This is a genomic window from Streptomyces incarnatus (assembly GCF_001027185.1).
GTDB classification, from domain to species: Bacteria; Actinomycetota; Actinomycetes; order Streptomycetales; family Streptomycetaceae; genus Streptomyces; species Streptomyces puniciscabiei.
This window is the reverse complement of the sequence record NZ_CP011497.1, coordinates 3982243-4038886: the sequence shown is the minus strand read 5'-3', so window position 1 is coordinate 4038886 and position 56644 is coordinate 3982243. Positions and strand designations below refer to the sequence as shown.

The following is a 56644-nucleotide window of genomic DNA, read 5'->3' as shown; positions in this document are numbered from 1 at the left end:
CTCGGCGCCAACGCCCTCGACGCCAAGACCCTGCGCCCGGCCTTCCAGCCGTACACCGTCAAGCGCATCCGTGTGCCGGGCGCCCCGGACATCAAGGTCGGCATCCTCGGCCTGACCAACCCCGGTATCGCGCTGTGGGACAAGGACAACGTCAGCGGGAAGATGGTGTTCCCGGGCCTGGTGGAGCAGGCGAAGAAGTACGTGCCGCGCCTGCGCGCCCTGGGCTGTGACGTCGTCTTCCTGACGGACCACTCGGGCCTGGACGGCTCGTCGTCGTACGGCGACGCACTCCCGTACGTGGAGAACGCGTCGAACCTGGTCGCCGAGCAGGTCCCGGGGATCGACGCGATCCTGGTGGGCCACACGCACGTCGAGGTCCCGTCCTACACGGTGAAGAACGCGGAGACCGGCGAGGAGGTCCTGCTCTCCGAGCCGTACTGCTGGGGCTACCGCCTGAGCGTCTTCGACTTCGAGCTCGAACTCCACCACGGCCAGTGGAAGGTGACGAGCAAGACGGCGCAGACGCTCAACCCCAAGGACGTGGACGAGGACCCGGAGATCAAGAGGCTCCTGGAGGCCGACCACGAGCTGGTGGTCAAGTACGTCAACACGGCGGTCGGCACGTGTACCGCGGACCTCTCGGCGGCGGACTCCTGCTGGAAGGACGTCCCGATCATGGACTTCATCCACAAGGTCCAGATGGAGAGCGTGAAGGCGGGCCTGTCCACGGCCGACGCCGCCCTCCCCCTGATCTCGGTCGCCGCCCCCTTCTCCCGCACGGCCGACATCCCCCAGGGCAACGTCACCATCAAGGACATCGCCGGCCTCTACATCTACGACAACACCCTGTACGGCAAGAAGCTGACGGGCGCCCAGCTCAAGGACTACCTGGAGTACGCGGCGAAGTACTACCACCAGGTCCCGGCGGGCACGAAGGTCGACACGGCGACGCTGACCAACGCCAACAACTTCTGGGACTACATGTACGACACGGCGGCGGGCGTCGACTACGAGATCGACATCGCGCAGCCGGAGGGGTCGAGGATCAAGAACCTCAGCCACAACGGCGCCGCGATCGCCGACGACCAGGTCTTCGTGGTCGCGGTCAACAACTACCGGGCGAACGGCGGTTCGGGCTACCCGCACATCGCCTCGGCCCCGATCGCGTACAGCTCGACAAACGAGATCCGGCAGCTGATGATCGACTACGTGACCGCGAAGAAGACCCTCGACCCGGCCGACTTCGCCGTCACCAACTGGAAGCTGACGCAGGCGGGCACGCCCGTCTTCTGAGCGGGCCGTTCGCCGGGCGGGCGAGAACGGGAACAGGGGGAGTCGTGAGCACAGCGGTGGACGACGGCAAGAAGGTGGTCCAGGGCTTCTTCGAGGCGGTCAGCGAGGGCCGGCTCGAGGATCTGCCGCAGTACATGGCGGCGGACGTCGTGGACCACAACAAGATCATCCACGGTGAGGCGGACGAGCCGGGGGCGGCGTTCGAGGGGCTGCGCCAGCAGTCGGAGGCCCTCGCACCGCTCACCGTCCGGGTGGACGAGCTGATCGGCGAGGGCGACCGGGTGGTGGCCCGCGTGACCCAGCGGGGCGTCCACAGCGGGGCGCATCCGCGCATGCCGGAGCCGACCGTCCGGTCCTTCGAGATCGAGGCGGTCTGGATCTTCACGCTGCGGGCGGGAAAGATCGCGGAGATCCGCGCGGTGAGCGACCGCCTCGGCCTGTTCGCACAGCTGGGCTGGCCGCTGCCGCAGGGCTGAACCGGTCGCGTCAGGGGGTGGAGCGGGTGGCGCCGAAGTAGGTCTCGTGCGCCCACACGTGGTGGCACGCGGGGCACTGCAGGTGCAGCAGGCTGCCGGTGTGGGAGAGCAGGTAGCGCCACCCGCTCCGGTCGTCGCAGCGCGGGCAGTCCACCCCCCAGGCGCGCCGCGCCCGGTCCGCCTGCGGATCAAGCGGCAGCATCGCCGGGCCCCGGCGGGAGCACACCGGCCGCCACCAGCTCGTCGTAGATGCGCTGCTGCTCCGCGTCGAGGCCGGAGTACAGCAGCGCACGGGCCTCCTCCTCGCCACGGAGCGCGGCCTCGGGATCCCAGCCGTCTCCGAGGGCGGCCATGACGTGGGTGCGCCGGAGCATCTCGTGCGAGCTCAGGTCGACGCTGAAGTCGAAGGTGGGGCCGTGGGGGGACATGCCACCGAACGTAGGCAGGGCATTTCCCCCACGGCAAGAACAGGTGGGTGAAATCACACCGAGCCGAGGCGGCGCTCAGCTGAACACGATCATCGAGCCCTGGGCCAGTGAGCGCGTCGCCGCCGCGTGCAGGCCGAGCCACACGTGCCGTTCCCGGGCGAAGGGGCTGGGGTCGTACGGGGCCGGGACGGCCGGTTCCTCCAGTTCCGTGGGGGCCGTGGGCGGGGCCGGGGCGGCCGGGGGGTTGGCCGGGTCGATGCCGATCGAACCGGCGACGTACTCCAGCTCGCGCAGCAGCGCCTGGGAGGAGCCCAAGGGGCCGCCGCCCGCCAGGAGTTCGTCGTTCGACAGGGGGTTCGGGAAGTCCACCGGGACGTACGCGCCCGCGTGGTCGTAGTGCCAGACCAGGTGGGACTGCTGGGCCGTGGACTCGAACATCTCCAGCAACTGCTCGTAGTCGCCGCCGAGTTCGTCGACCGGGGTCACCGGCAGGCCGCAGACCTGGAGCAGGTACGCGCGGCGCAGGAAGTGCAGGGCGTCGTAGTCGAAGCCGGCCACCGGGGCGACCTCGCCGGACAGGCCCGGCATGTACTGGTACACGGGCACCGGGGGGAGGCCGGCCGCCGCCAGTGCGTTGTTGTACTGCGCGAGTTCCTCGGCGAACGGGTTGTCCGGGGTGTGGCACAACACGTCCACGAGCGGTACCAGCCACAGATCACAGGCCAAAGAGAGCTCCTCATCAGGTGGTCCGGGAAGAGTACTGGTCATCTACCCGTTGGTCAGGTGTTCCAGCAGCCGGAGCGAGTGGGCGTTGGAGGCGGCGACGATGCCGCGCGCGGTGTCGGCCTCGCGGCGGGACAGCGCGTCGACCAGGTCCGTGTGCCCGGCCCACAGACGGCCGCGCAGGTCGGGCAGGCGGAGCAGGTGCTGCACCGCGCAGACCCAGGACTGCACGCGCAGGCGGTTGAGGAAGTCGCCGAGGTAGGGGTTGCCGAAGAGCGCGCTGAGCTCGCGCCAGAAGCGCAGGTCGTAGCCGATGAGGATGGTCAGGTCGCCGGCCGCGGCGGCCCGCGCGGCCTCCTCGCCGCGGCGCCGCACCGTGGTCAGCGCGGCCGTCGTACGCGGGTCCTCGGGCGGGGTGCGGAAGGCGGGGTGGCCGGTGCTGAGGGCCTGGAACATGCCGTCGGTGACCAGGCTGCGCGCCTCGATCATGTTCCGGTAGTCGGTGAGCGAGTACTCCGGCACCCGGAAGCCGCGGTGCTGGTCGGCCTCCAGGATGCCCTGCGCGGACAGGTCGACCAGCGCCTCGCGGACGGGGGTGGCGGAGACGCCGTACTGGTCGGCGATCTCCTTGACCGTGAACGCCCGGCCCGGCCGCAGCCGCCCCGCGAGCACCTCGTCACGGAGCGCGTCCGCGATCTGCTGGCGCAGGGTGCTGCGTGTCACGGCGCCGTTGCCGGGCATGGTCGGGGCCTCTCGTCGCGTGTCCGGTGACGTACTCGTACGGACTGGCTACTCGCTGTCGCCGTCGGCGTCTACGCGGGTATCCACCTGTACGAGCACGCCACCTTACGCGTTCGGATCGCCCCGGCGGCAGCCGTCGTACCGCTACACCGTGTGCTCGTCGGCCACGCTCAGCGCGGCGTCGAGGGCGGCGAGGCCCTCCTTGAGCTCGGCCTCCGTGACATTGCACGGCGGGACCACATGGGTGCGGTTCATGTTCACGAACGGCCAGACGCCGTGCTGCTTGGCGGCGGCCGCGAACGCGGCCATCGGGGCGTTCGCCTCACCGGCCGCGTTGTACGGCACCAGCGGCTCGCGGGTCTCGCGGTTCTTCACCAGGTCCAGCGCCCAGAACATGCCGACGCCGCGCACCTCGCCGACGCTCGGGTGGCGCTCGGCCAGGTCGGCGAGGGCGGGGGCGAGGACGGTCTCGCCGAGCCGCCGCGCGTTCTCCACCACGCCCTCCTCCGCCATCACGTTGATCGTGGCGACGGCGGCGGCGCAGGCCAGCGGGTGCCCGGAGTACGTCAGACCGCCGGGGTAGGGGCGCTTGCCGAAGGTCGCGGCGATCTCCGGTGAGATCGCGACACCGCCGAGCGGCACGTAACCCGAGTTCACCCCCTTGGCGAAGGTCATCAGGTCGGGTACGACACCGAAGAGGTCGGCGGCGAACCACTCACCCGTGCGCCCGAAGCCGGCCATGACCTCGTCCAGGATGAAGACGATGCCGTGGCGGTCGCATATCTCGCGGACCCCGGCCAGGTAGCCGGGCGGCGGCACCATGATCCCGGCCGTGCCGGGGATGGTCTCCAGGATGATCGCGGCGACGTTCCCCGGTCCCTCGAAGGCGATCGTCGTCTCCAGGTGCTCCAGGGCGCGCGCGGTCTCCTGCTCCTCGTTCTCGGCGTAGAAGCGGGAGCGGTAGAGGAAGGGCGCCCAGAAGTGGACGACTCCCTGCGTGCCGCTGTCGCTCGCCCAGCGGCGCGGATCACCGGTGATGTTGACCGCCTGCTGGGTGCCGCCGTGGTACGAGCGGTAGGCCGAGAGCACCTTGGGGCGGCCCGTGTGCAGCCGGGCCATGCGCACCGCGTGCTCGACGGCGTCGGCGCCGCCGTTGGTGAAGAAGATCTTGTCCAGGTTGCCGGGGGTGCGCTCGGCGATCAGCCGGGCCGCCTCCGAGCGCGCCTCGATCGCGAAGGCGGGCGCGAAGGTCGTCATCCGCGCCGCCTGCTCCTGGATGGCCGCGACGACCTTGGGGTGCTGGTAGCCGATGTTCGTGTACACCAGCCCGCTGGTGAAGTCCAGGTACCGCTTGCCGTCGTAGTCCCAGAAGTACGACCCCTCGGCGCCGGCGACGGCGAGCGGGTCGATGAGGTCCTGCGCGGACCAGGAGTGGAAGACGTGCGCGCGGTCCGCGGCCTTGACTGCGGCGCCGGCGTCGGGGTTGGGCTGAGGGGTCATGCGGGTGAGGGTAAATGTCCGCGATGCGGAAGCGACATCGGCGTCCTGTTCCGTGGACGAGGGGTTTCTGCGACAGGTTGTCGACACCCCCAGCAGTCGTGGACGAGCTGGGTATGCCTGTTACGGAACCGTAGGCGGCGGGCCGAGCGACTCCTTCCGGGGCCGGACTATTCTCGGTCTGTTGCACAGGTATGCGATGTGTGTCCGGGGGCGTGTGTCCAGGGGGAGGGGCGGGGCGGCCATGGAGAAGCTGGCGGCGGGGGATCCGCAGCGCATCGGGGGCTACCGGCTGCTGGCGCGGCTGGGTGCGGGCGGCATGGGGCACGTGTATCTGGCCCGGTCTGACCGGGGCCGTACCGTCGCCGTGAAACTGGTCCGCGAGGAGCTCGCCGAGCAGGAGGAGTTCCGGGCGCGGTTCCGGCAGGAGGTGCAGGCCGCGCGGCGGGTCGGCGGGTACTGGACCGCGCCCGTGCTGGACGCGGACACCGAGGCGCCGGTGCCCTGGGTCGCCACCGGGTACGTGGCCGGGCCCAGCCTGCAGCAGGTGGTCGGCCATGACCACGGGGCGCTGCCCGAGCGGTCGGTACGGATCCTGGCGGCGGGGCTCGCGCACGCGCTGAAGGACATCCACGCGGCGGGGATCGTGCACCGGGATCTGAAGCCGTCGAACGTGCTCGTCACCATCGACGGTCCCCGAGTCATCGACTTCGGGATCGCGCGGGCGCTGGAGACGACCTCGCTGGGCGGGGAGGGGCTGACCCGGACCGGGTCGCTGGTCGGGTCGCCGGGGTTCATGGCGCCCGAGCAGGTGCGGGGGGACCGGATCACGCCGGCGTGCGACGTCTTCTGCCTCGGGTCGGTGCTGGCGTACGCGGCGACGGGGGCGCTGCCGTTCGGGACCGCCAACAGCGGGGTGCACGCGCTGATGTTCCGGATCGCTCAGGAGGAGCCGGATCTGTCGGGGGTGCCGGAGGGGATCGCCGACCTGGTGCGGGAGTGCTTGCGCAAGGAGCCGGGGAGCCGGCCCTCGCTGGACGCGATTCTGGAGCGGACGGGGGCGGAGGACACGGTGGCCGGGGGGCGGTCCCGGGATCCCTGGCTGCCGGGGGCGCTGGTGGCACAACTCGGGCGGCATGCCGTGCAGTTGCTGGAGGTGGAGGATCCGGAGGGGGACGGGTCTGTTTCGGGCTCGGGTGCGGGTGCGTCGTCGGGTGCGGGTGCGTCGGGGGGCACCCGGCCTTCGGCCGGGTCCGGGTTCCCACCCGCACCACCCGTGCAGGAATCGTCGTCGGGTGCGGGTGGCCCTGGTGGGGCGGATTCGCCGTCGGCGGGTGCGGGTGGTGGCGGGGGCGCCGCGCCAGTCGTGGGTGCCGGTGGTGCCCTTGGCGGTGCCGCGCCAGTCGTGGGTGCCGGTGGTGTCCTTGGCGGTGGCGTGCCCGGTGCTGGTGCCGGCGGTGGTGGCGGTGTTGTGGCGGGTGAGCATGGGGCCGTTGCCGATGAGGGGAGCGGGCCGGGGGCCGGGGGTGGGGTGAATCATCTGCCGACCGTTGTCGCGGGGCAGACTCCGCCGCCGGGGCCGCCGCCGGCGCCGCCGGGGTTCGCAGGCGGGCCGGGGGCGTACGGGTATGCGCAGCAGCATCCGCAGCCTCAGCCGTACGCGCAGTCGGGCGGGGCCTACGGCTATCCGCAGCAGGGCGGTGCCGGGGCGTGGGGCGGGGCCCAGCAGCCGTACCTCCCCTATGGCGGCGGGATCGGGTCCACGCCGCCGTACGGGCCGCCGCCCGTCGGTGGGACGCGGGAGCCGGAGGGGCGCAACGGGCGGTCGACCGCGCTGCTCGTCGTGATCGCGCTGGTGGTGGCGCTGGGCGCGGGCGGCTCGGTGTACGCGTTGATGAGGAACGGCGGCGGGGGTGACGACAAGGGCGGCGGGACCGTCAGCCCGGCGTCCACCGTCAGCGGCTCCGGCACCTCGGGCGCGCCCAGCACGGCGGGGCCGACGCCGTCCGGCTCCGACTCCGCGTCCGCATCGTCGGACGGGACGATTCCGGCCGGCTACCTGGGGACCTGGGAGACGACCATCGACAACGCCAACGGGACCAACACCCGCCAACTGACCATCCGGCAGGGCGAGGTGGGGCAGAGTGTGCTGACGCTGGTCGCGGACGGGCCGACGGACGGCGGTGGCACGTACCACTGTGTCTTCGACGCCAAGCTCGCCGAACAGCCCGGCACCGGCGGGCCGTTGGAGATCGGGCCGTCCACCGTCACCAGCGGCGATCCCGCCTCCTCCTGCACCCCGGGCGAGGCCACCGAGGTCACCCTCCTGCCGGACGGCCGGCTGAAGCGGGCGAAGGTGGGCGGCGGGGAGAGCCTGACGTACACCAAACAGTAGGCCCGGCGACCACCGGTCAGCACCGCCGCCGACGAGCGAAAACCCCTACGGGCCTAGCGTGGCTCCGGCGGGCGTTGTCGGGGCATGTTCGGGCGGGTTCCGTTGGCGGGGGGGAGCGGGTGGCGGGCCGGCGGGGCGCCGGGCTCCTGGCGGGGCGCGTAGCCGGTCACCGCCGCCTGCATGCCCAGCGGGGCGGAACCCGTGCGGAACTCGACCATCCAGTCGGTCGTCTCCATGCGCACCAGCTCCGTGACGTCCTCCGCGCAGCGCCGCAGCACCCCCAGGCACCGCTCGGCCGCCTCCCCGGCCGTGCCCTCCGCCGGGCCCAGCACCTCCCGGATGCTCTCGGAGGCCCAGTCGAACTGCAGCGCCTGCAGCCGCCGCTGCACCGCCTGCGCGGTGGCCACGTCCCGCATCCAGCCGGACGTCACGCCGAAGAACCGGTCGATGCCGACGCAGCCGACGGCGAGCAGCAGCGCGAGACAGCCCCAGGGCGCGATCCCGTGGGCCGCCCCGGTGACGTCCAGCAGGGGCAGCGCCGCCCCGGCCGCCACGCCCGCCGCCGTGCCCGAGCGCAGGATCCGGGCGGCGCGCCGCTTCCACACCCGGTCCCGCAGATACCAGGACGCCGTCTGCAGTGCGCCGCTCTCCACCCACCGGTACAGCTCGTCGAGCCGTTCGGCCGGTTCGCCCCAGTCGCCGAGCGGGAACGCCCGCCCGGTCAGATCGCCCGGCCGCAGCCCGGCCGCACCCTCGCCCCGCCCGTCCTGAGGCGGACCCTCGGGCTGCATCTCCGGCTGACCCACCCGGCACTCCCTACTGATCCCTGCTGACACCTGATCACGACCGGTCACTTTGCGTGACACCCCATGCGGATTCCAAGCCGCATGCATGCCGATTCCATGCCGATTCCATGCCGACGCGCGGCACCCTTCCTACCGCCCAATGGGTGGCGAAGAAGGAGCTTTCCCGTCTTTTCCGCCCGGAAGAGGGCCTTGATCAGGTATAGGCCCGCCGTACTTCTCACTCGAAAGAGTGGCGGGGCGACGCGGGCGTGGACCACGTAGGCTCGTGCTCAAGAAGAAGAACGCAGAGGAGCTGATCGTGATCCCCGGTGGTGGCCAGCCCAACATGCAGCAGTTGCTCCAGCAGGCCCAGAAGATGCAGCAGGATCTCCAGCGGGCCCAGGAGGAACTGGCGAACACGGAGGTCGACGGGCAGGCGGGCGGAGGCCTGGTGAAGGCCACCGTGACCGGCGCCGGCGAGCTGCGCGCGCTGAAGATCGACCCGAAGGCGGTCGACCCGGAGGACACCGAGACCCTCGCCGACCTGATCGTGGCGGCCGTACAGGCGGCCAACGAGAACGCCCAGACGCTGCAGCAGCAGAAGCTCGGCCCGCTGGCCCAGGGGCTCGGCGGCGGCACGGGCATCCCCGGTCTGCCGTTCTGAGGCCGGGCCAACTACGGTACGTACCGAAAGGTCTTAAGGAAGGGCAGTCCGGTGTACGAAGGCGTGGTCCAGGACCTCATCGACGAGTTGGGGCGGTTGCCCGGCGTCGGTCCCAAGAGCGCGCAGCGGATCGCCTTCCACATCCTGCAGGCCGAGCCGACGGACGTGAAGCGGCTCGCGCAGGCACTCCTGGAGGTCAAGGCGAAGGTCCGCTTCTGCGCGACCTGCGGCAACGTGGCGCAGGAGGAGCTGTGCAACATCTGCCGCGACCCGCGCCGCGACCCCTCGGTCATCTGCGTGGTCGAGGAACCCAAGGACGTGGTCGCCATCGAGCGCACCCGTGAGTTCCGCGGCCGCTACCACGTCCTCGGCGGCGCCATCAGCCCGATCGAGGGCGTGGGTCCCGACGACCTGCGTATACGAGAACTTCTCGCGCGGTTGGCCGACGGGACGGTCACGGAGCTGATCCTGGCGACGGACCCCAATCTGGAGGGCGAGGCCACGGCCACCTACCTCGCCCGCATGATCAAACCCATGGGCCTGAAGGTCACCCGCCTGGCCAGCGGCCTCCCGGTGGGCGGCGACCTGGAATACGCGGACGAGGTCACTCTCGGCCGCGCCTTCGAGGGGAGACGACTCCTAGATGTCTGACGCCACACTGCACGCGACCGGTCACAACCCGGACGATTTCGCGGTCCAGATCGCGGACCAGATCGAGAGCTTCCTGGTGGCCGTCACGGAGGTGGCGAGGGGCGACGAGCCCGGCTCGACCGTCCCCTTCCTCCTCCTGGAGGTCTCCCAGCTCCTGCTGGCCGGCGGCCGCCTCGGCGCCCACGAGGACATCGTCCCCGAGGAGCGGTACGAGCCGGACACGGGCCCGGACCCGGACGTGGACGGCCTCCGCGAGAACCTCGCCCGTCTCCTGGAACCGGTCGACGTCTACTCCGAGGTCTTCGACCCGTACGAGCCCCGCAAGGCGCCGGTGCCCGCCCGGCTCTCCGACGACCTCGCCGACGTCATCACCGACCTGCGCCACGGCATGGCCCACTACCGCGCGGGCCGCACCACGGAGGCCCTGTGGTGGTGGCAGTTCTCCTACTTCTCCAACTGGGGCCCCACCGCCTCCGCCGTCCTGCGCGCCCTGCAGTCGGTCCTCATCCACGTCCGCCTCAACCAGCCCCTGGAAGAACTCGACGGCCTCGACACCGACCAGTCCGACATGGGCGACGAGACCCTGGAGTTCGAGGCGGGCCGCGTCATGGCCCAGGAGATCGGCGGCCCGCTGGGGATGCGACCGGCGAAGTGACTCCGAGTACGACGCCGCTGTCACTCGTTGAGCTGAAGGTATAAGGATTTCCTTTTGTGCTGGCGCGTCCTACGCTGGGATGCGGCGCATGAACTGGGAAATCAACCTCCACTCATCCGTGGAGTCGTGGCTGCTCAAGCTTGCAGAGGAGGACCCGGTGTCGGCGGACCTCGTCGAAGCGGCGGTCGACCTGCTGGCAGAGCACGGGCCTGCACTCGGCCGTCCCTTGGTCGATCGGCTCTACGGTTGCCGCACCCAGAACCTCAAGGAACTACGGCCAGGCAGCGCGGGACGTACCGAAGTCCGGATCCTGTTCGTCTTCGATCCTCGGAGGCAGGCGATTCTGCTGGTGGCCGGCGACAAGGCCGGCCGCTGGAGGGACTGGTACCGCGAATCGATTCCCCTTGCCGAGGCCCGCTACGAGGAATATCTCGCCGTTACGGACGGGGCAGGAGAAGACGGGATGGACCGATGAACCGGTACAGCAACTGGGCAGAAGTCAAGCGCCGGATGCGGGAGAGTCAACCGGAGGTGTCCGACGCCGAATGGGCATCCCGCAAGCAGGCGGCGCGTACGGCGACGGAGGCGCACGTAGTGGGTCACCGCCTGCGCGAGATCCGCGAGGAGCAGGGACTGACGCAGGCCCAGGTGGCGACATCACTGGGCATCTCCCAGGCCCGGGTCTCCCAGATCGAACGGGGGGAGATCCACAACCTGGAAACGATGCGTACGTACGCCGAGGCGCTCGGGGCCAGGATCACCGTGACCATTGAGTACGGAGACCGGACGGTCGGGGCGGCCTGACTGGCGTGGCAGCCATCTCCCGTTCGCTCTCCGCCGGCGGTGCAGTTGGCCGGCGCCACCCCGTCGGCGGGGCCGAGCGGCAGGACCAGCGCCGGGGCGGCGGCCAGGGTGAAGCCCATGTCGGTCAGTCACTGGGCGCATCCGCCGAGCTGGGCGATCGCCGCCAGGAGGATTTCCGGCGCCCCCCACTCCCTGGTTGAAACGTACACAGTCGGCACTGTGAGCCGGGGCACTTTCCCGAGTGGTGTGTCGTGGGCTGGGCAGGGGCCGGATGCGGGCGTCGCCGGATGTCTCACCATGCGGGAGCAGGGTGGTGGAATTCGGGCGCTCGTTAGACTGAGCCGACACAAACGAACCGAGCGAGGAGCGCACGTGGGCCTTGTCGTGCAGAAGTACGGAGGCTCCTCCGTAGCCGATGCCGAGGGCATCAAGCGCGTCGCCAAGCGGATCGTGGAAGCGAAGAAGAACGGCAACCAGGTTGTCGTCGTCGTTTCCGCGATGGGCGACACGACGGACGAGCTGATCGATCTCGCCGAGCAGGTTTCTCCGATGCCTGCCGGGCGTGAATTCGACATGCTGCTGACCGCCGGAGAGCGGATCTCCATGGCCCTGCTGGCGATGGCGATCAAAAACCTGGGTCACGAGGCCCAGTCCTTCACCGGCAGCCAGGCAGGCGTCATCACCGACTCGGTCCACAACAAAGCCCGGATCATCGACGTCACGCCGGGCCGGATCCGCGAGTCGCTCGACAAGGGCAACATCGCCATCGTCGCCGGGTTCCAGGGCGTCAGCGCCGACAAGAAGGACATCACCACGCTGGGGCGCGGTGGGTCCGACACGACGGCCGTGGCGCTCGCCGCCGCGCTCGACGCCGAGGTCTGCGAGATCTACACCGACGTCGACGGCGTGTTCACCGCCGACCCGCGCGTGGTGAAGAAGGCGAAGAAGATCGACTGGATCTCCTTCGAGGACATGCTGGAGCTCGCCGCCTCCGGCTCCAAGGTGCTGCTCCACCGCTGTGTGGAGTACGCCCGCCGCTACAACATCCCGATCCACGTCCGGTCCAGCTTCAGCGGGCTGCAGGGCACGTGGGTCAGCAGTGAGCCGATTGGGGACAAGAAGGTGGAGCAGGCCATCATCTCCGGTGTCGCGCACGACACCTCCGAGGCCAAGATCACGGTCGTCGGCGTGCCGGACAAGCCGGGTGAGGCTGCCGCGATCTTCCGGGCCATCGCCGATGCCGAGATCAACATCGACATGGTCGTGCAGAACGTGTCCGCCGCCTCCACCGGCCTGACGGACATCTCCTTCACGCTGCCGAAGACCGAGGGCCGCAAGGCGATCGACGCGCTGGAGAAGAGCCGGTCGGGGATCGGCTTCGACTCCCTTCGGTACGACGACCAGATCGGGAAGATCTCCCTGGTCGGCGCGGGTATGAAGACCAACCCGGGGGTCACCGCCTCCTTCTTCGAGGCGCTGAGCGACGCGGGCGTGAACATCGAGCTGATCTCGACCTCCGAGATCCGCATCTCGGTCGTCACCCGCAAGGACGACGTGCCGGAGGCCGTGCGCGCCGTGCACACCGCCTTCGGGCTCGACTCCGACACCGACGAGGCCGTCGTCTACGGCGGCACCGGCCGCTGAGCCCGGGTACCGACCGATGACCAGGAAGCCGACGCTCGCGGTCGTGGGAGCGACCGGGGCCGTCGGCGCGGTCATGCTCCAGATCCTGTCCCAGCGCGCGGACGTCTGGGGCGAGATCCGCCTGCTCGCCTCCCCCCGCTCGGCCGGCCGCAAGCTGGCCGTGCGCGGGGAGGAGGTCGAGGTGGTGGCCCTGACCGAGGAGGCCTTCGACGGGGTCGACGTCGCGATGTTCGACGTCCCGGACGAGGTCGCCGCGCAGTGGGCGCCGATCGCCGTCGCGCGCGGCGCGGTCGTCGTCGACAACTCCGCCGCCTTCCGGCTGGACCCCGAGGTGCCGCTGGTGGTGCCCGAGGTCAACCCGCACGCCGTACGGACCCGGCCGCGCGGGATCGTCGCCAACCCCAACTGCACGACCCTGACGATGATCGTCGCCCTGGGCGCGCTGCACGCCGAGTTCGGGCTGCGCGAGCTGGTGGTGTCGTCGTACCAGGCGGTGAGCGGGGCCGGGCGGGCCGGTGTGGACGCGCTGCGGGCCCAGCTGTCCCTGGTGGCCGGGACCGAGCTGGGCACCAAGCCCGGTGACGTACGGCGGGCCGTCGGGGAGGACACCGGGCCGTTCCCGGAGCCGGTCGTGCTGAACGTCGTCCCGTGGGCCGGGTCGCTCAGGGAGGACGGCTGGTCGTCGGAGGAGATGAAGGTCCGCGACGAGTCCCGCAAGATCCTCGGGCTGCCGCGGCTCCCGGTCGCGGTGACCTGCGTACGGGTCCCGGTGATCACCACCCACTCCCTGACCGTGCACGCCCGCTTCCAGGGCGAGGTCACGGTCGACCGCGCCCGGGAGATCCTCGCGACCGCGCCCGGCGTGGTGCTGTGCGACGACCCCGCCGCCGGGGAGTACCCCACCCCCGCGGACGTCGTGGGCACCGACCCCACCTGGGTGGGCCGGCTGCGGCGGGCCCTGGACGACCCCACCGCGCTCGAACTCTTCGTGTGCGGCGACAACCTCCGCAAGGGGGCCGCGCTGAACACCGCGCAGATCGCGGAGCTGGTCGCGGCGGAGTGGGCCGACCGCTGAGGCCGGGGTCGCGGCCCGGCCACGGCAGAACCTTTGTAGGATCCATGTAAGAAGTGTGGCCGGGAGCATGGTCCGAACCACTTGAATCATTGCTCAAGGCAACAGAGGATTTCCCTCCCCGTCCCCGCAACCGTGCGGAGGGCGGGGAGCGTCTTTGCGGTCACTCTTCGGGCGTGGGGACGCCGTGCTCGGGTGGGTGTGGGGACACCCGCCCATATCGGACATAGGGGAAGAGCGGGACGCATGACGGCACTTGAGGCTCGGCCGGTTGTCGCACATGTGACGCCCGGCACGTACAACCCTGGCGGGGGGAGACGTGTCCAACTGGCGTGGCAGAGGTTCTCGAACTCAGCGCGGCCCGCGGCGCGGCGGCCCTTCGGCCGCCCCGTGCGCTCCGGCCCCGCACGCCCGGCGGCATGCCGGTGATCGCGCCCATGCCCGCAGCGCGGCCCGCCCGCATACCAAGTCAGCGTGACGGCTCCGACGAGGCCGCGGCGACCACGGCGACCGAGGCTGCCGGTACGACCGTCGACCACCTCACCGAGACCTACCGGGCGCACTACCGCTCGCTGCTCGGCCTCGCCGCGCTGCTCCTGGACGACACCGCCTCCTGCGAGGACGTGGTCCAGGAGGCCTTCATCCGCGTGCACTCGGCCCGCAAGCGCGTCCGCGACCCCGAGAAGACCCTCGCCTACCTGCGGCAGACGGTCGTCAACCTCTCCCGGTCCACGCTGCGCCGCCGCATCCTCGGCCTGAAGCTGCTCTCCAAGCCCATGCCGGACATGGCGAGCGCGGAGGAGGGCGCCTACGACCAGCTGGAGCGCCGCGACCTCATCAAGGCGATGAAGGGCCTGCAGCGCCGGCAGCGGGAGGTGCTGGTCCTGCGCTACTTCGCGGACATGACCGAGGCCCAGGTCGCCGAGACCCTCGGGATCTCCCTGGGGTCGGTGAAGGCGTACGGCTCGCGGGGCATCGCCGCGCTGCGGGTGGCCATGGAGGCACCGGCATGAGCGCGCGCGCCCAAGGGGGCGATTCCGATGAACGTCACTCCCACGAACGTCACGAGCCCTTCGCCTGGCACGAGCCGACGAGGCGGGATGAGCAAGACCACACGCAATCGCACGCTGGGAACGGAACTGTGAACCACGGCCCCGACGAGAAGGGCCCCGAGGGCCTCGACCAGGGTCCCGAGAGGCGCGGCAACGGTCACGAGGGGCGCGGCAACGGTCCCGAGGGGCGCGGCGAGGGTCCCGGCGGTGGCGGTAAGGGCGCGGACCGGCTCGGCGCGGCTTCCGGCGACGGGCGCGGTGCGGGGCAGGACGGTCCCGGTGCGGATCCGGACGGGTTCGACCTCGGCGGCCTCGGCGCCGACCTCGACGGTCTCGGTACCGACGAGCTGGCCCTGCGCCGGATGCTGCACTCCGCCGTCGACGACATCGAGCCGCGCACCGGCACCCTGGACCACCTGCGCCGGGCCGTGCCCGCGCGGCGGGCCCGCAAGCGGCAGGCCGCCGTCGGCATGGCCGCCGCGGCCCTGTTCATCGGCACCGCGATCCCCGCCCTCGTGCACGTCACCCAGTCCGGCGGCACCGACCCCAACACCGCCATGGCAGGTCAGTCCTCCCAGGCCCAGGGCGGCACCGGGCAGGGCAGCGACAAGGGCGGCGACCCGGGCGGCAAGAAGGACACCGGCAGCACGAGCGTCAAGCCCGGCAAGAGCCCCGACAAGCCCGGGACGAAGGGCAAGGACGGCGGCGCCAGCGGCGGCGGCGCCACCGGCGGCGCCAACCCCTCCGCCACCGTCGCCTCCAACGGCGTCCCGCTGTGTACGACGGCCCAGCTGGGCTCGGCCACCGGCACCGCCGACGCCCCCGACAGCGCGGGCGTGGTCTACGGCACCTTCCGCGTCGTCAACGTCTCCTCCACCGCCTGCACCGTCGCCGGCGCGGGCACCATCACCCCGACCGCCCTGGGCGCGGCCGACCAGGCCAAGATCAGCACCGCCCGGCATGTGGCCGGGGACGCGGCGACCGGACTGCCCGACCCCTCCCTGGAGGTGACCGGGCTGGTCCTGCAGCCGAGCGCGGCCTACGAGGAGAAGTTCGCCTTCGTGCCCTCCGAGACCTGCCCGACCACCGGCGGCGGCACCAGCACCACCGGCGGCTCGGACACCGGTGGCGCGACGCCGGATCCGACGCCGACCGCCTCCGGCGGTTCGACCGAGAGCGCGGGGACGGGCGGTGCGACCACCCAGCTGATGACCGCGGACGGCACGGCCGCCGGGAGCGTCCAGATCACCCACACGGCGCAGGGCGGCTCGCCTTCGGCGACGGCCACGGTGGCGGGGGAGTGCGCGGGGACCGTCATCTACACCGGCGTGCTGGCAGGGGCGTAGAGATCAGGCGGCTCCGGGCCGTCGTTCGACTGCGGGCCGATGGGGGCTGGTCGCGCAGTTCCCCGCGCCCCTAGGGAGCTGCACTTGCCGTCGGCTCCGGTGACTCCTCCGGTACCAGGCCCAGCGCGGCGTCCCGCGCGGCCTCGGCCTCTCGCCGTACCAGGCGGAACCACATGAACACCACGAAGCCGGCGAAGACGAACCACTCCCCGGTGTAGCCGAGGTTCTGGAAGGCCTTGAGGTCCAGGCCGGTGCCCTGCGGTGCCGTCGCGGGCACGGCCTTCATCCCGGCGTCGGCCTTGTCGAGGGTCACCCACGCGTCGTACAGCTTGTACGGCACCAGGTTGACCAGGGTCGCCGAGCTGATCGCGGCCGTCTGCCCGGACGGCAGTCCGCCGGCCGCGCTGACCCCGTTGTCCCCGGGTGTCTCGGACGCCTGCAGCGCGCCGGTGACGGTGACCTCACCGCTCGGCGGCGCGGGCGCCTTCGCCGGGTCCGCCCTGCCCGGCAGCCAGCCCCGTACCACCGGCAGCGCCTTGCCGGAGCCGGTGCGCAGCAGCGTGAGGACGTAGAAGCCGTTCCTGCCGTCCAGCTGCCGGCCGGGCACCAGCAGCTGGGTGCCGTAGTGCCCGCTCGCGGTGACCCGGCGGCCCGAGGTGGCCTTGTCGACGGGCAGCATCGAGTCCAGCGGGCGGGCGGTCTCCCGCTGGTCGGACGCGGCCTGCTGCGTCGCGGTGCGGCTGTCGTGCACGCGCCCCTCGAACCGGCTCAGCTGCCAGGACCCCATGAAGACGCAGAACGGGATGGCGAGCAGCACGAAGACGTTGATGCCCCACCAGCGGGGTGTCAGCAGAAACCGGTACACGCCCTCCACGGTACGGCGCCCGTGCTGTGCCCCGGCCTGCGGGTCAGCCCTTGCTCGCCTTGAGGGAGTAGATCAGCGGGATGCGCGGGTGGTCCGCCGGGAAGCGGTGGTAGCCGTCGCGGACCTCGAAGTTCTCGAAGCGCGGGAACAGCGACACGTCGTGCTCGTGCAGGAACTCGATGCGCAGCCCGGTCGCGGCGAGTGCCGAGACGACGTCGCCGAGGGTGTGCTGCCACTGGACGCTGCGGTTGTGCACCGTGGGGGCGTTCAGGTCGGCGTAGGTGCCGGGCTCGTCCCACACCTGGGCGTCGCGGGCGAAGTAGTCGCGGACGATCCGGGTGCCGGTCGCGTCGTCCAGGGACTCGGTGATCGGATGGAACTCCGCGAGATAGAGGAAGCCGCCGGGGGCGACCAGGGAGGCGGCCGTGCGTGCCCAGCGCCGGATGTCGGGCAGCCAGCACAGCGCGCCGAGCCCGGTGTAGACGATGTCGTACGACGGCTCGGGCACGGTGGCGGCCGCGTCGTACACGTCGCCGGTGACGAAGGCGGCGCGCTCGGGGCCGTGGCCGAGGTCGGCGGCGAGGGAGCGGGCGGCCTCGACGGCCGGGGCGGAGAAGTCCAGGCCGACGACGCGTGCGGCGCCCCGGTGGACCCAGGAGAGGGTGTCGGTACCGATGTGGCACTGCAGGTGGAGCAGCGTCCTGCCGGTGACGTCGCCGACCTCGGCCGTCTCGAAGCCCCGCAGCACGTCCGGGTGGGCCCGGAAGCCGTCGAGGTCGTAGTACTGACCGGCCACGTGCACCGGCACACGCTCGTCCCACATGGCCCGGTTGTCCTCGCGCCAGCCGTCGGGGGCGGAGTGATGGTCGACCTGGGTACTCATGATCGGAAAGTTATCCACAGGCTGCGCACACCCGCCACCCAATTGTCGGCGCGGCCAGGCAGTATGGGCGCATGACTGGGGCGATGAGCGAGAACAACGGGCCGGGTGCGGACGCGGCCGGCATGCCGGACTGGGAGAAGCGCTTCCGGGCGCCGCGGGTGTCACTGCCCGACTGGGCGGAGGACGCGCCGGAGCGCTCCCTGTTCGTGTCGAACGCGACGGGCACGTACGAGCTGTATGCCTGGGACCGAGCGACGGGCGGGCAGCGGCAGGCGACGGACCGGCCGAACGGCACGACGGACGGCGCGCTCTCCCCGGACGGCGCCTGGATCTGGTGGTTCGACGACAAGGACGGCGACGAGTTCGGCATCTGGCGCCGCCAGCCCTTCGAGGGAGGGGCGGACGAGCCGGCCGTCCCGGGCCTCGATCCGTCCTACCCGGCCGGGCTGGCCCTGTCCCGGGACGGGCGCACGGCGGTCGTCGGCCGTTCCACGGACGACGAGGGCACGACGATCCACCTCGCGCGCGAGGGCGAGGACCCGGTCGAGATCTACCGGCACCGCGAGTCGGCGGGCGTCGGCGACCTCTCGCACGACGGCTCCCTGATCGCCGTCGAGCACACCGAGCACGGCGACGCCATGCACGCGGCGCTGCGCGTCCTGCGCCCGGACGGCACGCCGGTCGCCGAGCTGGACGACACCAAGGGCGGCACCGAGGAGCTGGGCCTGGAGGTGCTGGGTTTCGCGCCGGTCGACGGCGACACCCGGCTGCTCATCGGCCATCAGCGCCGGGGCCGCTGGGAGCCGCTGGTGTGGGACGTGGCCACGGGCGAGGAGACCGACCTCGCCCTGGACCTGCCGGGCGACGTCAGCGCCGAGTGGTATCCGGACGGCTCGGCCCTGCTCATCGCCCACGGCTTCGAGGCCCGCAGCGAGCTGTTCCGCTACGACCTGGCGAGCCGCGAACTGACCCGCATCCCCACCCCGCCCGGCACGGTCTCCGGCGCCACGGCCCGCCCCGACGGCAGCGTGGAGTACCTGTGGTCGTCGGCCGCCGAGCCGCCCGCGGTCCGCTCGACGTCCGGCGGCGTCGTCCTGGACCCGCCCGGCATGGCCTGCCCGCCGTCGGTGCCGGTGGAGGACGCGTGGGTGGAGGGCCCCGGCGGCCGCATCCACGCCCTGATCCAGCGGCCGGCGGGCGCGAGCGGCCCCCTGCCGACGGTCTTCGACCTGCACGGCGGCCCGACCTGGCACGACAGCGACTCCTTCGCCGCCGGCCCGGCCGCCTGGGTCGACCAGGGCTATGCGGTGATCCGCATCAACTACCGCGGCTCCACCGGCTACGGCCGCGCCTGGACCGACGCCCTGAAGCACCGGGTCGGCCTGATCGAGCTGGAGGACGTGGCCGCGGTCCGCGACTGGGCGGTCTCCTCGGGCCTCGCCGATCCCGCCCGGCTGATCCTCACCGGCGCCTCCTGGGGCGGCTACCTCACCCTGCTCGGCCTCGGCACCCAGCCCGACGCCTGGACGGTGGGCATCGCGGTCGTGCCCGTCGCGGACTACGTCACCGCGTACCACGACGAGATGGAGGCCCTGAAGGCCATGGACCGCACCCTGCTGGGCGGCACCCCCGAGGAGGTCCCCGAGCGCTTCGAGGCCTCGTCCCCGCTCACCTACGTCGACGCGGTCAAGGCCCCGGTCTACATCTCGGCGGGCGTCAACGACCCCCGCTGCCCGATCCGCCAGATCGACAACTACGTCAAGCGCCTGGAGACCAGAGGCGCGCCCCACGAGGTCTACCGCTACGACGCCGGGCACGGCTCCCTGGTGGTGGACGAGCGGATCAAGCAGGTGAGACTGGAGATGGACTTCGCCGCGCGGCACCTGGGCGGGTAGGGAGCCGGGATCCGTGGAGGGTCAGCGCAGTTCCGCCAGGCCTCTGCGGGTCGCGGCGACCACGACACGGTCCCCCTTCTCCAGGACGTGGTCCGGTGCCGTGTCGGTCCGTCCCTCCAGCGCCAGTACCCGCCAGGACCCGGCGCGGAAAGCCTCCCGTACGGTCCGGCCCTCCAGCTCGGGATGCCCGGCGACGTCCACCGCGGCGAACAGCAGCACCCGCCGCTCCACCGCGACGGCGCCCAGCACCTGCCGCCCCAGCATCGCCCCGGCGAACGCGGGCGCGGCCAGGTGCGTGACGCTCCGGCTCCGGGTGAGGGCGTGCGGGTAGGCGGCCCGCAGGGTGCGGTACACCGCGGTGGCGAAGTCGTCGTCGTACAGCCGTAGCACCACCCGCAGATCCGGCCGTACGTTCCGCGCGTACAGCACGGCCTCCAGGTTCGTGGTGTCCGCGCTGGTCACCGCGAGCAGCGCGTACGCCCGGTGGATCTTCGCGGACTCCAGCACCCCTTCCTGGGTGACGTCCCCGAGGACCACCGGCACCCGCAGCCGCCGCGCGGTCGCGAGTCCCCGCGCCTCCGGGTCGGACTCGACGCACACGACGGGGATGTTCAGCTCACGCAGCCGGGTCAGCACCCGGGTGCCGATCTTCCCGAGTCCGAGCAGCACCACATGCCCGCCGAGACCGCGCGGGGGTTTCCGCAGGGCGGAGGCGGTGCGGAAGGTGCCCAGCGCCTCCAGCACGGCCGCCAGCAGCACCGGGAGCAGCAGCAACCCGACCAGTCCGGAAAGGAGTTGGAGGATCTGCCGGCCCAGGGGCGCGCCGATGGCCGGGTTGTCGATCGCGAAGAGGTCCAGCAGGGTCAGATAGAAGGCGCTCAGCGGATGCATCCCGGTCACCAGCCACAGCGCGACGGCGAGCGCGACCACGCACGCCACCATGCCCGCCAGCGACCACCGCAGCCGCCGCGAGAACAGCGAGGCGAGCGGCGGCACCACGCCCCGGCCGGGCGCGGCCGACTCGCCGCCGCCCGCCGAGGACACCTGCTCCAGCACCATCGCCGGCCGCCCGGCGGCCCGCCCCACCTCGTCGTCGTCCGGCAGCAGCCGGGCCTCCTGGTCCCCGCCGGCCTCGGGATCCGTGCCCGGCGGGGAGAGCAGGGCGAGGGTGCACAGTCCGGTGCCGGCCGTCGGCCGTTCGACGGCCCGCAGCAGCAGCCCCTCGGTCTGGACGACCTTGCTGGTGCCGGCGACGGCGGTGGCGGCCAGCGCGGGCGCGGCGGTGTCGGCGTCGGACAGCACGGTGGTGGAGGCGTCGGTGCCGCCGTCCCCGGCGGCCAACACCGCTGCCTGGTCGAGGAGTTCCTCGATGTGCTGGCCCAGCCGCCGGTTGTAGAGCCTGAGGACGAGCCGCAGCCGCGGGTTGAGCCGGCGGGCGGTCAGCGCGGCCCGGATGTTGGTCTCGTCGTCGTCGAAGACGAGGGCGAGCGCGGCGGCCCGGTCCACGCCGGCCCGGGCCAGCACGGACTCGGTGATCTCGGCGGCCTCCAGCACCCGTTCGGCCTCACCGCCGTTGCCGGAGCCGCCGCCGGCCGTCGTACCGGTCGGCCCGGCCCCGCCCCCGGCTCCCGAGCCGCTGCCGCCCCGGCTCACCGCGGCGTTCACCACCCGGTCGAACAGCGCCGCCGAGGCGGACCGGGCCCGGCCGACGACCGGAGGCCTGACGGTGCGTTCGTTCGGCGGCACCACGAGGGTGACCTGCTCGCCGTAGACGCCGCGCAACTCGGCGGCCAGCCGGTGCGCGAGCCCGTCGTCACCGCACACCACCATGTGCGGGGCACTGGGCCCACCTTGATACGGAACGCTCGCCACGAGGGAAAAGACTGCCCCAAGGACAGGAGTGGTTCCGGCAGCGGGGTGAACACTCGCGGGACGATGCGCGTACTGACGGGGAGGCAGCGAGGAGACCCGGAGGTATCCACCCGTGGCCATCACCGAAGACGCCCCGCCCGGCGGGAAGGCCGCCGCCGCCGGCGCACCGTCCGGCCCGGACGGCGGCCGCCGGCTCAGCTCCCCGCTGGTGCTGACGCTGGTCCTGCTCCTCGCGGTGCTCGCCCAGTCCCCGATCCGCGGGTTCCTCGGCACCCCGCTGATGCAGAGCTGGATGACGGTGTTCGTCGCGGTGACGCTCCAGGCGCTGCCGTTCCTCGTCCTCGGGGTCCTGCTGTCGGCGGCGATCGCGGTGTTCGTGCCGCCGTCCTTCTTCGCGCGCGCCCTCCCGCGCCGCCCGGCGCTGGCGGTCCCCGTGGCGGGGCTCGCGGGCGCGGTGCTGCCGGGCTGCGAGTGCGCCTCGGTCCCGGTGGCGGGCGCCCTGGTGCGCAGGGGAGTCACCCCGGCCGCCGCCCTGGCCTTCCTGCTCTCCGCCCCCGCGATCAACCCGATCGTGCTGACCGCCACCGCCGTCGCCTTCCCGCGCCACCCGGAGATGGCGCTGGCCCGGTTCGCCGCGAGCCTGCTGGTGGCCTGCGCGATGGGCTGGCTGTGGCAGCGGCTGGGCCGCACCGACTGGCTGCGCCCACCTGCCCACGGCGCGCACGAGGGCGCGACCAAGGGGGAGGCGTTCTGGAGCTCGGTGCGGCACGACACCATGCACGCGGGCGGCTTCCTGGTCCTGGGCGCGATGGCCGCGGCCACGCTGAAGGCGGCCACCCCGGCGGACTGGCTGCGCACGGCGGCCGGAAACCCCGCCTTCTCCGTGCTCGCCCTCGCCGTCCTCGCCGTACTGCTGTCCATCTGCTCGGAGGCGGACGCGTTCGTCGCGTCCTCCCTCACCCAGTTCTCCCTGACGGCCAGGCTGGTGTTCCTGGTGGTGGGCCCGATGATCGACCTCAAGCTGTTCGCGATGCAGGCCGGGACCTTCGGCCGTACCTTCGCCCTCCGCTTCGCCCCGGCCACCTTCGCGCTGGCGATCGCGGGAGCGCTCGTGACGGGGGCGGTGCTGCTGTGAACCGCCAGGCCCAGTCCGCCGTCATGTTCCTGCTCGGCGCCGCCCTCCTCCACGCGGGCAGCACCGACCTCTACCTGCGGTACGTCAAGGGAGGCCTGCGCCCGCTGCTGCTCGCCTCGGGGGCGGTACTGATCGCGGCGGCGCTGGCGACGGTCTGGTACGAGCGCCGGCGCGCCAGGGCCGCCGCCGCGACGGAGACACAGGAGACTCAGGAGACACACGCGCACCCCGAACCCCGCGTCTCCTGGCTCCTGTTGCTCCCCCTCCTCGCCCTCATCCTGGTCGCCCCGCCCGCCCTCGGCTCCTACAGCGCCCTGCGCTCCGGTACGGCCCTGCAGAAGCCGTACGCCCTCGATCCGCTGCCCGCCGCCGACCCGGCCCCCCTCTCCGTGATCGGCTACGCCTCCCGCGCCGCCTACGGCCACGGCCGCTCCCTGCAGGGCCGCACCGTCCGCGTCACCGGCTTCCTCGCCCTGGACCACTCGGGCGCGCCGTACCTGGTCCGCATGGCCCTCAACTGCTGTGCCGCGGACGCCCAGCCGGTGAAGATCGCCCTGACCGGCACCCTGCCGCCGGTCCTGCGCCCGGACGCCTGGCTGGAGGTCACCGGCACGTACAGCCCCCGCCTGATCCACGACCCGGTCAACGGCGGCCCCATCCCGTACCTCACGGTCACCTCCACGAGGCCGGTCCCGGTTCCGCACGACCCGTACGACGAGACCTGGAACACCTGAGCCGACCGTGCACGGGGTCGTCAGGGGGCGACGAACTCGCACCACACGAGCTTGCCGGGGGCGCGCTCCCCGACACCCCACTTGTCCGCGAGCATGGACACCAGCAACAGCCCACGCCCGCCCTCGTCCGGGGTGTCCACGATCTCGGGCACACCGGTTCCGCTGTCGTGGACCTCGACCCGGACCACCGCGCCGTCGTAGCGCAGGCGCAGGAGGAAACCCCGTCCCGGCGGCACGCCGTGCACGAGCGCGTTCGTGGCCAGCTCGCTCACGCAGAGCGACACGTCTTTGCTCCGCTCCCATGCGGCCAGTCCCCAGTAGGTCAGCGACCAGTCCGTGAACCGCCTGGCAGCGGGGACGGAGCGACGGGCGCGGCCATAGAACTGGTCGCGCTGGAAGGGGAGTTCAATGTGCGCGTTCACGGGGCGAATGTCGCGCAGGGTGACTAGCCTGGATCAGTGCGTGATCCCGTACGGATTGTTTGTACGGGTGGGTGCGGGGTGGTGTTCGGACAGGCATGGGGAGTTCAGCGAGCATGACGCCCAAACGGAGGAAGAACCAGTCGGCCATGAAGATGCTGGGCCGTCAACTGGCGGCGGCCCGGCGCGCGGCGGGCTTGAGCCAGTCGGGCCTGAGCGCGGAGCTGCACATCGACGAGGAGACGCTCGCCAGCATCGAACAGGGCCGACGCCCGCTGAAGTACAACATCGCCGAGATGTGCGACGAACGCCTGGGGACGAAGGGGACGTTGACCGCCGGGGTGGAGAACATGCCGGAGGTGGACCAGTTTCCGTTGTGGGCGGAGGAGTACATGGATCAGGAGAAGGTGGCCATTGCGCTGTCGTGGTACGACAACGCCGTCATCCCGGGTCTGCTCCAGAACGAGGCGTACGCACGGGCCGTACTGCAGAACCGTGTTCCGGCGTACGAGGAGGAGGAACTGGAGCAGACGCTACGACTGCGACTCGACCGTCAGGAGATCTTGCGCCGCAAGAGTCCGCCGACACTGAGCTTCGTGGTCTGGGAACCGGCGCTGCTGGTCAAGATTGGCGACGAGGAAGTCCGCAGGGACCAGTTGCGCTACCTGCGCGAAACCGCCGAACTCCCTTGTGTCTCACTCCAGGTTCTGTCGCTCGACAGCCCCTTTCACGCCGGTTTGGCAGGCCCGTTCGCCCTCTTCGAAACCCCGGACCACCAGAACCTCGCCTACACCGAGTCGCAGCGCGGCAGCCAGTGGGTCTCTGACCCAGAAGAGGTGTCTCGCCTGACGCGCAAGTATGCGATGCTGCGGACACAGGCCCTGACCACGCAGGACTCGATGGGCCTGCTCGACCGCCTACTAGGAGAGCAATGAGTACCGAGGCGCTTCAGTGGTTCAAGTCGACGTACAGCAGTGACGAGGGCGGCGCGTGCGTCGAGGTCGCCGTCTGCCCGCGCACCATCCACATCCGCGACTCGAAGCAGCCCTCTTCCCCGGACCGCACCCTGGAAGTCAGCCCCGCCACCTGGGCCGCCTTCGCCTCCTCCCTGAAGTGACCTGACGCTCATTCGGCAACGCCCGACCCTCCTTCTTTGCCGGAACCGGCACAAGAACACCCCGGTGATCGAGGGGCACAATCGCGGGCGTGAACCGCTCCGACCTTGTCTACCGTTCCCCTTGGCAGCGCACCGTGTGGTGGCTCGTCCCCCTCGGGGTGGGCGGGGGACTGCTCGCCGGAGTGGGGCTGGGGCACGTGGACGGCCCTGCGGACGCGTTGCCCCTCGTGCTGGTGACGTTCGGGCTGTGTCTGGCGGGGGCCGCCGTGTGGTCGCTGTACCTGGCGACGGGCTGGACACGGGCGGACGCGTACGGGCTGCACTCCTGGACGCTGCTGCGCCGCCGCAGCGTGCCGTGGCAGGAGGTCGCGGATCTGCTGGTCCGGGTGCAGACCCTGCCCCGGGGCGGGGAGAACGAGCGGGTCATGGTGGTGCTGCGGGGTGGGCGCAGACTGCTGCTGCCCCAGCCGTCCGGTGCTGCGTACGGCAAACTGGCCTTCAGCAAACGGCTGGCCGAGCTGCGTCGGCTGCACGCTCTGCACGGCACTCCCGAGTCGACCCGCATCCGCTACGTCAGGGCCAACAGCGTCGGCAGCGGCCGGGTGGGCCGGTTGTGCGGCTGTCTGCTGCTGCTCGCGACGGCGGGTACGGCCGCGTGGTTCGTACCGGCCGCCACGGCGTACCAGCGGGCCTGGGAGGTGGCCGCGCCCTGCCCCGCGGGGGCGTCCGCCGCCGTGTCGTACGACTGCCTGTCCACCTTTCCGGCGGTGATCTCCCGGACCGAGGTGCGCGGACCGAAGCAGCCCAACTGGTTGTACTTCGCCCACGGCGCACCGACCGACCGGCTGAGGGTGTCCGACGATGCCGCTGGGGCGTTCCGGGCCGGCGACCGGGTTCAACTGACCGTCTGGCACGCACAGGTGATGAAGGTCGCCGGAAAGCGGTACGTCTGGCATGAGCACGTCACCACGGGCGGCAGTGTGGCCGTCGCGGCGGCCGTGCTCGCCCTGGCCGCGGGGTATCCGGCGGCCCAGGTGCTGCTGCGGCTGCGCGGGCGGTGGCACCGGCGGCCCGACGACGAGACGCTGCCGTCGGTCCTGCCGTTCGCGGGCGCGCTGGCCGGTACGGCCGCCTGGCTGCTGCCGCTGTGCTACCTCCACCCGACGGGGATGGCCGGGTCCACGGGGCGGATCACCTGGCTGGTCCTGGGTTCGCTGGTCTCGGTCGCCCTGTTCGCGCTCGCCTGGCGAGCCACCCGTTTTCCGGCGCCGGAACACCTCGGAGCGCCGTTGCAGCACTAGCTCGGGCCATAAGGGGGATCGTTGTTGCGCAACGCAGTTCGGGCCGTGGGTGTGGCCGGTCTTGCCGTGGTTCCCTTGCTGGGAGGGGCGGCGGGGGCGCCGGCCGCCGAGGGCGCGAGCCCGGCTCCGGGCGGCAGCCCGTCTCCGGCGCTCCGCCTGGAGGCGGTGGGCCCGCCTACTGCCTGCCCTCCTCTCCGAGGGGGCCGAACCGGTCCAGGTCCCGCAGCCACGCGTGGGCCGTGCCGTCCGACGGGGCGCGCCAGTCGCCGCGCGGGGAGAGGGAGCCGCCTGCCGAGACCTTCGGGCCGTTCGGCATGGCCGAGCGCTTGAACTGGGAGAACGCGAAGAAGCGGCGGATGAAGACCTCCAGCCAGTGGCGGATCTGCGCGAGGTCGTAGGAGCCCCGGTCGGCCTCCGGGAAGCCCGGGGGCCAGGCGCCGGACTCGGCGTCGTGCCAGGCGTGCCAGGCGAGGAAGGCGATCTTGGAGGGGCGGAAGCCGTAGCGCAGCACGTGGAAGAGGGTGAAGTCGTGCAGCGCGTACGGGCCGATCTTCGACTCGGTGGACTGCATCTCCTCGCCCGGTACGAGTTCGGGGCTGATCTCGGTGTCGAGGATCGCGGCGAGGATCTTGCCGGTCTCGTCGTCGAACTGGCCACTGCTGATGACCCAGCGGATCAGGTGCTGGATCAGCGTCTTCGGCACGCCGGAGTTGACGTTGTAGTGGCTCATCTGGTCGCCGACGCCGTACGTCGACCAGCCGAGCGCCAGCTCGGAGAGGTCGCCGGTGCCGAGGACGATGCCGCCGCGCTGGTTGGCGAGGCGGAACAGGTAGTCGGTGCGCAGGCCCGCCTGGACGTTCTCGAAGGTGACGTCGTACACCGGCTCGCCGGCGGCGAAGGGATGGCCGATCTCCTTGAGCATCAGCCGCGCGGTCGGCGTGATGTCCAGCTCGGCCGCGGTGACACCGAGGGCCCGCATCAGCCGGTGGGCGTTGTCCTTGGTGTGGTCGCTGGTGGCGAAGCCGGGCAGGGTGAAGGCGAGGATGTCGCTGCGCGGGCGGCCGGCGCGGTCCATCGCCCGGGCGGCGACGATCAGCGCGTGCGTGGAGTCCAGCCCGCCGGAGACGCCGATGACGACCTTCGGGCCGCCGATCGACGCCAGGCGCTGCTGGAGGCCCGCGACCTGGATGTTGTACGCCTCGTAGCAGTCCAGGGCGAGCCGGTCGGCGTCGGCGGGCACGAAGGGGAAGCGCTCCAGGCGGCGGCGCAGGCCCAGGTCGGTCACCGGAGGGTCCAGCTCGAACGGCACCGTGCGGAAGTCGCCGGTGCGCGCGGCGTGGGTGCGGCGGTTCTCGCCGAACGTGCCCATCCGCTGCCGCTCCTGCCGCAGCAGGTCGAGGTCCACGTCGGCCACCGCGTACTGCTCGCCGAGGGGGAAGCGCTCGGTCTCGGCCAGCAGCGCCCCGTTCTCGTAGATCAGGGTCTGGCCGTCCCAGGACAGGTCGGTGGTCGACTCGCCGAGACCGGCCGCCGCGTACACGTACGCGGCGACACAGCGCGAGGACGCCGAGCGGCACAGCAGCTTGCGGTCCTCGGCCCGGCCGACCGTGATCGGGCTGCCCGAGAGGTTGACGAGGACGCTCGCCCCGGCGAGGGCCGCCTCCGCGCTCGGGGGCACCGGCACCCACATGTCCTCGCAGATCTCGGCGTGCAGCACCAGGCCGGGCACGTCCTGCGCGGCGAAGAGCAGGTCGACGCCGAAGGGGACCTCGGCGCCGCCGAGCCGGATCGTTCCGCCGCGCTCGTCGTCGCCGCCCGCGATCTGCCGGCGCTCGTAGAACTCGCGGTAGTTCGGCGGGTACGACTTCGGTACGACGCCCAGGATCCGGCCGCGGTGCACGATCACCGCGCAGTTGAAGATCCGGTCGCGGTGGCGCAGCGGGGCGCCCACGACCAGCACCGGCAGCAGCTCGGCCGACTCGGCGACGATCGTGGCGAGCGCCTTCTCGACGTCGTCCAGCATGGCGTCCTGCAGCAGCAGGTCGTCGATCGCGTACCCGGACAGGCACAGCTCCGGGAACACGGCGACCGCGACGCCCTCCTCGGCACACCGGCGCGCGTGGCGCAGCACCGCCTCGGCGTTGGCGGGCGGGTCGGCGATGACGGTGTGGCCCGTACACGCGGCGACGCGCGCGAAGCCGTGCTGGTAGATCGACCAGAAGCTCAACGGGACCCCATTCCAGAGTTTCCGAGGCGGTTTTCCTGCAAGAAGAAGCCTAAATGCCGGGGCACCGACCCCGGCCACCCACCGCCCGCCCGCGGGTTTCAGCGGGCAGCTCCTCCAGGAGTCAGCGGAGCCCCGAGGCCCGGAGCACCGCCCGCGCCGTCTCGTCGTCGATGCGCCGGCCGAGGCGCTGCAGGACCTCCGCACCCCGGCGCAGCGTGCCGCGTTCCAGGGAGCGGCGGACGCCGGTGTCGAGTTCGTGCCACAGCAGGGGGTTGGCCGCCAGGACACGGGGGTCGAGTTCCAGGCGGTGGCCGTGGACGTCCCGCAGGACCAGGTGGGAGGAGACGCCGTCGTACTGCCGTACGGAGGTCAGCGCGTCCGTGTGGACCACGTGCCGGCGCCAGGGGGTGCGGACCGCGAGCCAGCCGGGGCCCGCGGTCACCCGCTGGGGGAGCAGGACGGCGCCCACCGCGCCCGACAGGGCGGCCCAGAGCAGGGCGCGCGGGGGCGTCAGGCTTCCCGCGTCCCAGTCGACCAGGAGGCTCAGGGCGCAGAAGGCCAGGGCGCAGGTGAACGCCAGCCGGGCGCTGCCACGCCAGTGGCGGTCGCCGGCCGGGTCCGGCGGTCCGCTCCGTCGCATGACACCGACGCTAGGCGCCGTGCGGGGTACGGCGGCCCCTCGCATACGCGCTTCTAGCGCCGTACGGCCGCATCTTGACGCGTCGCTGACGCGGTGGCGGCCCGCCCCTCCTCAGCCGGTGTGGACGCGCGGGCGTCTGACGCGGTTCGGTTCCGCCTCGCGCAGCACCTCGCGGGTGACCGGGGCCACCTCGCCCTGGCCGAAGAGGAAGAAGCGCAGGAAGTTGGCGAAGGGGGTGCCCTCGGTCCACTCGAAGTAGATGTGCGGGGTGCAGCCCGTCGTGTCCCGGGCGTGCAGGAGGAGGGCCGCCAGGGCGTTGGAGATGGAGGAGTGCTCCAGGGTGAGGACGCGGTAGCGGTCGTGCAGGACCTCGCCGCGTACGGTCATGCCCGCCTCGAACTCGGAGGGGTCGGTGACCGTGACCTCGACGAAGACGAAGTCCTCCGTCGTCGGGATGTCGTTGTCGGCCCGGATCTGCTCGATCTTGTCGCGGTACTCGGCCTTGTCGCGGCGGCCGGGCTTGTTCGCGATGAAGCGGATACGGCGGTGCGACATGTCTCGGATGAAACGTTCCGCCATGTCGTCCAGCTCGATCCGGGTGACGCGCAGCTCGAAGGCGCGGGCCAGCCGGGACAGGAAGGAGACGAGCATGATGCCGACGATGAAGCAGGCGCCGATCTTCACACCGTCCGGCCGCTCGATGACGTTCGCGACGGTCACGTAGAGCAGGACCGCGGCGACGGTGCCGAAGGCCGCGGTCCAGCCGCGCTCCCCGGCCCGGTGGGAGGCGATGGTCACGGCGATCGCGGCGGAGGACATCAGGACCAGCACGCCGGTGGCGTACGCGCCGCCCTGCGCGTCGACGTTGGCGTCGAAGATCCAGGTGACCAGGAAGGCGACGAGGGTGAACACCATGACCATCGGACGCACGGCGCGGGCCCAGTGCGGGGCCATGCCGTAGCGCGGCAGGTAGCGGGGCATCAGGTTCAGCAGACCGGCCATCGCGGAGGCGCCGGCGAACCACAGGATGGCGATGGTGGACAGGTCGTAGACCGTGCCGAAGGCGCTGCCGAGGTACTCGTGGGCGAGGTAGGCCAGCGCGCGGCCGTTGGCCTTGCCGCCGGGCTGGAACTCGTTCGCCGGGATCAGCACCGTGGTGATGAAGCTGGTGGTGATCAGGAAGACGCTCATGATCAGCGCGGCCGTGGTGAGCAGCTTCTTCGTGTCCCGGATCCGGCCGGTCGGCTTCTCCTCGGTGTCCCCCGGGTCGCCCTGGACGTGGGGCATGACGGCGACGCCGGTCTCGAAGCCGGACAGGCCGAGGGCGAGCTTGGGGAAGACCAGCAGGGACACGCCGATCATGGCGAAGACGGTGCCGTGCTGGGTGGTCAGGGCGCTGGTCCAGTCGGTGACCAGGTGCTCGGCGGTGAGCACGTGCCACAGCCCGGCCACCACGACCACGGCGTTCAGGGCGAGGTAGACCGCCACCAGGGCGAACGCGACGCCGATCGCCTCCAGGAAGCCCTTGAGGAACACCGCGCCCAGCAGGGCGACCAGCAGCAGCGTGATGATCATCTGCTGTCCCTGCAGGGCGTGGGTCAGGTGCGGGTTCTCGATGAGGTGGGTGGAGGCGTCGGCGGCCGACAGGGTGATGGTGATCAGGAAGTCGGTGGCGGCGAAACCCAGCAGGGTCAGGACGAAGAGTTTGCCCTTCCAGAACGACAGCAGCCGCTCCAGCATGGCGATGGAGCCCTCGCCGTGCGGGCTCTCCTCGGCCACGCGGCGGTACACCGGGAGGGCGCCGGCCAGGGTGACGGCGACGAGGACGAGGGTGGCGACGGGGGAGAGCAGGCCGGCCGCGAGCGCGGCGATGCCGGGCTGGTAGCCGAGGGTGGAGAAGTAGTCGACGCCGGTCAGGCACATCACCCGGTACCAGCGCTGGCCCCGGTGCGGGGGTTCCGGCTCGGCGTGCGGGCCGGTGTGGCCCCCCGCCTTGCCCATGTCGGACAGCCCCTCCAGCATCCAGGCCCGGAGGCGGCCGGTATGCGGAGGGTGTTGGGTCGTGGCCATCGGCGTGCTCCTGATGTGCCGCTGTGCCGCTGTGCCGCTCGGCGTGCGGAGCGCGAGGTTCGTGAGGCTCGGGCCGTCACGCCGCTGCGTCACCAGCCTAAGCAGACGGTGAGACACGGGCCCCCGGGCCGGGGCGCCCCTGGCGTCAAGCTTCCGTCAAGACCGCCCGACGCGGGCATGACCAGCCACATTGCCCCCCCACGGTCGAAGAACCGCAGCCCCCGCAGACGCCCCCGCAGCGCCCCCTGCAGACGCCGACGGCGAATCCGCCCCACCAGGGCCACCCGCACCCGACGACGATTCCTGCACGGGTGGTGCGGGTGGGAACCCCGACCCGGCCGAAGGCCGGGTGCCCCCCAACGCACCCGCACCCGACGACGCACCCGCACCCCGACGACGAACGGCCCCCCGCGGAGCGCTACGCGTCCGACAGCCGCGCCTCCTCCAGGTCCAGGGCCCGCTGCAGTCGTCGGCGCGTCGTGTCGCTGATGGCGTGGTTGTCGTACAGCCGCTGGAGTTCGCCGCTCTCGACGGCGATCAGATCGCGCCGCAGCTGGCGGTAGACCCGGTCGGCGGATTCGGTCGCGACCCCGCCGTCGCTCCGGGAGAGCCGGTCGCGGGCGTCGTCGAGGCGGGCGGTCAGGCCCCGGCGCAGGCGGTCCAGGACCACCTCGGGCACGACCTCCAGCTCCGCGAGCTCCTCCAGGCGCGCGAGGCCCGCGTGGGCGAGGTGGGAACGGGCCTCGGCCTCCTCGCGCGCGGTGTGGGCGGGCTCCAGGGCGATGCCGGAGGCGCGGACGACCGGGGCGAGGGTGAAACCCTGGACGACGAGGGTGACGACCACGACCGAGGTGGTCAGGACCAGCACCAGCGGGCGGTCGGCGAGCGGCGTGCCGTCCTTCCCGGCCTCGGGGATGGACAGCGCGGCGGCCAGCGGCATCACCCCGCGCGTGCCCGCCCAGGTCAGCACCATCGGGATGCGCCAGTTCGGCCGGGCCACCCCGCCCTCGCGCTGCACGACCGCCGACAGCGGGGCCAGCCACAGCAGCCGTACGGCGACGAGGGTCGCGGCGACGGCGAGGGCGTACAGCGGCCAGGACCGGTCGGCGTGGGCCAGCGCCCGCACCTGGGCGGGCAGGGCCAGCCCGATCAGGCTGAAGACGACGCTCTCCAGCAGGAACACCACGGTGCCGTACACCGCGTGCAGCTGGAGGCGTATGCGGGCGTTGGTCAGCCGGTCGCCCCGGCCGCCCAGCACCACCCCGGCGACCACGCAGGACGTCACCCCGGAGGTGTGCGCGACCTCCGCCAGCAGATAGGCGGCGTACGGGGTGACCAGGGCGATCACCGTCTCCAGGACCGGGTCCTCGGTGCGCCGCCGGATCAGGGTGACCACTCCGGCCACCGCCGTGCCGATCACCGTGCCGCCGCCCGCGAGCAGGAAGAACTGGCCGGTCGCCGCGCCCCAGCTCGCGGCGGCCGAGGCGATGGCGATGCCCGCCGCCACCCGGACCAGCACCAGCGAGGTCGCGTCGTTGAACAGGCTCTCCGCCTGCACCAGGACCTGCACCCTCGGCGGCAGGGCGAGCCGGCGGCCGAGCGCGGTGACCGCGACCGGGTCGGTGCTGGCCAGCACCGCGCCCAGCACGAACGCCATCTCCCAGGACAGGGGGGTGACCAGGGCGGCCACGGCCGCGACGGCCGCCGCGGAGGCGAGCACCAGGCCGATGGCGAGGATCCCGACCGGTTTCCACACCGCCCGCAGCTCCCGCCAGGGCATGTCCTCGGCGCTCGCGTACAGCAGGGGCGGGAGGACGACGAGGCCGATGATCTGGGGGCTGATCCGGATCTCGGGGGTGCCCGGCAGCAGCGCCACCGCGAGACCGGCGACCACGAGCAGGGAGGGGGCGGGAATGCGCCAGCGGCGCGCGAAGGTGGCGACCACCGTGGCGAGGACCACGAGGGCGAGAACCGTACCGACGCTGCGCATGCCGTTCCCTGGAAACGCGGAAGGGATTGCGGAAGCCGCTCCGGCTCCCGGCCGACCAGACTTCCCGGCACACCGGTCATCACCCTATCGGGCCAGGTCTCGTCAAAACAGTGTCAAGGTCCACGGGACCGCCACCGGGAAGACCCCGGTGGCCGCGGCGGCGGCCCGCGTCGACGCGGGCCGGGCGGCGTCACCCGTCAAGGGCCCGTCAAGACGGGCCGGTTGGGCGCGAAGATGCCGGTAGGGCCGTTCGGAGGCGGCGGGATACGGACAGAACCTGGATGCACCGCGTACCGAGGGATCGCGGTCGTCACAGGAAGAAGGAGTACGCGCCCATGTCCGTCCTGACCACCGAGCCGGATGCCGTCCCCGCCGGAGAGGAGCCGCCTGATACCGGGGAGCGGCATCGGCTGACCGCCGTCACGGGACTGGCCGCGCTGTCGCTGGACGCCGTGGCGTCGGTGGCGTACGGCCCGGAGGCGATCGTGCTCGTCCTGGCCGCCGCCGGAGCGCACGGGCTGGGCTGCACGCTGCCGGTGACGCTGGCCATCGCGGCCCTGCTCGTGGTGCTGGTGGCTTCCTACCGGCAGGTCATCGCGGCCTTCCCGGACGGCGGCGGCTCGTACGCCGTGGCGAGGGCCCACCTGGGCGAGCGGACCAGCCTGGTGGCCGCCGCCTCGCTGGTGCTGGACTACGTGCTGAACGTCGCGGTCGCCGTCACGGCGGGCGTGGCGGCCCTGACCTCCGCCTTTCCCGCCCTGTACGGCGACCGGCTGTGGCTGTGCCTGGCCGTGCTCGCGCTGATCACCGGGGTGAACCTGCGGGGGATCGTGGAGTCGGCGAAGGCGTTCATCGTGCCGACGGTCGTCTTCGTGGCCGCGATCTTCGTACTGATCGTGGCCGGCCTGCTGCGGTCGGCCCCGGTGAGCACGGCCGCCACGGCCGGGCATGCCACGGTGGTCACCGGCAACGCCACGAGCGTCGGCGTGCTGCTCCTGCTGAAAGCTTTCGCTTCCGGGTGTTCCGCCTTGACCGGCGTCGAGGCCATCGCCAACGCCGTCCCCTGCTTCCGCGTTCCGCGGGTACGCCGGGCCCAGCGGGCGGAGGTCGCCCTGGGCGCCGTACTCGGTCTGATGCTGATCGGTCTGGCGGTGCTGATCGGGCGCTTCCACCTCCAGCCGGTGGCGGGCGTCACGGTGCTGGCCCAGCTCGCGGACGCCTCGCTCGGCCACAACTGGGCCTTCTACGTCATCCAGTTCGCCACGATGGTCCTGCTGGCCCTGTCGGCGAACACGTCCTTCGGCGGGCTGCCGGTACTGCTGAAGCTGCTCGCCAGGGACAACTACGCGCCGCACGTCTTCGCCCTGAAGGCCGACCGGCAGGTGCACCGGCACGGTGTGCTCGCCCTCGCCGTCGTCTCGGCCGCGCTGCTGGTCTTCTCCGGCGGCGACACCAACACCCTGGTGCCGATGTTCGCCATCGGTGTCTTCGTCGGCTTCACGATCGCCCAGGTGGGAATGGTCCGGCACTGGCGCCGGGGGCGGAACCCGGGGTGGCGCGGACGGGCGCTGCTGAACGGCTCCGGCGCGGTCCTGACCGGGGTCGCGGCCGTCGTCGTCACGGCGAGCAAGTTCACCGAGGGCGCCTGGCTGATCGTGATCGCGGTGCCCTTGCTGGTGGCGGGCTGCACCACCGTGCACCGGGCCTACGGCCGGATCGGCGAGCGGCTCGGCCTCGGCCGCATACCGCAGGCGCCACACCGCGAGCGGTCGCTGGTGCTCGTCCCGGTGTCCTCGCTGTCCCGGCTGACCTCCGAAGCCCTGACCGCGGCCGCCTCCCTCGGCGACGAGGTCCGCGCGGTGACCGTGTGCTACCCGGACGCCGAGGACCGCACCGCGCAGCACGCCCTGGAGCGGTCCTGGGCGCAGTGGGACCCCGGGGTGCCCCTGGTGCGGCTCCCCTGTGCGCGGCGCAGCCTGGGCCGCCCCATCGCCGCGTACGTCCGTCAGGTGGCCGCCGCCGAGCCCGGCACCCGGGTCACCGTGCTGATCCCGGAGACCGAGCCGGAGCGGCTGTGGCAGCGGCTGCTGCAGAACCAGCGGGGTGCGGTCGTCGCACACGCCGTGCGGCGGGAGACGGACGCGGTGATCTGCCGGCTGCGGTTCCGGCTGCCCTGAGCCTCCGTAAGAGACCCGTCAAAGCCGTGAGCACGGCCGTATGAGAGCCGTCAACGGGCGACCGGATCCGGCCGGACCGGCGGTTTCCTCGTACTCGTCCGTTTCCACCGAACCTCACTCCAGGAGTTCGCGATGGCCGATCTGGCCTTCGTCGTCACCGTGCTCGCGGGATTCGCGCTGGTGGCCCTCGTCGCCAAGGGGGTGACGAAGCTGTGACCGCCGAGAACGTCGTCGGCCTGGTCGTGGCCGTCGCCCTGCTGGGCTATCTCGTCCTCGCCCTGATCTTCCCGGAGAGGTTCTGAGCACCGACATGAGTCCAGAAGTCGCGGGCCTTCTCCAGCTGTTCGCCCTCATGGGCGCACTGGCGCTCGCCTACGTCCCGCTCGGCACCTACATGGCCAAGGTCTACTCCTCGAAGAAGCACCTGCGGGTGGAGAAGTGGATCTACCGGGCCATCGGTGCCGACCCCGACGCCGGGATGACCTGGCCCGCGTATCTGCGCGGTGTGCTGGCCTTCTCCGCCGTCAGCGTCCTCTTCCTCTACCTGCTGCAGCGGCTGCAGGGCGTGCTGCCCGGCTCGATGCACTTCGCCTCGGTCGATCCGGCGCAGTCGTTCAACACGGCCGTGTCCTTCGTGACCAACACCAACTGGCAGTCGTACTACGGCGAGCAGACCATGGGGCACGTCGTGCAGACCGCCGGTCTCGCCGTGCAGAACTTCGTCTCCGCCGCCGTCGGCATCGCCGTCGCGGTGGCCCTCGTGCGGGGCTTCGCCCGCTCGCGCACCGGTGAACTGGGCAACTTCTGGACCGACCTGGTGCGCGGCACGCTGCGGATCCTGGTGCCCGGTGCCGCGATCGCCGCCGTCGTGCTGGTCGCCTGCGGTGCGATCCAGAACTTCTCGGGTATCCACGCGGTCGGCCAGTTCATGGGCGGCTCGCAGCAGTGGAACGGCGGTGCGGTGGCCTCGCAGGAGGCGATCAAGGAGCTGGGCACCAACGGCGGCGGCTACTTCAACGCCAACTCCGCCCACCCCTTCGAGAACCCGACTCCCTTCACCAACCTCTTCGAGGTCTTCCTGATCCTGGTGATCCCGTTCTCGCTGACCCGCACCTTCGGCGTCATGGTGGGCTCGGTGAAGCAGGGGTACGCGATCCTCGCCACGATGGCCACCATCTGGCTGGGCTTCACCGCGCTGATGATGTGGACGGAGTTCGCCCACCACGGCGCGGCGCTGCAGGCCGCGGGCGGCGCGATGGAGGGCAAGGAGGTCCGCTTCGGCGTCGGCGGCTCCTCGATCTTCGCGGTGTCGACGACGCTCACCTCGACCGGTGCGGTGGACTCCTTCCACTCCTCCTTCACCGGCCTGGGCGGCGGGATCGCCATGCTGGGCATGATGCTGGGCGAGATCGCGCCCGGCGGCACCGGCTCCGGCCTGTACGGCATGCTGATCATGGCCGTGATCGCGGTGTTCATCGCCGGTCTCATGGTCGGTCGTACGCCCGAGTACCTGGGCAAGAAGATCGGCGGCCGCGAGATGAAGCTCGCCGCCTGCTACCTCCTCGTCACCCCCGCCCTGGTGCTCGTGTTCACCGCGGCCTCCATGGCGCTGCCGACCCCGCCGCACTCGATGCTCAACCAGGGCGCGCACGGGTTCTCCGAGGTGCTGTACGCGTTCACGTCCGCGTCGAACAACAACGGTTCGGCCTTCGCCGGTCTGAACGCGAACACCGACTGGTTCAACACCACGACCGGCCTCGCGATGCTGCTGGGCCGCTTCCTGCCGATGGTGTTCGTGCTGGCGCTGGCCGGCTCGCTCGCCGGGCAGCGGCCGGTGCCGGTCACCGCGGGCACCCTGCGCACCGAGAAACCGCTGTTCACCGGCCTGCTGGTGGGCGCGATCCTGATCATCACCGGTCTGACGTACTTCCCGGCGCTGGCGCTGGGTCCGCTGGCCGAGGGGCTGGCGTCATGACGACCCGAACGGAAAACCAAGAGGACGCGATGTCCACACCCACTCTGGCGCCCCACCAGGACGCGCCGACCGGGCACAAGCCCGCCGAGGGCCGTGTCGGAGCGGGCCTGTTCGACCCCAAGGCACTGGTGAAGTCGCTGCCGGACGCCTTCCGCAAGCTCGACCCGCGGGTGATGGTCAAGTCGCCCGTGATGTTCGTGGTGTGGATCGGCTCGGTCCTGACCACGGTGTTCTCCTTGCAGCACCCGGGCGACTGGTTCGGCTGGACCATCAGCGTCTGGCTCTGGCTGACCGTCGTCTTCGCCAACCTGGCGGAAGCGGTCGCCGAGGGCCGCGGCAAGGCGCAGGCCGACACCCTGCGCAAGGCCAAGACCGACACCGTGGCACGCAAGGTGGACGGGACCGTGGTCGCCGGTACCGAGTTGAAGATCGGCGACCTCGTGGTCTGCGAGGCCGGTGACGTCATCCCCGGCGACGGTGACGTCGTCGAGGGTGTCGCCTCGGTGGACGAGTCGGCGATCACCGGCGAGTCCGCCCCGGTCATCCGGGAGTCCGGCGGTGACCGCAGCGCCGTGACGGGCGGTACCAAGGTGCTGTCCGACCGGATCGTCATCAGGATCACGACCAGGCCCGGCGAGACCTTCATCGACCGGATGATCAACCTGGTGGAGGGCGCCGCCCGGCAGAAGACGCCCAACGAGATCGCGCTGAACATCCTGCTGGCCTCGCTGACCATCGTCTTCCTGCTGGCCTGCGCCACGCTGCCGCCGTTCGCCACGTACGCGGGCACGCACCTGACCATGGTCGTGCTGGTGGCCCTGCTGGTCTGCCTGATCCCGACCACGATCGGCGCCCTGCTCTCCGCGATCGGCATCGCGGGCATGGACCGGCTGGTGCAGCGCAACGTGCTCGCCATGTCGGGGCGTGCGGTCGAGGCCGCCGGTGACGTCTCCACGCTGCTGCTGGACAAGACCGGCACGATCACCTACGGCAACCGGAGGGCCGCCGAGTTCGTGCCGGTGAAGGGCACCACCGAGGCGGAGGTCGCGGACGCGGCCCAGCTGTCCTCGCTGGCCGACGAGACGCCCGAGGGCCGCTCCGTCGTCGTCCTCGCCAAGGAGAAGTACGGGCTGCGCGAGCGCCACCAGGGCGAGCTGGCCGGCGCCGAGTGGATCGAGTTCACCGCCCAGACCCGGATGTCGGGTGTGGACGTCGACGGCCGCGAGATCCGCAAGGGCGCGACCGCCTCGGTGCTGGCCTGGGTCGAGGAGCGCGGCGGAACGGTCGCCGAGGACGCGGACCGGATCGCCCACCGCATCTCCGAGGCCGGCGGCACCCCGCTGCTGGTCGCCGTCCGCGACGGCGGGGGCGCCCGCGTGCTCGGTGTCATCCACCTCAAGGACGTCGTCAAGGAGGGCATGCGGGAGCGGTTCGAGGAGCTGCGCCGCATGGGCATCAGGACCGTCATGATCACGGGTGACAACCCGCTGACGGCGAAGGCGATCGCCGGGGAGGCGGGTGTCGACGACTTTCTCGCCGAGGCCACTCCCGAGGACAAGATGGCCCTCATCAAGCGGGAGCAGGCCGGCGGCAAGCTGGTCGCGATGACCGGTGACGGCACGAACGACGCGCCCGCGCTCGCCCAGGCGGACGTCGGCGTGGCGATGAACACGGGTACGTCGGCCGCCAAGGAGGCCGGCAACATGGTCGACCTCGACTCCGACCCGACCAAGCTGATCGAGATCGTGGAGATCGGCAAGCAACTCCTCATCACCCGGGGCGCGTTGACGACGTTCTCCATCGCCAACGACGTCGCGAAGTACTTCGCGATCATCCCGGCGCTGTTCGCGGCGGTCTACCCGGGCCTGGACAAGCTGAACATCATGCACCTGTCCTCGCCCAACTCCGCGATCCTGTCGGCCGTCGTGTTCAACGCGCTGATCATCGTCGCCCTGGTGCCGCTGTCCCTGAAGGGCGTGCGGTACCGGCCGATGAGCGCGGACAAGATGCTCCGCAGGAACCTCGGGATCTATGGCATCGGCGGTCTGATCGCGCCGTTCGTCGGCATCAAGCTCATCGACCTGCTCATCTCTCTGATCCCCGGGATCGGGTGAAGGACATGAACAACTCCTTTGTGAACACGGCCCGGTTGCTGGGCGCGGGTCTGCGGGCGCTGCTCGTGCTGACCGTGCTCACGGGCGTCCTGTACCCGCTGGCGGTCACGGGCGTGGCCCAGGCGTTCTTCCGCGACAAGGCGAACGGCTCCGAGACCAGGGCGGACGGCAGGGTAGTCGGCTCCTCGCTGATCGGCCAACAGGGCTACGGCCTGCGGTACTTCCAGTCCCGCCCGGCGAACGGCCTCGGCACGAACAGCGTCAACACGCGGTACAAACTGATCCTGTCCGGCGCCACCAACCTGTCGGCGGACAGCAAGGTGCTCCTCAAGCAGGTCGAGGACACCCGGGCCGAGGTGGTGAAGGTCAACTCCGTTCCCGGCTACACCGTCAGGCCGGCGGACGTCCCCGCCGACGCCGTCACCTCCTCCGGCTCCGGACTGGACCCGGACATCTCCCCGCAGTACGCCGAGCTGCAGGCGCACCGGGTCGCCGAGCGGAACGGCCTGCCGGTCGCCCGGGTCGAGCAGCTGGTCAGGGACCACACGACCGGCCGCACCCTCGGCTTCCTGGGGGAGCCCCGGGTGAACGTCCTGGAACTCAACATCGCGCTCAAGGACCTCGTGGCGAAGAAATGACCGCCTTACGCGATCCGCGAGGGGAGCCGGTGCCCGGGTCCTGTCGTTCGACGACAGGGCTCGGGGGTGCCGGCTCCCGCGGGCATGACAGGAGAGGCACACACCCATGACCAGGGTGCTCGTGGTCGAGGACGACCCGCAGCTCGTTCGGGCCCTCGTCATCAACTTGCAGGCTCGGCACTACGGCGTGGACGCCGCCTCCGACGGCGCCACGGCCCTGCGGCTCGCCGCCGCGCGCCGGCCCGACGTGGTCCTGCTGGACCTCGGGCTGCCCGACATGGACGGCGTCGACGTCATCAGGGGCGTACGGGACCGGAGCCGGGTGCCGATCCTGGTCCTGTCCGCCCGGCAGGCGTCCGACGAGAAGGTGGCCGCGCTCGACGCGGGCGCCGACGACTACATCACCAAGCCGTTCAGCATGGACGAGCTGCTGGCCCGGCTGCGCGCCGCCGTCCGCCGTACCGAGGACACCCCGCTGGTCCCCGAGCCGACACGGGTGGAGACGGCGCACTTCACCCTGGACCTGCTCGCCAAGAAGGCCGTACGGGACGGGCGGGACGTGCGGCTGACCCCGACCGAGTGGCACCTGCTGGAGATCCTGGTGACGAACCCCGGCCGGCTGGTCACACAGAGGCAGCTGCTCCACGAGGTCTGGGGCGTCTCGCAGAGCAACAAGACGAACTATCTGCGGGTCTACATGGCCCAGCTCCGCCGGAAGCTGGAGTCGGACCCCTCCCAGCCCCGCTATCTGATCACCGAGCCCGGCATGGGCTACCGCTTCGAGGGATGACATGGCACGTGGCAGGCTCCGGATCTACCTCGGCGCGGCACCCGGCGTCGGCAAGACCTACGCCATGCTGGCGGAGGCCCACCGCCGCGTCGAGCGGGGCACCGACTGCGTGGTCGCCCTGGTGGAGCACCATCACCGGCCGCGTACGGAGGTGATGCTGCACGGTCTGGAGCAGGTCCCGCGCAGGCAGCTGGAGTACCGGGGCACCCGCTTCGGCGAGATGGACGTCGACGCCGTGCTGCGCCGGGCGCCGACCGTCGCCCTGGTGGACGAGCTCGCCCACACCAACGTCCCCGGCTCGCGCAACGCCAAGCGCTGGCAGGACGTTCAGGAACTGCTCGCCGCGGGCATCGACGTCGTCTCGACCGTCAACATCCAGCACCTGGAGTCACTCGGCGACGTGGTCGAGTCGATCACGGGTGTGCGGCAGCGCGAGACCGTCCCGGACGAGGTGGTGCGGCGGGCCGACCAGATCGAGCTGGTCGACATGTCCCCGGAGGCGCTGCGCCGGCGGATGGCGCACGGCAACATCTACCGGCCGGACAAGGTCGACGCGGCCCTGTCCAACTACTTCCGCCCCGGGAACCTCACCGCCCTGCGGGAGCTGGCGCTGCTGTGGGTGGCCGACCGGGTCGACGAGTACCTCAACGAGTACCGGCGCGAGCACCGGGTGTCGGCCATCTGGGGCTCGCGGGAGCGGATCGTGGTCGGCCTGACCGGCGGCCCCGAGGGCAGTACCCTGATCCGGCGGGCCGCGCGGCTCGCGGAGAAGGGCGCCGGCGGCGAGGTGCTGGCCGTCTACATCTCCCGCAGCGACGGGCTGACCTCGGCCTCCCCGAAGGAACTCGCCGACCAGCGCACCCTGGTCGAGGATCTCGGCGGCTCCTTCCACCACGTGGTCGGCGACGACATACCGGCCGCCCTGCTCGACTTCGCGCGGGGCGTGAACGCCACCCAGATCGTCCTCGGCGTCTCCCGCCGCAAGGGCTGGCAGTACGTCTTCGGGCCGGGCGTCGGCGCGACGGTGGCCCGGGACTCCGGCCCCGACCTCGACGTCCACCTCATCACGCACGACGAGGCGGGCAAGGGCCGCGGGCTGCCGGTGGCGCGCGGCGGACGCCTCGGACGTTCCCGGGTCAGCTGGGGCTGGGCCGTCGGCGGGTCCGGCCCCGTCCTGCTGACCTGGCTGCTCACCACGGTCACCCCGGACGTCGGGCTCGCCAACGACATGCTGCTCTTCCTGACGCTGACGGTGGCGGCGGCCCTGCTGGGCGGCCTCTTCCCGGCGCTGGCCTCGGCGGTCGTGGGCTCGCTGCTGCTCAACTGGTACTTCACCCCGCCCGTCCACACCCTGACGATCGCCGACCCGAAGAACATCGTCGCCATCGCGATCTTCGTCGGGGTCGCCGTGTCCGTGGCCTCGGTGGTGGACCTCGCCGCCCGGCGCACCCATCAGGCGGCCCGGCTGCGCGCCGAGTCGGAGATACTCTCCTTCCTCGCGGGCAACGTCCTGCGCGGCGAGACCACTCTGGAGGCGCTGCTGGAGCGGGTCCGCGAGACCTTCGGCATGGAGTCGGTGGCCCTGCTGGAGCGGACCGGCGAGACCGCGCCCTGGACCTGCGCCGGCAGCGTGGGACCCCGGCCCGCGAAGGTGCCGGAGGACGCGGACGTCGACGTCCCCGTGGGCGACCACATGGCCCTGTCGCTGCGCGGCCGGGTGCTGCCCGCCGCCGACCGCCGGGTGCTGGCCGCGTTCGCCGCGCAGGCCGCCGTGGTGCTGGACCGGCAGCGGCTGCAGAGCGAGGCCGACCGGGCGAAGGAACTGGCGGAGGGCAACCGCATCAGGACCGCCCTGCTCGCCGCCGTCAGCCACGACCTGCGCACCCCGCTGGCCGGCATCAAGGCCGCGGTGACCTCGCTCAGGTCGGACGACGTCGAGTGGTCCGCGCAGGACCGGGCGGAGCTGCTGCAGGCCATCGAGGAGGGCGCCGACCGGCTCGACCACCTGGTGGGCAACCTCCTCGACATGTCCCGCCTGCAGACCGGCACCGTCACCGCCATCATCCGCGAGAGCGACCTCGACGAGGTCGTGCCCATGGCGCTCGGCGGGGTGCCCGAGGACAGCGTGGAGCTGGACATCCCCGAGACGCTGCCGATGGTGTATGTGGACCGGGGCCTGCTGGAGCGGGCCGTCGCCAACGTCGTCGAGAACGCCGTCAAGTACAGCCCGCCCGGGGAGAAGGTCCTGGTCCTGGCGAGCGCCCTCGCCGACCGGGTCGAGGTACGGGTCGTGGACCGCGGCCCCGGCGTCCCCGACGAGGCCAAGGACCGTATCTTCGAGCCCTTCCAGCGGTACGGCGACGCCCCGCGCGGGGTCGGAGTGGGCCTCGGCCTCGCGGTCGCCCGCGGTTTCACCGAGGCCCTCTCCGGCACGCTGCGGGCGGAGGACACGCCGGGGGGTGGGCTCACGATGGTGCTCTCCGTACCGACGGTGCTCTCCGGACCGGTCGCGCGAGAGCCCACCCCCGGCGCCGTCAGCCGACGTGCAGGGTGAGGGACGCGGTGTGCAGCTTCCCGCCGGTGCGGAACTGCAGGAACAGCCGCCAGTTCCCGGACCGGGCGAACTCGGCGTGGAAGGTCAGGGCCGGTCCGCCGTGGTCACCGTCGGCCTGCGTCTCCGGGTGGAGGTGGGCGAAGGCGAGGTCGCCCTGGTGGAAGGCGGTCAGGTGGGCGTAGGTGTCGAGGTACGGCTGCAGGTCGGTGACCGGCTTGCCGTCCCTGGTGACGGTGGCGGTCAGCCGGTGCGCCATGCCCGCCATCGGAGCGCCCTGCACCGTGACGGTGTAGCCGTCGACGGTGGCGGTGCCGGACGCCTTCGGCAGGGACGAGGTCATGGCCGCGCCGGGCACCTTCACGGTGCGGCTGAGCACGAAGTCCTTGCCCTTGCCGGCGCCGCCGTCCGGGGTGAAGGAGGCGTACATCCGCCAGGTGCCCGGCCGCAGCGCGGCGAGCGGCGCGGTCCAGGTGCCGCTTCGGGCCATGGTGGGGTGCAGGTGCTGGAAGCCGGTGAGGTCGGAGCGGATGGCGTAGAAGTGCATCCGCCTGGTCTGGTCGACGGCGAAGCCGGTGACCGGCCGGCCGTCCGGGCCGGTGATGGCGAAGCGGTACTGCGTCGCCCTGCCGGCGGGGAGGCCGGCGGCCGTGGCCGTCATCGTGTAGCCGTCCTGCGCGGCGGCGAGGCCGTTGCCGGTGGACGCGGCGCCCATGCCGGGCATCGACGCCATGTCACCGGCGGACGCCGAAGCGGACGGCGTGGCGCTGTGCTCCATGCCGGCCATGCCGGAGTCGTGGCCCTTGTCGGAGCCGGTGCCGGAGCCGCCGCAGGCGGCGAGGGTCAGGGTGAGTGCCGCGGTGGCGGCGGCCGCCGCGAGGGCGCGGCGGGGCGTGCGGAAACGCTGGGACATGAGTGTGTCTTTCCAGGTGGGCGCCGGATGCGGCGCGGCTGAACGTGGCAGAGCCGTGCGGGACCGCGGCGGGCGGCCGGATCCCGGAGGTCCTGTCACGTCCGCGCGACGCACACCTGGAGCAGGAGTTGGCGCCCGCCGTCCGGTGGCCCCCGGCGCCGGGCGCCACCGGAGCCCGGCCGGTTCCACGGCAGCAGGACGGCGGCCGGGAACATGAGGACGCTCGCCGCGAGCGGCGGCGGCGGAATCTCCGACCGGGGCGTCGTGGCCACACACAGCGCGCCCCGCATGGCCTCGTCCGCCCGGGTGCCGGCCATGGCGGCCGCGGCCACGGTGTGGCGGGCAGGGTGCGCGGCCGTCGCGCCGGACGCCGGTGGCTTGGTGTCCGGGTGCGCGGCCGTGGCGTCGGACGCCGGTGGCTTGGTGTCCGGGTGCGCGGCCGTGGCGTCGGACGCCGGTCGCATGGTGTCCGGGTGCGGGGTCGTCGGGGCCGATGCCGGGGCCGGGTGCGGGGCGGCGGTGTCCGTGACCGGCATGGTGCCGTGGCAGCCGCCCGCGGCCGCCGCCGGGCCGCCGTGCATGAGGAACAGCCCGAGCAGGACGGCGACCAGAACGCAGGCCCGCACCGACTGCCGGATGCGGGCCCGGGCCGGGCCGGCGGCGGGCTGCGCGAGGATCACGCGCTCCACCTTACGGGGACCTCCGACCGCGAACCCGGGAAGCAGGCCGAACGGGGGAGGCGTGGCCGGCGGGCACCTCGGGTGCCGACCTGTGTCCGCTCCGGAACTCGGCCGCCGCTCGGTACGACTCCTGAAGCGGTACGGCGCGGTACGGACGACGCCGTACGGACGTGATGGGGAGACGCGGTTGATGCACGAGTCCCGGCAAGCCCCCTCCGGCGCGGGCGCGGTGTCGCGGAGGCCGGCGCCGCCGCCCGCGCTCTGCGGGTTCCTCCTGCTGCTGGCCCTGGTGTTCACGGTGTCGTACGCCGTCGGTGCCGCCGCCGGGCCGGTCGCGCCCGGCATGCACGGCCCCGGCACGAGCCGGAACGGCAGCGGTGTCGGCAGCGGCGGCAGCGGCGGCGACGGGGGAGGAGGCATGGGGGACATGCACGGGGGGAGCCGTTGATGGGTGTGGAACCCGTGGTCGCCCTGGTGACGACCGACCTGACCGTCGGCGGGATGACCTGTGCGGCCTGCGTCCAGCGGGTCGAGAAGAGGCTCGGCAGGCTGGACGGCGTGACGGCGACCGTCAATCTCGCCACCGGCCGGGCCCGGGTGAGCCATCCGGCGCGGGTCAGCCCGGAGGAACTCGTCGCGACCGTCGAGAAGGCCGGCTATACGGCCGCACTGCCCGAACCGCCGGAGAAGCGGGAGCGGGGCGACGGCGACGAGGGCGGGCGCGCGGCACAGGAGCGTGACCGGCTCCTGGTCACCGCGCTGCTCGCGCTCCCGGTGCTCGTGCTGTCGATGGTGCCGGGCCTGCAGTTCCGGAACTGGCAGTGGCTGTGCTTCGTCCTGGCGGCACCGGTCGCCGTGTGGGGTGCCTGGCCGTTCCACACGCGGGCCGCACGGGGCCTGCGGCACTCGGCGGCGACCATGGACACGCTGGTGTCACTGGGCGTGCTGGCCTCCTTCTCCTGGTCGGCGTACGCGCTGTTCCTCGGCGGTGCCGGGCAGCCGGGGATGCGGATGCCGTTCACCCTTGTGCCGTCGGCCCCGGACGGCGTGGCCCACGTCTACCTCGAAGGAGCCGTCGGCGTACCGCTGTTCGTGCTGGCCGGCCGGTTCCTGGAGGCGCGGGCCCGGCGCGAGACCGGGGCGGCGCTGCGGTCGCTCGCCCACCTCGCCGTCAAGGAGGTCTCGGTACGGGAGGGCGCGTCCGAACGGCTCGTCCCCGTCGATCAGTTGGGCGTCGGGCAGGTCTTCGTCGTACGGCCCGGGGAACGGGTCGCCACGGACGGCGACGTGGTGGAGGGCAGCTCCGCCGTGGACCTGTCCCTGGTGACCGGGGAGAGCGAGCCGGTCGAGGTGCGGCCCGGCTCCACCGTGGTCGGCGGGGCCGTCAACTCCGGTGGGCTGCTGCTCGTACGGGCCACGGCGGTCGGAGCCGGCACCCGGCTGGCCCGCATCGCCCGGCTGGTGACCGAGGCGCAGGCCGGAAAGGCCCGGGCGCAGCGGCTGGCCGACTCGGTGGCGGGTGTCTTCGTGCCGGTCGTGCTGGCGCTGGCGGTGACGGCGCTCGGCTTCTGGCTCGGGGCGGGAGCCGATCCGCAGGCCGCCGTCACCGCGTGCGTGGCGGTCCTGGTCGTGGCCTGCCCCTGTGCGCTGGGTCTGGCGACGCCGACCGCGCTGATGGCCGCGACCGGACGGGGCGCCCGGCTGGGTGTGCTCGTCAGCGGGCCGCGGGCGCTGGAGGGGCTGCGGCACATCGACGCCGTCGTCCTGGACAAGACCGGCACACTCACCTCCGGCCGCATGAGCGTCGCCCGGGTCACGGCGGTGCCCGGCGGACTCGGGAGGGAGGCGGTGCTGCGGCTGGCCGGCGCGGTCGAGCAGGGGTCGGAGCACCCGCTGGGCCGGGCGATCACCGCGTACGCCCAACGGGCTGTGCGGGGCGGTCGGTTGCCCGGGGTGAGCGACTTCAGGGCCGTGTCCGGGCGGGGCGTGCGCGGGCGCGTCGAGGGGCGGCTGGTCGAAGTCGTCGCGCCGGAGGACGGGTTGCCCACGGTCCTCTCGGCGGTCATGTCCGAGGCCGAGGCCGCCGCCCGCACGCCCGTCCTGGTCCGCGTCGACGATGTGGCCGAGGCCCTGATCGAGGTCGGGGACGTCGTACGCCCCGGAAGTTACCGTGCCGTGGACCGGCTGCGGCGCCTGGGCGTGCGGCCGGTGCTCGCCACGGGTGACCGGGCGGCGCCCGCGCGGGCCGTGGCCTCGGAGGTGGGCATCGACGAGGTGCACGCCCGCTGCACCCCCGAGGACAAGGCCGCACTCGTACGGGACCTGCGGGAGCAGGGCCACCGGGTCGCGATGATCGGCGACGGCGTGAACGACGCCGCCGCGCTCGCCGGAGCGGACCTGGGCATCGCCATGGGCGGCGGCACCGACGTGGCCGTCGGAGCGGCCGACGTGACCCTGGTGCGCGGCGACATCGAGGCCCTCGCGGACGCCGTCCGGCTGGCCCGGCGCACGCTGGGCACCATCCGCGCCAACCTGGTCTGGGCGTTCGGCTACAACCTCGTCACCGTGCCGCTCGCCATGGTCGGCCTGCTGGCCCCGATGCTCGCCGCGGCCGCCATGTCGGCCAGCTCGCTGCTGGTGGTCGGCAACAGTCTCCGGCTGCGCGCCTGGCAGCCCTCGCCCGCCGGGAGGCGTCGTACCCGATGACCGAGCAGAACCTCTGGCGGCCGCCGCGCCGGCGGCTGACCGACACCCTGGTGGCCGCGCTCGCCCCCGTCGCCGCGAGCGTCCTCGCCCTCGGCGGACTGAGCATGTGGACCGCCTGCGGCAACGCGGGCAGCCCGGCGCGGATCACCGTCTCGAACGCCCGCGTCCTGCTGCCGTACGGCGGCGGCCCGGAGACCGCGGCCTTCTTCGACATCACCAACCTCGGCGGCGCCGACGACCGGCTGGTCGAGGTGACGTCCGGCGCCACGCGGGGCGGGATCGCCCTCAGCCGGCACCGCATGACCGGTGGCGCGGCGGCCTACCGGACCGAGGTCGACTCCGCCACCGTCCCCGCCGGCGGTGAGCTGTCCATGTCCCCGGCCGGGGTGGACGTGACCCTGCGGGCCGGGGCGGGCTGGCAGGCGGGCGACCTCGTGCCGTTCACCCTGCACTTCGAGCACGGGGCGCCGGTCAGGACGACCGCCGTGGTGATCCACCCGGGCGGCCGTATTCCGTGACATTTCCGCACCCGCGCATCACGGCGGACATCCGGATGCGAGGATGAAGCGCCATGACTGCAGGGTGGTGTGCTCGCGCGATACGGGCCGCGGTGTTCGCGGCCGTGTGCGTGCTGCTCGCCGCCCTGGGGCACGTGCTGATGTCCGGGAGCGACGTCCCCGCGTGGGCGCTCACGGGCGGCGTCGCCGTGACCGGTGCCGCGGGCTGGTGTCTCGCGGGGCGTGAGCGCGGGCTGCCGTTCGTCGTGGCGGTCGTGGTCGCCGCCCAGACCGTGCTGCACGAGGCGTTCTCCTACGCCCAGTCGGTCTCCGGCGGTTCGGGCTCCGGCGGTTCGGCCTCCGGTGGTTCGGGCTCTGCGCACATGGCCGGTATGGACTCCATGGACATGGGCGCGATGCGGATGGGCTCCATGGACATGGGATCCATGAAGCACACGGGCATGAGCCATATGGGCACGAGCCACATGGGCATGAGCCACATGGAGCACGTCGGCCACTCCACGGCCGGCGGCATGTCGCCGTACGGCATGTTCGCCGCCCACCTGCTCGCCGCGGTGCTGTGCGGCCTGTGGCTGGCGTACGGAGAGAAGGCCGCCTTCCGGATCCTGCGGGCGACGGCCGGATGGCTGGCGGCACCGCTGCGGCTGCTGCTCGCCCTGCCCCTCGCTCCGCACACCCGCCCGCGCGTCCGCATCCGGCGGCGCCGCTCCGAGCGGGCACCGCGTCTCCTCCTTCTCGTCCACGCGATCACTTCGCGGGGTCCGCCGGTGGGAACGGCTGTCGTCTGAGGACAGCTGGTTTCCCGAGGCTGCCCGTCTGCGCCTCGGGCCACGGCCGTAGGGCCGTTTCCCCCCTTTCACCGGACCGCGCGCCGTCGCGTGCCCCGGTCCGGATCACGGTTGACCCGAGAAGGACACCACGTGACGACCTCTGCCCTGCCCGCCTCGCACGCCAAGAGGCACACCAGTGCGCTCGACGACTCGATCACCGCATGGGCGCTGGCCGCCCGAGCCGGTGACACGGACGCGGTCGAGCAGTTCGTGGGTGCCCTGCACCGGGACGTCCAGCGCTATGTCGCCCATCTCTGCGGCGATCCCCAGGCTGTGGACGACCTGGCACAGGACACCTTCCTGCGGGCGCTCGGCAGCCTGCACCGGTTCGAGGGCCGTTCCTCGGCGCGGGCCTGGCTGCTGTCCATAGCCCGCCGTGCGGTGATCGACAGCTACCGGTACGCCGCCGCCCGGCCGCGCCTGTCGGACGTACCGGACTGGCAACTGGCCGTCGAGCTGGCCCAGCCGTGCGACCTGCCCGGCTTCGACGACGGCATCGCCCTGCTGGATCTGCTGGCCTCGCTGCCCGACGACCGCCGGGAGGCGTTCATCCTCACCCAGCTGCTCGGCCTGCCCTATGCGGAGGCGGCCGAGGTCAGCGACTGCCCGATCGGCACGGTCCGCTCCCGCGTCGCCCGGGCCCGGGCCACCCTGATGGACGCCCTGGTGGCCTGCTGATCCGGGAGGGTGCCGGTGCCGGCGGGAGCATCCGGCACCGGCACCCTTTCGCGCCGTACCGCCCGCTGACGGGAACTCACACGGCGCCCGCGCCGACTACTGGACCGGGGTGACGGAGGTTCGCCCGCGTACCGAGTGGATCCGGGAGTTGTTCGATGCGTTCTCGTGTGTGGGGCCCTGCGGCGGCCGTCGTGCTGGGCGGTCTGCTCGCGTCGGGCTGCGGCGGCGAGCACAGGAACACCGGTGGCGAGAGCGCCGGGAGCTCCGTCCGGGGCGGCTACCCGGTGTCCGTCACCGACTGCACGGGTGCCCGGACCACGTTCTCCGCCGCGCCCAGGAGGATCGTCACCAGCAACGCCTCCAGCCTGGAACTGCTGCTGCGCCTCGGCGCCGGCGACAGGGTGATCGGCACCGGCTTCCCGCCCGGCAAGGGCACGCTGCCCGGCGCACTCGACGCGCGGGCGCAGCGGGTGAAGGTGCTCGGCCGGACCGTCATCCCCAAGGAGAAGCTGCTCGGTTCCGGCGCCGACCTGTACATCGACACCTTCGCCGCCATGGGCGGCATGGGCGGCTCGGGGACGGGGGACGCGCCGACGGCCGAGGAGTTCGAGGCGGCCGGGATCAGGCACATCTACCTGAAGTCCACCGCCTGCGCGGCGCGGAGCAGGACCCCGGTCACCGACCTGTCCGCGGTGGAGGCCGACATCACCTCGCTCGGCGCGGTCACCGGCACGAGCGCGCGGGCGAGGGAACTCGTCGCCGGGATGAAGCAGAAGGTGGACGCCGTCCGGAAGGCGGTCGGCGGTGTGCCGGAGAGCAAGCGGCCGTCGTACTTCTTCTTCGACTACGACGCCGGCACCGAGCAGCCCACCGTCACCTGCAACCGCCAGCTCGCCAACGCCGTGATCACCCTGGCCGGCGCCCGCAACGCCTTCGCCGACTGCGACGGCGACCATCGGCAGGTCGGCTGGGAGGACGTCATCGCGAGGAACCCGGACTGGATCCAGCTCGGGGTCCGCGACCGGGGCAGCGAGGCGGCGAACAAGGAGGCGTTCGACGAGGCCGAGCGGTGGCTGCGGTCCAACCCGGCCACCAAGGGCCTGAAGGCGGTGAAGGAGGGCCATCTGCTGCGCATCGGCTCGGAGGCGACCACCATCGCCGGGGTCGAGAACGCCGACACGGTGGAGGCCATCGCCAAGGCCCTCCACCCGGGCGAGGTCGGCTGACCGTGGCTCGCACGCTGGTACGCCGGAAGGCCGCGGACTCCGGGACGCGTGGCGGCCTGCCCGCCGGTCCCCTGTCGGCCGTCCTGGCCGTGGCGCTGCTGGCCGCGCTGACGGCGGCCGTGTCCTGGGGCTCGACGTCCGTCCCGCCCGGCGAGGTGTGGGGCGTGGTGGCGCGGAGACTGTCCGGCGAGGCGCCGCGGCCCGGCACCGACGACCTGATCGTCTGGCAGCTCCGGGTGCCCCGCGCCCTGCTCGCCGCGCTGGTCGGCGCCGGGCTCGGTGTCGTCGGTACGGCCGTGCAGGCGCTGGTGCGCAACCCGCTGGCCGACCCGTACCTGCTGGGCGTCTCCAACGGCGCCTCCCTGGGCGCGGTCGCCGCGATCGTGCTCGGCGCCGGCGCGGGCGGGGCGCTCGGCCTGGGCCTGTCCGGCGCCGCCTTCGCCGGTGCGCTGGCCACCTTCGCGCTGGTGTGGGCGGTGGCCCGGCGCGGCGGGGGATTCGCGCCGCTGCGACTGGTGCTGGCCGGGGTGGCGATCGGGCAGTTCCTGTCCGGCTTCACCAGCTTCCTGGTGCTGCGGGCGGGGGACGAACAGCAGACGCACAGCGTGCTGTTCTGGCTGATGGGCAGCCTCGGCGGGGCGACCTGGCAGCTGCTCGCGGTGCCCGCCGTCGCCGTACCCCTCGCGCTGCTGTGGCTGCAGGCGCGCGCCCGGGCCCTGAACGCCCTGCTGATGGGTGACGAGACGGCCGCCGGGCTCGGCGTCGACGTCACCCGCCTGCGCCGCGAACTGTTCACCTTGACCAGCCTGCTGACCGGCGTCCTGGTCGCCGTCTCCGGCGCGATCGCCTTCGTCGCGCTGATGGTGCCGCACGCCTGCCGCCTGGTCGTCGGCGGCGACCACCGGCGCCTGCTGCCGGTCTCGGCCCTCTTCGGCGCGGTGCTCCTGGTCGTGGTCGACCTCGTCTGCCGTACGGCCATGGACACCCAGGAGCTGCCGGTGGGCGTGGTCACCTCGCTGCTCGGGGCTCCGGCCCTGCTGTACCTGCTCGACCGGCGTCAGGAGAACGGCAGTTGAGGATCGACATCGAGGACCTGCACGTCGCCTACGCGGGCCGTACGGTCGTGGCCGGGGCCCGTCTCGTCGCGACCGAGGGCGAGATCACCGGCCTGGTCGGGCCGAACGGCAGCGGCAAGTCCACCCTGCTGCGCACCGTCTACCGGCATCTGAGGCCCACCGCCGGGCGTGTCCTGCTGGCCGGCACCGACCTGCGCGAGCTGAGCCCGGCCCGGTCGGCGCGGCACGTGGCCGCTCTTCCGCAGGAGCGGGGGAGCGACTTCGAGCTGACCGTGCGCGAGGTCGTCGCCATGGGCCGGACCCCCTACAAGCGGGCCTTCGCCGGTGAGGACGCCACCGACCGCGACATCGTCGCCCGGGCCCTGGCCGACGTCGGCATGGACGCCCAGGCCGGGCGCCGGTTCACGGCCCTGTCCGGCGGCGAGCGCCAACGCGTCCTGCTCGCCAGGGCGTTCGCGCAGAACCCCGACGTCCTGGTCCTCGACGAGCCGACCAACCACCTCGACATCCGCCACCAGGTCGACCTGCTCGCCCTGCTGCGCGCCCAGCGCCGTACGACCCTGGTGTCGCTGCACGACCTCAACGCCGCCGCCTCCGTCTGCGACCGCCTCCACGTCCTGCACGCCGGCTCGGTCGTCGCCTCCGGCCCGCCGCGCGAGGTCCTCACGCCCGCCCTGATGGCGGAGGTGTTCGGGGTGCGGGCGGCGGTCGTCGAGCACCCCCTCACCGGCGACCCGCTGATCGCGGTCGACCACCGCGCGCCGGCGCTCGCGCCACCGGCGCATGCCGGTGACGTGACCGGCTGACCGCTTTTGAGGACATGCCCGGGAACTCGCCCGCGATCCCTCCCGACTTGTGGGACGAGGCTGCCGTCCGGCAGCCCGTGCGCGAGCGTGAGGGGGGCATCGGTGACACGCCTCAGTGCCGGTTCGAGGCAGCCGGGTCGGCCACCCGCCGGCGAGGACCGCTGGCCGCTCGTCGCCGTGGCCGGCCTGCTGTCGTTCGTGGCGATGCTCGACATGAACATCGTCAACGTGGCCCTGGCGGACATCGCCGCCGGTCTGCACGTCTCCGCCGCGACCGCCCAGTGGGCCGTCCTCGGCTACCAACTGCCCGTCGCCGCCCTGCTGTTGCCGGTCGGGCGCCGGCTGGACGGCGTCGGTGTGCGCTCCGCCGTACTCACCGCGACCGCCGGCTTCGCCCTGTGCAGCGCGCTCGCCGCCGCCGCACCCTGGGCGGCCTGGCTGATCGCCGCCCGCCTCGCCCAGGGCGCGTGCGGCGCCGCGCTCTTCGTGCTGATGCCGGTGCTCGCGCTGCGCTCGGTGCGGCCGGAGCTGCGCGGGCGGGCCATGAGCGTGCCCGCGACCCTGGGCCCGCTGGGCGCGGTGACCGGCCCGGCGGTCGGCGGACTGCTGCTGGACCACCTGGGCTGGCGCGTCGTCTTCCTGGTCAAGATCCCTTTTTGTCTGCTCGCTCTGGTCATGGCGATGCGGGTCCGCCCGCCCGAGGGAAGCCGGGAGTGGGGGCGGCCGGTGCCGCCGGACGGCACCCTGCGCCCGCCCGAGCGGGGGCCGGCTTCGGATGCCCTGCTGGTGGGTTCCGCGGTGGCCGCCCTTCTGCTGGCGCTCACCCTGGCGCCGGGCCACCCCGGGTGGCTGGTGCTCGGGCTCGCCGCCGGTCCGCCGTTGTGGTGGTGGCTGCGGGGGCCGGGCGGCCGCCCGGTGGCCGGCGTACTGCGCGCGACGGGGTTGTTCCCGGCGCACACGGCGGTGCTGGCGCTGGCGGCCGGTTTCTCCGCGATGCACTACGTCGTCGCCCTGCACCTGCAGCGTGACGCCGGCGTCAGCGCGACGACCACCGGGCTGACCGTCCTCGCCTTCCCGCTCGGCATGGGGCTGGCCGGCCCGCTCGGCGGCCGCCTCGCCGACCTCACCGGCGCCCGGCCCGTCGCGGTCACCGGCGCCGCGCTCACCACCGTCGGCCTGTTGCTGCTGGTCCCGCCGGCGCAGGACTGGTCGCCGCCGCAGGTGGCGTGGCGGCTGGCGCTGGCCGGCGCCGGCATGGGCCTGAACGGCGGCCCGACCCAGGCCCTCGTCATGAGCGCCGCCCCACCGGACCGCACGGCGACCGTCGGTTCCTCGGTCCAACTGGCCCGCAGCCTCGGCTTCGCTCTCGGCCCGGCGCTGGCCACCGCCGCCTGGGGACTGGCCGGAGGCGAGGACGGTGTGACGGCCGGGCTCGCCCTCGCGGCCGCGGCCGCCGGTCTGGCCGTACCCCTGCTCGCCCGGCCCGGACGCCGGCCCCGGCCCGAACCCGAGAAGACCACCGACGCGGCTCCCGCCGCCCACCGTCCCTGACCGAGGAGTCCCCATGTGCGGAATCACCGGCTGGGCGTCCTTCCACCAGGACGCCCGCACCCAGGCCCCGGTCATCGAGGCCATGACCGCCACCCTCACCCCCCGCGGCCCCGACGCCGGAGGCGTCTGGCTCGGCGAGCGCGCCGCGATCGGGCACCGCCGTCTCGCCGTCATCGACCTCGAGGGCGGGGTGCAGCCGATGCCCGACCGGCCCGGTGATCCCGACATCGTGCTCACCTACAGCGGCGAGGTCTACAACCACCACCGGCTGCGCGCCCGACTGCGCGGCCTCGGCCATGAGTTCCGCACCAGAAGCGACACCGAGGTGGTGCTGCGGGCGTACACGGAGTGGGGCGAGGGCGTCGCCGAGCACCTGGAGGGCATGTTCGCCTTCGCCGTGTGGGACGCGCGCGCACAGCGGCTGCTGCTGGTCCGCGACCGGCTCGGGGTCAAGCCGCTGTTCTGGGCCCCGGTCGACGGCGGCCTGGCCTTCGCCTCCGAGCCCAAGGCCCTGTTCGCCCATCCGGAGATACGGCCCCGGGTGGACACGGACGGGCTGCGGGAGGCGTACAGCCTGCTGTTCAACACCGGGCCGACCCTGTGGTCCGGGATACGGGAGGTCGAGCCCGGCGGCCTGCTCGTCCTGGACCGGGACGGGATCCGCGCGCGCCGCTACTGGCAGCTGCGGGCCGACGTCCACGAGGACGACCGGGACACGGCCGTGGAGCGGGTCCGCGACCTGGTGGGAGCCGCGGCCCGCGGTCAGCTGGAGGCCGACGTCCCCCTGTGCGGCCTGCTCTCCGGCGGCCTCGACTCCACCGTCCTGACCGCCCTGCTCGCCGGTGAACTCCGCCGGCGCGAGGGCCCGGACGCCCGGATCCGTTCGTACGCCGTCGACTACAGCGACCAGGCGGAACGGTTCACCTCGGACGTCCTGCGCACCGGCCACGACGCCCCGTACGCCACCGAGGCCGGCGCCTTCATCGGCACCGCGCACAGCACGGTCGTACTCGACCCGCACGCCCTGCTCGACCCCGGGCACCGCACGGCCGTCGTGGTGGCCCGCGACTCGCCGATCGGCGTCGGCGACATGGACACCTCGCTGTACCTGCTCTTCGGCGAGATCCGCGAGCACTCCACGGTCGCGCTGTCCGGCGAGGCCGCGGACGAGGTCTTCGGCGGCTACCCCTGGTTCCACGACCCGAGGGCGCTGGCCGCCGGGACCTTCCCGTGGCTGCTGGTGACGGGCGACGAGGCCGCGATGCCGCTGAACCCCGAACTCGGTCTGCGCATCGGAGAGTTCCGGCAGGACACCTACCGCAGCGCGCTGGCCGCCGTACCGCACGCCGACAGCGAGACGCCCGCCGAGCACCGGCAGCGCGAGATGCAGCACCTGTCCCTGACCCGCTGGCTGCGCCAGCTCCTGCACCGCAAGGACCGCCTCAGCATGGCCCGGGGCCTGGAGGTGCGCGTCCCGTACTGCGACCACCGCCTGGTCGAGTACGCCTTCGCCACGCCCTGGGCGCTGAAGAGCTTCGACGGCCGGGAGAAGAGCCTGCTGCGGGCGGCGGGCGCGGGCCTCGCCCCGGACTCCGTGCTGTACCGCCCGAAGAACCACTACCCGGCCACCCACCACCCCGACTACAACCGCGGCCTGCAGAACCTGGCCCGGGACGCGCTCGCCACCGGGCAGGTCCGGGCCCTGACCGACGAGACCCTCGTCAAACCCTGCCTCGACACCCCGCCCGAGCAGCTGCAGTGGGGCCACCGCCTGCGGCTCGAACGCGTCGTCGACCTCGCCCTGTGGCTGGACCACTACCGGCCCGAACTCGCCCTCTGAGGAGCACCGTTGACCACCCAGGAGCCCCTGCCCGACCCGGTCCCGCTGATGGGCTGTCCCTACAAGGCCGACCCGTACCCGCTGTACGCGCGGATGCGCGAGGCTGGCCCCGTCCACCGCGTGCTGTTCCCCAGCGGCGTCCGGGCCTGGCTCGTCACCGGCTACGACGCCGCCCACGGCGCACTCGACGACGAGCGCCTG

52 protein-coding genes (2 of these 52 running past the window's edge) are annotated in these 56644 nt (G+C 72.5%); 36 read left to right on the top strand and 16 right to left on the bottom strand.

Annotated features, from left to right (window positions below; translation table 11 throughout):
• A protein-coding gene (locus tag ABB07_RS18050; protein ID WP_208899666.1) for a bifunctional metallophosphatase/5'-nucleotidase crosses the window boundary here: on the top strand, window positions 1-1293 show its 3' portion. 525 nt of this gene lie to the left of the window's left edge; only the last 1293 of its 1818 coding nucleotides appear in the window; the start codon falls outside the window, past its left edge; the stop codon is at window positions 1291-1293.
• 44 nt (window positions 1294-1337) lie between these two features.
• Window positions 1338-1769, top strand: a complete 432-nt coding sequence (locus ABB07_RS18045) for an ester cyclase (protein ID WP_208899665.1) — start codon at window positions 1338-1340, stop codon at window positions 1767-1769.
• A gap of 10 nt (window positions 1770-1779) precedes the next feature.
• On the opposite strand, the gene ABB07_RS18040 is transcribed toward ABB07_RS18045, so the two are convergent.
• The 5 genes from ABB07_RS18040 to ABB07_RS18020 form a co-directional block, all read right to left on the bottom strand.
• Window positions 1780-1971, bottom strand: a complete 192-nt coding sequence (locus ABB07_RS18040) for a hypothetical protein (protein ID WP_208899664.1) — start codon at window positions 1969-1971, stop codon at window positions 1780-1782.
• Window positions 1958-2197 carry a DUF6400 family protein gene (locus tag ABB07_RS18035; protein ID WP_208899663.1) on the bottom strand — a complete coding sequence of 80 codons (240 nt, stop codon included), beginning with the start codon at window positions 2195-2197 and terminating at the stop codon, window positions 1958-1960. Before ABB07_RS18035 ends, ABB07_RS18040 begins: the two co-directional genes overlap by 14 nt.
• Window positions 2198-2272: 75 nt before the next feature.
• A complete protein-coding gene (locus ABB07_RS18030; protein WP_208899662.1) occupies window positions 2273-2923 on the bottom strand; it encodes a hypothetical protein in 651 nt (216 codons plus the stop codon).
• A gap of 42 nt (window positions 2924-2965) precedes the next feature.
• Complete coding sequence (locus tag ABB07_RS18025; protein ID WP_208899661.1) at window positions 2966-3661, bottom strand: GntR family transcriptional regulator; 696 nt, start codon at window positions 3659-3661, stop codon at window positions 2966-2968.
• Between the two features lie 144 nt (window positions 3662-3805).
• Window positions 3806-5161, bottom strand: a complete 1356-nt coding sequence (locus tag ABB07_RS18020) for an aspartate aminotransferase family protein (protein WP_208899660.1) — start codon at window positions 5159-5161, stop codon at window positions 3806-3808.
• Window positions 5162-5402: 241 nt separating this feature from the next.
• Between ABB07_RS18020 and ABB07_RS18015 the strand changes: the two genes are divergently transcribed.
• Window positions 5403-7553 carry a serine/threonine-protein kinase gene (locus tag ABB07_RS18015; protein ID WP_208899659.1) on the top strand — a complete coding sequence of 717 codons (2151 nt, stop codon included), beginning with the start codon at window positions 5403-5405 and terminating at the stop codon, window positions 7551-7553.
• 53 nt (window positions 7554-7606) lie between these two features.
• Here the strand turns inward: ABB07_RS18015 and ABB07_RS18010 are convergent, their stop codons facing one another.
• Window positions 7607-8359, bottom strand: coding sequence for an SLATT domain-containing protein (locus tag ABB07_RS18010; protein WP_208899658.1), 753 nt, complete (start codon window positions 8357-8359; stop codon window positions 7607-7609).
• Between the two features lie 298 nt (window positions 8360-8657).
• On the opposite strand from ABB07_RS18010, the gene ABB07_RS18005 reads away from it, so the two are divergent.
• The 9 genes from ABB07_RS18005 to ABB07_RS17965 all read left to right on the top strand — a co-directional run bounded on the left by ABB07_RS18005 (window position 8658) and on the right by ABB07_RS17965 (window position 16226).
• On the top strand, window positions 8658-9002 hold the full coding sequence (locus tag ABB07_RS18005) for a YbaB/EbfC family nucleoid-associated protein (protein WP_031164799.1): 345 nt from the start codon (window positions 8658-8660) through the stop codon (window positions 9000-9002).
• Between the two features lie 51 nt (window positions 9003-9053).
• On the top strand, window positions 9054-9653 hold the full coding sequence (gene recR / locus ABB07_RS18000; protein WP_031164801.1) for a recombination mediator RecR: 600 nt from the start codon (window positions 9054-9056) through the stop codon (window positions 9651-9653).
• Window positions 9646-10308 carry a DUF5063 domain-containing protein gene (locus ABB07_RS17995; RefSeq protein WP_208899657.1) on the top strand — a complete coding sequence of 221 codons (663 nt, stop codon included), beginning with the start codon at window positions 9646-9648 and terminating at the stop codon, window positions 10306-10308. The genes recR and ABB07_RS17995 overlap by 8 nt, the downstream gene beginning before the upstream one ends.
• Window positions 10309-10396: 88 nt before the next feature.
• Window positions 10397-10783, top strand: coding sequence for a type II toxin-antitoxin system RelE/ParE family toxin (locus ABB07_RS17990; RefSeq protein WP_425264731.1), 387 nt, complete (start codon window positions 10397-10399; stop codon window positions 10781-10783).
• Window positions 10780-11112, top strand: coding sequence for a helix-turn-helix domain-containing protein (locus ABB07_RS17985; RefSeq protein WP_208899655.1), 333 nt, complete (start codon window positions 10780-10782; stop codon window positions 11110-11112). Before ABB07_RS17990 ends, ABB07_RS17985 begins: the two co-directional genes overlap by 4 nt.
• A 372-nt stretch (window positions 11113-11484) precedes the next feature.
• Entirely contained in the window at window positions 11485-12756 is a 1272-nt protein-coding gene (locus ABB07_RS17980) for an aspartate kinase (RefSeq protein ID WP_208899654.1), read from the top strand.
• Between the two features lie 16 nt (window positions 12757-12772).
• Entirely contained in the window at window positions 12773-13831 is a 1059-nt protein-coding gene (locus ABB07_RS17975) for an aspartate-semialdehyde dehydrogenase (protein WP_208899653.1), read from the top strand.
• Window positions 13832-14160: 329 nt separating this feature from the next.
• Window positions 14161-14841 (top strand): SigE family RNA polymerase sigma factor, encoded by a 681-nt coding sequence (locus ABB07_RS17970; RefSeq protein ID WP_208899652.1) that lies wholly within the window; start codon window positions 14161-14163, stop codon window positions 14839-14841.
• A 128-nt stretch (window positions 14842-14969) separates the two neighbouring features.
• The gene (locus ABB07_RS17965; protein WP_341845887.1) at window positions 14970-16226 is read left to right on the top strand and encodes a hypothetical protein; all 1257 of its coding nucleotides are present in this window, start codon (window positions 14970-14972) and stop codon (window positions 16224-16226) included.
• Window positions 16227-16296: 70 nt separating this feature from the next.
• Here the strand turns inward: ABB07_RS17965 and ABB07_RS17960 are convergent, their stop codons facing one another.
• Window positions 16297-17091: an SURF1 family protein gene (locus tag ABB07_RS17960; protein WP_208899651.1), complete on the bottom strand. Its 795-nt coding sequence runs from the start codon at window positions 17089-17091 to the stop codon at window positions 16297-16299.
• 43 nt (window positions 17092-17134) lie between these two features.
• Complete coding sequence (locus ABB07_RS17955) at window positions 17135-17974, bottom strand: class I SAM-dependent methyltransferase (protein ID WP_244189409.1); 840 nt, start codon at window positions 17972-17974, stop codon at window positions 17135-17137.
• A gap of 83 nt (window positions 17975-18057) precedes the next feature.
• Here ABB07_RS17955 and ABB07_RS17950 point away from each other — a divergent pair, with 83 nt between their 5' ends.
• Window positions 18058-19869: a S9 family peptidase gene (locus ABB07_RS17950; protein WP_425264813.1), complete on the top strand. Its 1812-nt coding sequence runs from the start codon at window positions 18058-18060 to the stop codon at window positions 19867-19869.
• Between the two features lie 21 nt (window positions 19870-19890).
• On the opposite strand, the gene ABB07_RS17945 is transcribed toward ABB07_RS17950, so the two are convergent.
• Entirely contained in the window at window positions 19891-21699 is a 1809-nt protein-coding gene (locus ABB07_RS17945; protein WP_208899650.1) for an NAD-binding protein, read from the bottom strand.
• Between the two features lie 154 nt (window positions 21700-21853).
• Here ABB07_RS17945 and ABB07_RS17940 point away from each other — a divergent pair, with 154 nt between their 5' ends.
• The gene (locus ABB07_RS17940; protein WP_208899649.1) at window positions 21854-22876 is read left to right on the top strand and encodes a permease; all 1023 of its coding nucleotides are present in this window, start codon (window positions 21854-21856) and stop codon (window positions 22874-22876) included.
• Window positions 22873-23610: a TIGR03943 family putative permease subunit gene (locus ABB07_RS17935; RefSeq protein WP_208899648.1), complete on the top strand. Its 738-nt coding sequence runs from the start codon at window positions 22873-22875 to the stop codon at window positions 23608-23610. Before ABB07_RS17940 ends, ABB07_RS17935 begins: the two co-directional genes overlap by 4 nt.
• Before the next feature lie 20 nt (window positions 23611-23630).
• Here ABB07_RS17935 and ABB07_RS17930 read toward each other — a convergent pair whose 3' ends face one another.
• Window positions 23631-24032, bottom strand: a complete 402-nt coding sequence (locus ABB07_RS17930; protein ID WP_208899647.1) for an ATP-binding protein — start codon at window positions 24030-24032, stop codon at window positions 23631-23633.
• Between the two features lie 146 nt (window positions 24033-24178).
• Between ABB07_RS17930 and ABB07_RS17925 the strand changes: the two genes are divergently transcribed.
• The 3 genes from ABB07_RS17925 to ABB07_RS17915 all read left to right on the top strand — a co-directional run bounded on the left by ABB07_RS17925 (window position 24179) and on the right by ABB07_RS17915 (window position 26447).
• Window positions 24179-24964, top strand: coding sequence for a helix-turn-helix domain-containing protein (locus ABB07_RS17925; protein ID WP_208899646.1), 786 nt, complete (start codon window positions 24179-24181; stop codon window positions 24962-24964).
• Complete coding sequence (locus ABB07_RS17920; protein ID WP_208899645.1) at window positions 24961-25146, top strand: DUF397 domain-containing protein; 186 nt, start codon at window positions 24961-24963, stop codon at window positions 25144-25146. Before ABB07_RS17925 ends, ABB07_RS17920 begins: the two co-directional genes overlap by 4 nt.
• An 89-nt stretch (window positions 25147-25235) precedes the next feature.
• On the top strand, window positions 25236-26447 hold the full coding sequence (locus tag ABB07_RS17915) for a PH domain-containing protein (protein WP_208899644.1): 1212 nt from the start codon (window positions 25236-25238) through the stop codon (window positions 26445-26447).
• 175 nt (window positions 26448-26622) lie between these two features.
• On the opposite strand, the gene ABB07_RS17910 is transcribed toward ABB07_RS17915, so the two are convergent.
• The 4 genes from ABB07_RS17910 to ABB07_RS17895 all read right to left on the bottom strand — a co-directional run bounded on the left by ABB07_RS17910 (window position 26623) and on the right by ABB07_RS17895 (window position 33374).
• Window positions 26623-28674, bottom strand: a complete 2052-nt coding sequence (locus tag ABB07_RS17910; protein ID WP_208899643.1) for an NAD(+) synthase — start codon at window positions 28672-28674, stop codon at window positions 26623-26625.
• Window positions 28675-28795: 121 nt separating this feature from the next.
• A complete protein-coding gene (locus ABB07_RS17905) occupies window positions 28796-29314 on the bottom strand; it encodes a hypothetical protein (RefSeq protein WP_208899642.1) in 519 nt (172 codons plus the stop codon).
• Window positions 29315-29425: 111 nt separating this feature from the next.
• Complete coding sequence (locus ABB07_RS17900; RefSeq protein ID WP_208899641.1) at window positions 29426-31384, bottom strand: APC family permease; 1959 nt, start codon at window positions 31382-31384, stop codon at window positions 29426-29428.
• A gap of 418 nt (window positions 31385-31802) precedes the next feature.
• Window positions 31803-33374, bottom strand: a complete 1572-nt coding sequence (locus ABB07_RS17895) for a Na+/H+ antiporter (protein WP_208899640.1) — start codon at window positions 33372-33374, stop codon at window positions 31803-31805.
• Between the two features lie 335 nt (window positions 33375-33709).
• On the opposite strand from ABB07_RS17895, the gene ABB07_RS17890 reads away from it, so the two are divergent.
• The 7 genes from ABB07_RS17890 (at window position 33710) to ABB07_RS17860 (ending at window position 43622) form a co-directional block, all read left to right on the top strand.
• On the top strand, window positions 33710-35551 hold the full coding sequence (locus ABB07_RS17890; protein ID WP_208899639.1) for an APC family permease: 1842 nt from the start codon (window positions 33710-33712) through the stop codon (window positions 35549-35551).
• A gap of 212 nt (window positions 35552-35763) precedes the next feature.
• Window positions 35764-35853: a K(+)-transporting ATPase subunit F gene (gene kdpF, locus ABB07_RS17885; protein WP_009326374.1), complete on the top strand. Its 90-nt coding sequence runs from the start codon at window positions 35764-35766 to the stop codon at window positions 35851-35853.
• 8 nt (window positions 35854-35861) lie between these two features.
• On the top strand, window positions 35862-37526 hold the full coding sequence (gene kdpA, locus ABB07_RS17880) for a potassium-transporting ATPase subunit KdpA (protein ID WP_208899638.1): 1665 nt from the start codon (window positions 35862-35864) through the stop codon (window positions 37524-37526).
• A complete protein-coding gene (gene kdpB, locus ABB07_RS17875; protein WP_208899637.1) occupies window positions 37523-39640 on the top strand; it encodes a potassium-transporting ATPase subunit KdpB in 2118 nt (705 codons plus the stop codon). Before kdpA ends, kdpB begins: the two co-directional genes overlap by 4 nt.
• A 5-nt stretch (window positions 39641-39645) precedes the next feature.
• Window positions 39646-40278, top strand: coding sequence for a potassium-transporting ATPase subunit C (locus ABB07_RS17870; protein WP_208899636.1), 633 nt, complete (start codon window positions 39646-39648; stop codon window positions 40276-40278).
• A gap of 106 nt (window positions 40279-40384) precedes the next feature.
• Window positions 40385-41068: a response regulator gene (locus ABB07_RS17865; protein WP_208899635.1), complete on the top strand. Its 684-nt coding sequence runs from the start codon at window positions 40385-40387 to the stop codon at window positions 41066-41068.
• Window position 41069: 1 nt separating this feature from the next.
• On the top strand, window positions 41070-43622 hold the full coding sequence (locus tag ABB07_RS17860) for a sensor histidine kinase (protein WP_208899634.1): 2553 nt from the start codon (window positions 41070-41072) through the stop codon (window positions 43620-43622).
• Here the strand turns inward: ABB07_RS17860 and ABB07_RS17855 are convergent.
• Together ABB07_RS17855 and ABB07_RS17850 are read right to left on the bottom strand one after the other, a co-directional pair.
• Entirely contained in the window at window positions 43603-44532 is a 930-nt protein-coding gene (locus ABB07_RS17855; RefSeq protein WP_208899633.1) for a hypothetical protein, read from the bottom strand. The two genes, ABB07_RS17860 and ABB07_RS17855, sit on opposite strands and share 20 nt — an antisense overlap.
• Window positions 44533-44627: 95 nt before the next feature.
• Window positions 44628-45212 carry a hypothetical protein gene (locus ABB07_RS17850; RefSeq protein WP_208903842.1) on the bottom strand — a complete coding sequence of 195 codons (585 nt, stop codon included), beginning with the start codon at window positions 45210-45212 and terminating at the stop codon, window positions 44628-44630.
• 190 nt (window positions 45213-45402) lie between these two features.
• Between ABB07_RS17850 and ABB07_RS17845 the strand changes: the two genes are divergently transcribed.
• The 11 genes from ABB07_RS17845 to ABB07_RS17795 all read left to right on the top strand — a co-directional run.
• Entirely contained in the window at window positions 45403-45660 is a 258-nt protein-coding gene (locus ABB07_RS17845) for a hypothetical protein (RefSeq protein WP_208903496.1), read from the top strand.
• Window positions 45660-47918 (top strand): heavy metal translocating P-type ATPase, encoded by a 2259-nt coding sequence (locus ABB07_RS17840; protein ID WP_208899632.1) that lies wholly within the window; start codon window positions 45660-45662, stop codon window positions 47916-47918. Before ABB07_RS17845 ends, ABB07_RS17840 begins: the two co-directional genes overlap by 1 nt.
• Window positions 47915-48436 (top strand): copper chaperone PCu(A)C, encoded by a 522-nt coding sequence (locus ABB07_RS17835; RefSeq protein ID WP_208899631.1) that lies wholly within the window; start codon window positions 47915-47917, stop codon window positions 48434-48436. The genes ABB07_RS17840 and ABB07_RS17835 overlap by 4 nt, the downstream gene beginning before the upstream one ends.
• Before the next feature lie 53 nt (window positions 48437-48489).
• Window positions 48490-49224 carry a hypothetical protein gene (locus tag ABB07_RS17830; protein WP_208899630.1) on the top strand — a complete coding sequence of 245 codons (735 nt, stop codon included), beginning with the start codon at window positions 48490-48492 and terminating at the stop codon, window positions 49222-49224.
• Window positions 49225-49356: 132 nt separating this feature from the next.
• Complete coding sequence (locus tag ABB07_RS17825) at window positions 49357-49944, top strand: sigma-70 family RNA polymerase sigma factor (RefSeq protein WP_208899629.1); 588 nt, start codon at window positions 49357-49359, stop codon at window positions 49942-49944.
• A 155-nt stretch (window positions 49945-50099) separates the two neighbouring features.
• On the top strand, window positions 50100-51170 hold the full coding sequence (locus ABB07_RS17820; RefSeq protein ID WP_208899628.1) for an ABC transporter substrate-binding protein: 1071 nt from the start codon (window positions 50100-50102) through the stop codon (window positions 51168-51170).
• Window positions 51171-51172: 2 nt separating this feature from the next.
• On the top strand, window positions 51173-52246 hold the full coding sequence (locus ABB07_RS17815) for a FecCD family ABC transporter permease (RefSeq protein ID WP_244189408.1): 1074 nt from the start codon (window positions 51173-51175) through the stop codon (window positions 52244-52246).
• On the top strand, window positions 52243-53052 hold the full coding sequence (locus ABB07_RS17810) for an ABC transporter ATP-binding protein (RefSeq protein ID WP_208899627.1): 810 nt from the start codon (window positions 52243-52245) through the stop codon (window positions 53050-53052). The genes ABB07_RS17815 and ABB07_RS17810 overlap by 4 nt, the downstream gene beginning before the upstream one ends.
• Window positions 53053-53154: 102 nt before the next feature.
• The gene (locus ABB07_RS17805; RefSeq protein ID WP_244189407.1) at window positions 53155-54603 is read left to right on the top strand and encodes an MFS transporter; all 1449 of its coding nucleotides are present in this window, start codon (window positions 53155-53157) and stop codon (window positions 54601-54603) included.
• Between the two features lie 13 nt (window positions 54604-54616).
• Window positions 54617-56443, top strand: a complete 1827-nt coding sequence (asnB, locus tag ABB07_RS17800) for an asparagine synthase (glutamine-hydrolyzing) (protein WP_208899626.1) — start codon at window positions 54617-54619, stop codon at window positions 56441-56443.
• A 48-nt stretch (window positions 56444-56491) separates the two neighbouring features.
• Window positions 56492-56644 carry the 5' end (the start) of a cytochrome P450 family protein gene (locus ABB07_RS17795; RefSeq protein ID WP_208903494.1) on the top strand. 1047 nt of this gene lie beyond the right edge of the window, so the window shows 153 of its 1200 coding nt (coding positions 1-153); it begins with the start codon at window positions 56492-56494; its stop codon lies beyond the right edge, outside the window.

What these genes read in the sequence shown, in the direction of transcription:
- ABB07_RS18035 (WP_208899663.1), bottom strand. Translation starts at nt 2,197, where the DNA reads ATGTCCCCCCACGGCCCCACCTTCGACTTCAGCGTCGACCTGAGCTCG.
- ABB07_RS18025 (WP_208899661.1), bottom strand. Translation starts at nt 3,661, where the DNA reads ATGCCCGGCAACGGCGCCGTGACACGCAGCACCCTGCGCCAGCAGATC.
- ABB07_RS17990 (WP_425264731.1), top strand. Translation starts at nt 10,397, where the DNA reads ATGAACTGGGAAATCAACCTCCACTCATCCGTGGAGTCGTGGCTGCTC.
- ABB07_RS17890 (WP_208899639.1), top strand. Translation starts at nt 33,710, where the DNA reads ATGTCCGTCCTGACCACCGAGCCGGATGCCGTCCCCGCCGGAGAGGAG.
- ABB07_RS17870 (WP_208899636.1), top strand. Translation starts at nt 39,646, where the DNA reads ATGAACAACTCCTTTGTGAACACGGCCCGGTTGCTGGGCGCGGGTCTG.
- ABB07_RS17855 (WP_208899633.1), bottom strand. Translation starts at nt 44,532, where the DNA reads ATGTCCCAGCGTTTCCGCACGCCCCGCCGCGCCCTCGCGGCGGCCGCC.
- ABB07_RS17950 (WP_425264813.1), top strand. Translation starts at nt 18,058, where the DNA reads ATGAGCGAGAACAACGGGCCGGGTGCGGACGCGGCCGGCATGCCGGAC.
- kdpB (WP_208899637.1), top strand. Translation starts at nt 37,523, where the DNA reads ATGACGACCCGAACGGAAAACCAAGAGGACGCGATGTCCACACCCACT.
- ABB07_RS17840 (WP_208899632.1), top strand. Translation starts at nt 45,660, where the DNA reads ATGGGTGTGGAACCCGTGGTCGCCCTGGTGACGACCGACCTGACCGTC.
- ABB07_RS17905 (WP_208899642.1), bottom strand. Translation starts at nt 29,314, where the DNA reads ATGCGACGGAGCGGACCGCCGGACCCGGCCGGCGACCGCCACTGGCGT.
- ABB07_RS17985 (WP_208899655.1), top strand. Translation starts at nt 10,780, where the DNA reads ATGAACCGGTACAGCAACTGGGCAGAAGTCAAGCGCCGGATGCGGGAG.
- ABB07_RS18015 (WP_208899659.1), top strand. Translation starts at nt 5,403, where the DNA reads ATGGAGAAGCTGGCGGCGGGGGATCCGCAGCGCATCGGGGGCTACCGG.
- ABB07_RS18040 (WP_208899664.1), bottom strand. Translation starts at nt 1,971, where the DNA reads ATGCTGCCGCTTGATCCGCAGGCGGACCGGGCGCGGCGCGCCTGGGGG.
- ABB07_RS17995 (WP_208899657.1), top strand. Translation starts at nt 9,646, where the DNA reads ATGTCTGACGCCACACTGCACGCGACCGGTCACAACCCGGACGATTTC.
- ABB07_RS17925 (WP_208899646.1), top strand. Translation starts at nt 24,179, where the DNA reads ATGAAGATGCTGGGCCGTCAACTGGCGGCGGCCCGGCGCGCGGCGGGC.
- ABB07_RS17920 (WP_208899645.1), top strand. Translation starts at nt 24,961, where the DNA reads ATGAGTACCGAGGCGCTTCAGTGGTTCAAGTCGACGTACAGCAGTGAC.
- kdpA (WP_208899638.1), top strand. Translation starts at nt 35,862, where the DNA reads ATGAGTCCAGAAGTCGCGGGCCTTCTCCAGCTGTTCGCCCTCATGGGC.
- ABB07_RS17900 (WP_208899641.1), bottom strand. Translation starts at nt 31,384, where the DNA reads ATGGCCACGACCCAACACCCTCCGCATACCGGCCGCCTCCGGGCCTGG.
- ABB07_RS17865 (WP_208899635.1), top strand. Translation starts at nt 40,385, where the DNA reads ATGACCAGGGTGCTCGTGGTCGAGGACGACCCGCAGCTCGTTCGGGCC.
- ABB07_RS17975 (WP_208899653.1), top strand. Translation starts at nt 12,773, where the DNA reads ATGACCAGGAAGCCGACGCTCGCGGTCGTGGGAGCGACCGGGGCCGTC.
- ABB07_RS17845 (WP_208903496.1), top strand. Translation starts at nt 45,403, where the DNA reads ATGCACGAGTCCCGGCAAGCCCCCTCCGGCGCGGGCGCGGTGTCGCGG.
- ABB07_RS17945 (WP_208899650.1), bottom strand. Translation starts at nt 21,699, where the DNA reads ATGGTGGTGTGCGGTGACGACGGGCTCGCGCACCGGCTGGCCGCCGAG.
- ABB07_RS18020 (WP_208899660.1), bottom strand. Translation starts at nt 5,161, where the DNA reads ATGACCCCTCAGCCCAACCCCGACGCCGGCGCCGCAGTCAAGGCCGCG.
- ABB07_RS17860 (WP_208899634.1), top strand. Translation starts at nt 41,070, where the DNA reads ATGGCACGTGGCAGGCTCCGGATCTACCTCGGCGCGGCACCCGGCGTC.
- ABB07_RS17835 (WP_208899631.1), top strand. Translation starts at nt 47,915, where the DNA reads ATGACCGAGCAGAACCTCTGGCGGCCGCCGCGCCGGCGGCTGACCGAC.
- ABB07_RS17955 (WP_244189409.1), bottom strand. Translation starts at nt 17,974, where the DNA reads ATGAGTACCCAGGTCGACCATCACTCCGCCCCCGACGGCTGGCGCGAG.
- ABB07_RS17895 (WP_208899640.1), bottom strand. Translation starts at nt 33,374, where the DNA reads ATGCGCAGCGTCGGTACGGTTCTCGCCCTCGTGGTCCTCGCCACGGTG.
- ABB07_RS17830 (WP_208899630.1), top strand. Translation starts at nt 48,490, where the DNA reads ATGACTGCAGGGTGGTGTGCTCGCGCGATACGGGCCGCGGTGTTCGCG.
- asnB (WP_208899626.1), top strand. Translation starts at nt 54,617, where the DNA reads ATGTGCGGAATCACCGGCTGGGCGTCCTTCCACCAGGACGCCCGCACC.
- ABB07_RS17820 (WP_208899628.1), top strand. Translation starts at nt 50,100, where the DNA reads ATGCGTTCTCGTGTGTGGGGCCCTGCGGCGGCCGTCGTGCTGGGCGGT.